Genomic DNA, 55,099 nt, shown 5'->3' on the forward strand with positions numbered 1-55,099 from the left:
CGGTTGCGGCCACAACGATCGAGTATTCAATCGCGCCGGACTCTTCCAGTTTCTTCACCAGCTGCGCAACGGTCGAACGCTTCTGACCGATGGCAACGTAAACGCAGTACAGCTTCTTCGACTCGTCGTCGCCAGCCGCTTCGTTATAGGTTTTCTGGTTCAGGATCGCGTCCAGTGCAACGGCGGTTTTGCCGGTCTGACGGTCACCAATGATCAGCTCACGCTGGCCACGGCCAATCGGGATCATCGCGTCAACCGACTTCAGGCCGGTTGCCATTGGTTCGTGAACCGATTTACGCGGGATGATGCCCGGCGCTTTAACGTCTGCAACGCCACGCTTGGTTGCGTTGATCGGGCCTTTGCCGTCCAGCGGGTTGCCCAAACCGTCTACAACGCGCCCCAGCAGCTCGTCACCGATCGGAACGTCCACGATCGAGTTGGTGCGCTTAACGGTGTCACCTTCTTTGATGTCACGGTCGGAACCGAAGATAACAACACCAACGTTGTCGCTTTCCAGGTTCAGCGCCATGCCCATGATGCCGCCGGGGAACTCAACCATTTCACCCGCTTGCACGTTGTCCAGGCCGTATACACGGGCAATCCCGTCACCGACGCTCAGCACGCGGCCGATCTCGGCCACTTCGGCTTCCTGACCAAAATTCTTGATCTGGTCCTTCAGGATTGCAGAAATCTCTGCAGCTTGGATTCCCATTTATCCGACCTCTTTCATTGCATTCTGTAGGGAGTTGAGCTTCGAACGGATCGAACTGTCGATCATTTTCGAGCCCACTTTAACGACAAGACCGCCGATGAGGCTTTCATCAACGGTCGCATTGATTGTCACGGTCTTGCCCACACGCTCGGACAGCGTCTTGGACAGTTTTTCGATCTGGGTTTTGGTCAGCGCCTTGGCCGACGCGACATCGGCAGTCACTTCGCCACGTTCGTCTGCCAGCATGTCGCGCAGAACCTGCACCAGCTGCGGCACAACAAATAGGCGGCGTTTCTGCGCCATCAGACCCAGCGTGTTACGCAGGATGGCGTGCAGACCCATTTTGTCAGCGATTGCGGTAATGGCGCCTTCTTGTTCGGCGCGCGAAACCAGAGGCGATGCGATCAGGTCGCGCAGTTCGGCACTGTCGCCCAATGCTGCTGCCAGATCGTTGATTCCGGTTTCCAGACCTGCGAGGTCATTATTCTCTTTGGCGATCTCAAAGATCGCGGTGGCATAGCGCTCGGCGATGCCTGTGGAAATCGAAGCTGGTTCGGACACGTCCACCCTTCCGATATTTTGGGCCCCGAATTCGCGTTGCGGCAGCTACCCCGGGGGCGTGAAGAAACCCCGGCCAGACGGTCGGGGATCAAAATCACCGGGGGTCTAGCAGAGCCGAACCCAGCTAGCAATATATTATCACGGCAACAGGCTTATCCACAAAATGTTTAATTTCAAACAGTTAAGCCGGGTGCGACCCTTTTGTCCGGCTTAAACAGGCGAAAAATGTTACGAAAGTGTAGGTTTTTGCGATTCCTGTGTCCTATTTCCCTCAATTTTTGCGATTTGCCGAAGCAAATTGACCGGTATGTTCAGGCTGGTTTCAGAAGACCATCCAGCGCCTTGATCGGGCGACGCTCGGCGTCTTTTGTGACATTTCCACTTGGCGGACGGATCTGTTTTGTCACCTCAACCATCAGCACACCGCCCGCCATAACGGTGGGCAGCCGTTGACCGGTCTTTTCGATCAGATTTGCCGATTTCAGCCAGAAACGTCGAAAGGACGGCGGTAGGTAAAGGGCCGAGCAGTGGCTTTCCGGGATGAAATGATGCGCCTTGAGCTGACTTTCCAGTTGAGAGGCAGAATAGGGTCGGCCAAAGCCGAACGGTGTCTTGTCTGTCCGTGACCAAAGCCCTGCCCGGTTGGGCACAACAAAGAATGCGCGCCCTCCTGGTCCCAGAACACGCCAACACTCATTCAGCAATTGGCTGGGCCGCTGCGACGTTTCTAGACCATGCATCACAATAAGCTTGTCTACATGGCCCGTTTCTATTGGCCACAGGGTTTCTTCTGTCAGAACCGACACATTTGGCATTCCCGCTGGCCAGGGCATAACCCCCTGTGGTCCCGGCATCAGGCCGATTACCCGGCGAGCGTCGGCAAGGTAAGGACGCAGCAAAGGAACAGCGAACCCGAATCCTGCCACGGTTTGCCCTTTGGCCTCAGGCCATTGCTCAATCAATCGCCCACGGATCGCCGCCTGCGCGGCACGACCCAGAGTGCTACGATAGTAGAAGTTCCTCAAATCCTGCACATCAAGATGCATTGCAGACACCCGGTCAATCGGCTTAGCTGGGCGCAGTCTAGCAACGAAAGGGCAAAAGGCCATGCCTCTTGAGGTCGTTACCATCCCATGTCTCAGCGACAATTACGCATTTCTGGCGCATGACGCCGCAAGCGGCAATACCGCACTGGTCGACGCCCCCGAGGCCGGTCCCATTCTGGCCGAGTTAGACCGGCGCGGGTGGGCGCTGTCCCACGTATTGTTGACACATCATCACTGGGATCACGTGGACGGTTTGAGTGCAATTTTGGAAAGACGCCCGGCCAAAGTGATTGGTGCCGCTGCTGATGCACATCGCCTGCCACCGCTGGATCAGCAAGTGAGCGAAGGCGACACTTTCGAAGTCGGGGGCGAACCGGTTCAGGTCCTGGATGTATCGGGACATACGGTCGGACATATTGCGTTCTATATGCCGCAAAGCGCAGTTGTGTTCACTGCAGACAGCTTGATGGCCTTGGGTTGCGGGCGCTTGTTCGAAGGCACGCCATCGCAGATGTGGGCCTCTCTCAGCAAACTGGCCGCCCTGCCCGACGATACGCTGGTTTGTTCAGGTCATGAATACACGCAGTCCAATGCAAAATTCGCTGTGACTGTTGACCCGGAAAATGCTAAGCTACAGCAGCGCGTTGCTGATATCGACCGCGCCCGCGCAGCCGGAGAAGCCACTGTGCCCTCATCTCTGGCGCTCGAAAAGGCCACAAACCCCTTCTTGCGAGCCGCTGATCCGGCGATTCAGGCCCATTTGGGTATGCGCAATTCGGACCCGGTCGAAGTTTTTGCGGAAATCCGGGCTAGAAAAGACCGCTTTTAATGCCCAAATTGCCTTCCTCACGGCCACGGTCACGTGAAATGTGACTGTCAAGTGAAAGAAAACCCTTGAAGCCGGGCCACGATCAACCAAACTCTAATAGTATGAGGACATGGTTGGGATGGGGTTCCGGCCGAAGCCTGCCCCCTTTCGACCCAAGACAGAGGAGCACCCGCGTGCCTTCATTCTCGAGCACATTAGAACAAGCCATCCACGCGGCCTTGGCGGCCGCGAATGAACGGCGTCACGAATTTGCCACGCTGGAGCATCTGCTTCTGGCGTTGTTGGAAGAACCTGACGCGATCCGCGTCATGAAAGCCTGCAGCGTCGATCTGGATGAGTTACGCAGCACGCTGGTCGAATTCATCGACGAAGACCTGTCCAACCTGGTCACGGATATCGACGGTTCCGAGGCTGTTCCGACGGCCGCTTTCCAGCGCGTCATTCAGCGCGCTGCGATCCACGTCCAAAGTTCGGGTCGGACCGAAGTGACCGGGGCAAACGTTCTGGTCGCCATCTTCGCCGAACGCGAGAGCAACGCAGCCTATTTCCTGCAAGAACAGGATATGACCCGCTATGATGCGGTGAACTTCATCGCACACGGTGTGGCGAAAGACCCTGCATACGGGGAAAACCGCTCGGTATCGGGCGCCGATCAGGTCGAAGAAGAAGCTCAACCTGGCGTCACCGAGGGCGATCAGAAAGAAAGCGCGCTCGGAAAGTACTGCATTGACCTGAACGCTAAATCCCGTGCGGGCGACGTCGACCCTCTGATCGGACGCGCCGATGAGGTTGAGCGTTGCATTCAGGTGCTGTGCCGCCGCCGCAAGAACAACCCACTGCTGGTGGGCGATCCGGGCGTGGGCAAAACCGCCATCGCCGAAGGTCTGGCGCATAAGATTGTGGGCGGGGAAGCCCCCGATGTGCTGTCTGAAACCACTATCTATTCGCTGGATATGGGCGCATTGTTGGCAGGTACCCGTTATCGCGGCGATTTTGAGGAACGCTTGAAAGCGGTCGTGACCGAGCTGGAAGATCACCCCGACGCGGTATTGTTCATCGACGAGATCCACACCGTCATCGGTGCCGGTGCCACTTCGGGCGGCGCGATGGACGCGTCAAACCTGCTGAAGCCTGCTCTGCAGGGTGGCAAGTTGCGCACCATGGGATCGACCACATACAAGGAATTCCGTCAACATTTTGAAAAGGACCGCGCGTTGAGCCGTCGGTTCCAGAAAATCGACGTGAATGAGCCTTCGGTCGAGGACAGCGTAAAAATCCTGCGCGGTCTCAAACCCTATTTCGAAGAGCATCACGAGATCAAATATACTGCTGACGCCATCAAGACGGCGGTAGAACTGTCGGCCCGTTACATCAACGACCGCAAACTGCCCGATAAGGCCATCGACGTGATTGATGAGGCCGGTGCAGCGCAGCATCTGGTGGCTGAGAGCAAACGGCGCAAGACCATCGGGGTTAAGGAAATCGAGGCGGTCGTCGCCAAGATCGCCCGCATCCCGCCCAAGAACGTCACCAAGGACGATGCCGAGGTTCTGAAAGACCTCGAAGCCTCGCTGAAACGTGTGGTGTTTGGCCAGGATCTGGCAATCGAAGCGCTGTCCAGCGCGATCAAGCTGGCGCGTGCCGGTTTGCGTGAACCAGAAAAGCCTATCGGCAACTACCTGTTCGCTGGTCCTACCGGTGTGGGTAAAACCGAAGTCGCGAAACAGTTGGCTGATACGCTGGGCGTTGAACTGCTGCGTTTCGACATGTCGGAATACATGGAGAAACACGCCGTCAGCCGTCTGATCGGTGCGCCTCCGGGATATGTCGGGTTTGATCAGGGTGGCCTGCTGACCGATGGCGTCGACCAGCATCCGCATTGTGTTCTGTTGCTGGACGAGATTGAGAAAGCGCACCCGGACGTGTTCAACATCCTGTTGCAGGTGATGGATCACGGCGAGCTGACCGATCACAACGGACGCACGGTGAATTTCCGCAACGTAGTGCTGATCATGACCTCGAACGCGGGCGCGCAGGAACAGGCCAAGGCGGCTATCGGCTTTGGCCGCGACCGTCGCGAAGGAGAGGATACCGCTGCGATCGAACGCATGTTCACGCCGGAATTCCGCAACCGTCTGGATGCCGTGATCTCATTCGCGCCACTACCGAAAGAGGTCATCCTCCAGGTTGTCGAGAAATTCGTGCTGCAGCTTGAGGCGCAGTTGCTAGACCGCAATGTGACCATTGACCTGACCCGTAAAGCCGCCGAATGGCTGGCGGACAAAGGGTATGATGACAAAATGGGTGCCCGTCCTCTGGGCCGTGTCATCCAGGAGCACATCAAGAAGCCGCTGGCCGAGGAGTTGCTGTTCGGTAAACTGGCCAAAGGCGGAGTGGTCCGCGTGTCGGTCAAAAAGGGCGATTTGAACCTGGAAATCCTCGGCCCTGATCAGCCGCGTATTCCGGGCGATAAGCCTCCGCTTTTAACTGCGGATTAAGACCCGCGTACGACTAAAGAACTTGATCGCCCGGTTGCCCAGCAGCCGGGCGATTTCGTAGTCACCTCGAGCTATTTCGACGGAATAGCCAATCCCGCACGTTTCAATGTCACAGTTGAAACGCAAAGGGGATTTTGATGACCAAGACTGTCGCCGTTTGGAGCGTTGCATTCGCTCTTTCCACAGTTGCTGCTATAGCAACCGCCCAGCACAGATTTCGGTACCACGACGAAACAGAAACGCGACCACTTCGTCTGCAAGCCGCAACAGTTGACCCCGGACACAGTCATTCTGAAATCTCCGAGGTGCGAAACAGCCTGCGCGTTTCAGCCAATGGGATTCCCGATCACCTTGTCGGCCGCTTCCCAAATAAGGGCAATCCGCACAGCATTTCCGAGCAGCGCGTCAAACTGAAAGTGCCGGCCAACCCAAAAACCAATGGACGCATTACCCCGCTCGAAATGGGATGGAATTTTGGCGTGTCTTTAAACGGCGTCGTATTCGACCCGTTGGCGGCTGAGTTCTGGCAAGGAAGTCCCCGTTCGGGATGGTCCTACAATGCGCTTGGCGGTGCGGTTGCTCTGGGCTTCGACGAAAACTTTGCGCATGTACAACCCAATGGAAAATACCATTATCACGGCATCCCTACTGGCTTTATTGAGCTGCTGGACTATTCACCCAACCGTCATTCGCCACTGATCGGATATGCCGCCGACGGTTTCCCGATTTATGCAATGACCGGCATTGTGGACGGAAGGGTGACGCAGATGACATCCTCGTATCGACTGAAAAGCGGCAACCGCCCCGGAGGACGCGAGCCCGGTGGCAAACACGACGGCACGTTCAACGAGGACTATGTCTATGTCGCAAGCGCTGGAAATCTTGATGAATGTAACGGAGCCTTTACGGTTTCGCCCGAATATCCATCAGGAACGTATGCGTATTTCCTAACCGAAAGCTACCCGGTCATCCCGCGCTGCTTTGCGGGCAAACCAGATAATAGCTTTCGGTTCGGGCGTCCGTGACCCGTACCCTTAACGAGTGCCTCGGTTACCTTTCGGTGAGTTTCAGCTCGATCCGGCGGTTCTGCGCCCGGGCTTCCGGTGTGTTTTCCGGGTTTACGGGCTGGAACTCACCAAACCCATTTGCGGCCAGCCGGTTTGGCGGGATGCCCAAAGCCTCAACCATATAGCGCACCACTGACAAGGCGCGCCCCTGGCTCAGCTCCCAGTTGTCGCGATAGCGCCCTGTACCGCCCAATGGTACGTTGTCGGTGTGGCCGTCGACGCGGATCACCCAGTTCAGGCCCTCGGGGATTTCGGCCGCCACACTGCGCAAAATATTGGCCACTTTCGCCACCTCTTGTTGCCCGATCGGTGACAAAACGGCCGAACCCGTGTCAAACAGCACCTCGGACGAGAACACAAAACGGTCGCCCTCTATCCGAACGCCTTCTTCATCCCCGAGGACGTCGCGCAATCTTCCAAAAAACTCTGACCGATAGCGTTGCAGGTCCTCGGCCTGCGCCGCCAGTTCCTGATTTTGACCCGACAAAGCCTCGGCCTCAGCTTCTAGCCGGACGCGCTCAGCTTCTTCCAAAAGACGTCGACGGCGTTCTTCCGATGCCGCACGGGCCAAAGCTGCGTTCAGGTCCTGACCCAGGGTCTGAATTCGAATGTCCGAGGCTGCGTTGCGTTCTTCGTAGTCGTCCAACAACGCCTGCAATCCGCCAAGTTGTTGGCGCAGCGCGGCCATCTGCTGGTTCAACAACGCCGTTTCCCGCTGCGCTTTTGCGGAAATCGTTTTCTCTGTTGAGATCGCTTCCCTAGCCACAGCCAATAGGTTTGCACGTTCTTCGGCCAATGAGCGCTGCGTTTGTGCCTCGGTCTGTGCTTCGGCCTGCGCAGCCAAGGCGGCTTGTAGTTGGGCCTGCAATTCGTCCGTATCCAGCGCGCCAAACTGGCGCTCAAGCTCGGCCTTCGCAGCCCGTGCGGCAGCAAGCAGCGTCAGCGTGTCCTCAGCTTCCTTGCGTTGCGCTTCCAAAGCCAGCGTCATCGCCGTCAACTCGGCATCTGCGTCCTGCAGTCGGTTGCGCAGGTTTTCGGCGGCGGCAGCTTCAGCCAGTTTGGCAGCCTCTTCCGCGCTGAGCTGCTCTTCCAGTTCACTAATCCGGGTGGATTGCGCCGCGTCACTTTGTTCAAGATCTGCGACCAACGCCTCCAACGCCTCGCGTTGGGCTGCTGCCAACCGAGCGGCTTCGGCCTGTTCGTCGATCTCAGACCGGCTTTGCGCCAGTGCAAGGTTCAATGCCTCTCGGTCTTCCAGCAGTTTGGCACGCTGGGATTCCAGTGTTGCAATTGCACCGCGCGCGCGTTCCTGATCCGTCAAAAGTGCGGCGACCTGCGCCTCAAAATCCGTTATTCGCGCTTGTGACAGGGCCAAGTCCACTTCGGCCCGCGCCAGCGTATCCTCGGTTTGCGACAGGGTCGCATTCAACGCCCCAAGACGGGCCTCCAAACGGCTATTTTCCCTCTCTTCCAAACCCAGCGCTCCGGCCAGCGCGGCGACTTCATCTGACAGGGCAGTCAGTTCGTCCTCTTGGCCGGAAATCGTTTCGCGCAACACGAACTGCACCACCATAAAGATGGTCAGAACGAAGGTCAGCACCATCAGCAACCCAGTGATCGCGTCAACAAAGCCCGGCCAAACCGAGCCCTGAAAACGCTGACCTGTGCGGCGGGACAGAGCCATGGACTACTCCCCTTCCGGAGCGGTGCGCACGGCGCCTCGGGGCAATGTCAGGGCTTTGACCAGCAATTCGATATCCTTGCGCAATTCGCTCATACTTTCCTGACGACCAGCCGAGATTTCTTCGAGGATGCGCAATAGCTGAACATCCATCGAACGCAGGCGCATCCGGCTTTCGGCGTCGATACCATCGCCTGTCCCCTGATCGCGCATGTGGTCCAGCAAGGCATCCTGCCCAAGGGCCACGCGGTCCAATGCGGCTGTCACCCCTTCAGATTCAGACTGTCGCACATTCATCTCACCAATCGCGTCGACCAATTGTCCAAGCTTAACCGAAACGGTGGCGCGGTCAGCCTCTTGCGCTGAAAATAGGTCCTGCAGCGCATCCATCTGCTCGGACATAGCATCCAGAACCGGGGTCAGGACGGCTAGCTCTGCCCCGCCCTCTTCAGCGGCGGCAAAGCCAACGCGGGTGATTGAAGACAACCATTCCTCAAGCTCGCGATAGAACCGGTTCTGGCCGTGGCCCGCGAACAGTTCCAGCAAACCAACGATCAGAGATCCGGCAAGACCCAACAGGGATGAGCCGAATGCCACGCCCATGCCTTGCAATTGCGCCTCAAGCCCCACCATAAGTCGGTTGAACACAGCCAGACCCTCTTCGCCTTCTTGGGGGTTCAGACTTCGGATTGTGTCCACGATGGCCGGTACCGTCGTCGCCAACCCAAAGAACGTTCCCAAAAGGCCAAGATAGATCAGTACATTGGTGATATAGCGCGTGATCTCACGCTCTTCTTCAACCCGTTCCGCAACCGAATCCAGGATCGACCGGGTCGAACTGGAGCTGATCTGCGATCGGGCACCACGTTCCCGCAGCAACGATGCCAGGGGCGCCAGCAATTGCGGCGTGCGCGCGTCTTCGCGTACCACGCCGCCTACAAAAGCCTCAATCCATCGAACCGATCCAATCAGCTGCGCCACCTGAAAGAAACAGGCAAACACACCAATTATGAATACCAGAATAATAAAACCGTTCAGGTATGGGTTGGCCTGAAACACCGGCAACACATATGGCAACGCCATAAAGACGCCCAAACCCGCCAGGCCAATTGCGACCAACATCATCACAATCTGACGGATGGGATGCGAGAAATGGGGTCTCGCGCCCTGATGTGCCTGCGCCATGCGCGTACTTCCCGGTTTTTGCCTGCTCTGGCTTGAATCTAGCCAAAATCCGCCGGTGACGCCAAGGAATTATGATGTGATGTTGCGCACCCGTTGCGCTAACCACTCAAGATCGGGATCGCGCAGGTCGATCTCGGCCAGATGTTCAGCTGTGTTATACAGGTATTCCGTATTCGGACCGCGCCCGCCAACCGCATGCGCAATGATCTGCGCCTGCTCTTCCAACGGCATGCCGCCGCAGTATTGGACGTGATCCGCGTCGATCACATAAGTCACGGCGGTGACGACTTCGCCGTTGTTCAAATGCACATCAAGGTTTTTCTCGACATAAGCTGACGAAATCAGCTCACGCTCGCGCAATTCATGCAAGGTGCGCTCTTCATGGCCGGCCTCGACCGCAAGTGCCAAGCCAGTGCAATTGGCATCGGCCTGTTCGTCCAGTGCCAGCACAAGGCCGGGGTGTTCTTCGGTGCCGCGGTGGTGAATTGAACTCATGCAGAATGACCGGGCATACCCATGCAGCGTGGCGTGTTCGCTGCGCGCCACCGGAAAGCCCGGATTCCACAGCAATGATCCATATCCGAAAACCCACATCGTCATAGCTCTGGTCCTTGCCCGTTTGGGCCTATAAACATCAAATTCAACGCGGGAAAAAGGGCCAACTGCCATGCGAGGTCTAATACGAGTAGTCATTTTCTTAACGGTTATCTGGAGCGCCTATTGGTTCGTTGCCGGACTCGGATTGCGCAACGCAATCACCGCCTGGTTCGACAATCAGCAGGAGCAAGGCTGGCAGGCGGACTTTTCCGATGTTTCGACAGCCGGGTATCCGTTTCGTCACGTTACGCGCCTGAACAGTCCCGCTCTGGCAGACCCGATCAACGGCACCGCGTGGAGCGCGGATTGGATTGAGTTCCAAAGTCCTGCCATCTGGCCCGGACGTCAGGTGCTGCGCTTTGCCGACACGCCCCAGCGCCTGTCCTATTTCGATCAGACGGCGACCATTGAAGCCAGCGATCTGCAAGCCGAGCTACAGCTGCAACCCGGTGTGGCGCTGATGCTGGAAAAAATGGCTTTGACCGCGGGTACATGGTTGATCACCGATGATGCCGAAGCGCTGGCTGGCGGCGATACGCTGACATTGGTTATGGAACAGACCTCTATTCCGGTAACCTATGCCATCGGCGCTCGAATAGACGGATTTACCCCGGGAGATGGTCTGCGCGATTTGATGCGGTCTGCAACTACGTTGCCGCAGGCGTTTGAGACACTCGAACTGGATATGACGGCCACGTTCAACAAACCGTGGGATCGTACGGCTCTGGAACAAGGCAGACCGCAGCCGGTGAAGATTGACCTGAACCTTGCCGAGATGAAATGGGGTGCTTTGCGTTTGTTTGCAGCGGGTGAGCTCGACATCGACCACCAGGGAATTCCAACGGGCGAGATTGCGGTCAAAGCTGAAAACTGGCGCGACATGATTGCAATGGCTAATGCTGCAGGTGCCCTGCCCGATCAGGCCGTTGATCCTGTGACGCGGGCACTGAACTTTATGGCCGGGCTGGGTGGGAACCCAAATGCGCTGGATCTGCAGCTAAACTTCCGGGACGGTTTTGTGGCGCTCGGGCCATTACCGCTGGGGCCTGCGCCCCGCCTGATCTTGCGTTAACGGCAGTATGGCCCGCGACGATGGCGGGCGGTATCCAGATGGAAATGATCCCGGTGATACCGGTCCGCGTTTGGCCCCAGCACGGTGCCAAACGGCCCGCACGCTTCGCGCCAGATCTTGACCAGTTGTTTTTGGGACGGGTTCTTGCGCCACCCGTTCAGGACCGACACAACCTCTCCATCGGCCATCGTGAAAGCCGAGATATCAATTGCTCGGCCTTTGCCGTGCTCGGAAATACGAGCGCCTTTACGGTTGTTTCGCGTGCGACAGGCGTAATGAGCGGCGACCTGCAACTGGACCACCGGCCCGCGTCGTTTAAAGGTCGGTTTAACCGCCTTCTCAACCCACTTGTTCAGCGCAACAGCCGTTCCACAATCCATCGTGGAAGGACGACTAAGCGTCACGCCCGAGATCGAGGTGATCTGAACTGCGTCCTTGATCCCACACGCCTTGATCTTACCCGGTACAGTGCCGACTGGCTTGCCCTGTATATTGATGTCGCCGCATACCGACCCCTTACGCAACTTACGCTTTTTGAACAGCGCCTCCTGCTCAAGGGCTTTGGGCCGCAGGTACGGCATCAGCGACGTGTCTGGTCCAAGCAGGGGCAGGTCTGCGGGACGGGCCGCAACCGCCAAAACCTGCGGCGACGCTGGCCGCAACTCCGGGCGTATCGTCGCCGGAGGCAGCTGAGGCAACACCGCGCTGCTGAGGACGATCTGTTGCGGGGCCAGTACAGTGCCCGGCCGCGACAACGGTACCAACGAGCGTTCTAGTGAACCAGCCTGAGTCGATGCTGCGCAAAGCGCTGCAAATGCAATCAGAGTGGTTCTCCAGCCCCGTGTCATGGGTTCGTTTTCCCCCGTCCGAAATCTGGCGCATCCGTGTCCTGCCCGGCATCAATGATGCCGCGTCGGATCGCGCGTGTACGGGTGAAATAGTCGAATAGTTGCTCGCCGTCACCTGTTCTGATTGCGCGCTGCAAGGCAAACAGCTCTTCGGTAAACCGGCCAAGGATCTCCAGCGTCGCTTCCTTGTTGGTCAGGAACACGTCACGCCACATCGTCGGATCCGAGGCTGCAATGCGGGTGAAGTCCCGGAACCCCGCAGCGGAATACTTGATAACTTCGGTATCGGTGACCCGACGCAGATCATCCGCCACGCCAACCATTGTGTAGGCGATCAAGTGCGGCGCGTGCGATGTCACGGCCAGAACCAGATCATGGTGGTCCGCGTCCATCTCATCGACGTTTGACCCCATGCCTTCCCACAGCGTTCGCAAGCGCGCAATCGCGTCCGGATCAGAGCCTTCGACCGGAACCAACAGGCACCAGCGGTTATCAAATAGCTCGGCAAATCCCGATTCCGGGCCAGAATGCTCGGTCCCCGCCAACGGGTGCGCGGGTATGAAATGAACGCCATCAGGGATTTCAGGCCCAACGGCCTGAATAACGTGGTGCTTGACCGAGCCGACATCTGTCACTGTCGCCCCAGGTTTCAATGCGGGCGCAATTTCCTTTGCAACAGCCCCCATCGCGCCGACAGGGACGCAGAGAACGACAAGATCCGCGCCCTCGACCGCCTCTTGCGCGCTGCCGCAAACCCGGTCGCACAAGCCGATACGGCGGGCCGTTTCGCGGGTGGCTTCGGACCGCGCATAGCCGGTAACCTCGCCCGCAAGCCCAGCGCGTTTGATCGCCCAGAACATTGACGAGGCGATCAGGCCCAGCCCGATCAAGGCCACACGGTCGTAAACTTGGCTCATGCGGCGCCCCCTTTGAACGCAGTGATGGCCGCAACCACGCGGCGGCAGGCTTCTTCGTCGCCCACGGTGATCCGCAGGGCGTTTGGCAGGTTGTAGCCCGCCACGCGGCGCACGATCAAACCTTGGGTCTTGAGATAGTCGTCACACGCCTCAGCCTCAGCCTGGTTGGCAAAGCGGGCTAGGATGAAATTGGTGCAGGACGCATCCGACGGAATCCCGATCTTGTCCAGCTCTTCCGACAACCACACCCGCAGGCGCGCATTTTCGGCCTGGCAGAAGGATAGGAATTCCACATCATTCACCGCTGCCTCTGCAGCAGCCAACGCGGTCAAGGACAGATTGAACGGCTGGCGCACCCGATTCAGCACGTCGATAATCGACTGCGCGGCATAACCCCAACCGACACGCATTCCACCCAGACCGTACACCTTGGAAAAGGTCCGCGTCATGATCACGTTGTCAAACCGATCCACCAGCGATGCACCACCGTCGAACCCATCGACAAACTCGGCATAAGCCCCGTCGATCACCATCAGGCAGGTCTTGGGCAATGCCTCGGCCAGACGCAGCAATTCAGCCTCGGGGATCATGGTCGAGGTCGGGTTGCCTGGGTTTGTCACAAACACAATCCGCGTCCGGTCGTTCACTGCAGCCAAAATGTTGTCGACATTCACGTGGCGATCCCGCTCGGCCACCATCACCGGGGTTGCACCGGCCATGCGGGCGATGATCGGGTACATCGAAAACCCGTGCTCGGTATAGATGACCTCATCCCCCAGGCCCGCATAAGCCTGAGCGATGAACTGCAGGACTTCGTCACTGCCAACGCCGCAGATAAGTCGTGCCGGGTCCAGCGCGTGACGCTCGCCAATCGCCGCGCGCAGACTGGCATGGTCGGTGCTGGGATAACGATGAAGCGTTGCCGCGCTATCGCGAACCGCTTCGATCGCCTTGGGGCTTGGCCCAAACGGGTTTTCGTTCGAGCTGAGCTTGATCACATGCTCAACCCCGGCCACATGCGACTGGCCGCCCTGATAGAGCGCAATGTCCATAATGCCGGGTTGTGGGGTGATCTTGTTCATAAGAGGCTCCGTTGTTGGAGCCTCTCATACCTGTCTCAACGCGTTGAGAAAAGCGGCAATTCCGTCACGCCGCTTTGAAGCGGGCGGTCGCCGGGTCCGCGTTGTAAAAGCGCGTGAACTCCTCAGTCCGGTGGGACAGGTCATTGACGCTGTCGATGATGAACTGAACCGTCTCTTCGCTCATAAGGTACGAGAAATTCAGGCGGACCCATCCGGGTTTCTTCATCTCTTCCCCTGCGGACAAAGCAGCATGCAATTCAGTGGACGTTTCACGGTCGATATCCAGCAAGCGATGCGCATATGGCCCGGCACACGCGCAACCACCACGCGCCTGAATGCCGTAGATGTCGCTGAGCATCCGGGTAAACAGTTGCTGATGCACCGGCTGGCCAGAGTTGTCCCGCACAAGGAAAGAATAGATCGGCAAACGATGCGGGTTTTCAGTGCCTAGCAAAGTCAGGTTCGGATTGTCGCCCCACCCTTTCAATGCCATTTCATTGTACCGGGCTTCGCGTTCAGCAATATCATCCGTGCCGACGACATCCTTGACGATGAAGGCCAGCGCGGCGCGGATATCTCCGATCACATTGGGTGTTCCGGCTTCTTCCCGCGTAGCCAAATCCTCGCTGTAATCATGGCGCCAGGGCGATACAAAGCTGACAGTGCCGCCACCAGGCCAACTTGGGCAAGTTCGGCGAACTGCGTTCTGATTAACGATCAGCACACCGGAAGCGCCCGGGCCGCCCGGGAATTTGTGCGGGGATACTACGATGGCATCCTTGCGGGCATCTTCTGGCCCCATGTCCATCGGCAAATAAGGTCCACCACCAGCGTAATCCCAGATCGAAACAGCGCCATGAGACTTGAGCAGCCGCGTGATCGGGTCCGGGTCTGTAATGATGCCGGTTACGTTAGAGGCGGCGGAAAAAGAACCGACAATCAGATCGGAATCGGAATTGTCCACCAATGCCCGTTCAAGTGCACCCAGATCAACGCCACCTTCAGGCGCTTCGGAGATTTCGATGACCTGCGCTTTGCTTTCCCGCCAGGGGAGGATGTTTGAATGATGCTCATACGGCCCGATCAGAACAACCGGCCGGTCAGCCCCCTCAATTCCCATCAAACTGACCAGCCGGTTAAGACCCGCAGTGGCGCCGGACCCGGTAAAGATCACCGCGTCCTCTTCCTTTGCTCCAACAATGCGGGCTATTTCTGCGCGCGCTTCGCGCCGCAGGCGGGTCATGTACGACCCACAATAGGAGGCCTCTGTATGGCTGTTGGCATAGAAAGGCAGCACCTCATGGGTGACAAAATCCTCCACCTGCCTCAGCGCGCGACCCGAAGCGACGTAATCCGCATAGACCAGCGGCACGTCCCCATTCAAACCGGGGATCAGAACATTTTCTCCGATCAGCCCATCGCGCAGGGTTGAATTGCGAGTGGTGGATTGGAGGTCTGCGCGAAATTTTGACAAGGTCATGGTGAAATCTCCGTATTGCACAATCCAATATGATTGAGCATTGCCGCGAAAACCTCCCCTATCTTTTGGTAGAATTCTAAAATTTTGTGTCATATGATGCGGAATGGCTGAAAAATTAGATCAAATCGATAAACGTATCTTGCGTGAGCTTCAAACAGACGCAACACTGTCCCAGCGTGAGTTGGCAGATCGGGTCGGGCTATCGCAAAACGCCTGCTGGCGCCGATTAAAGGCGTTGAACGAAAATGGTGTCGTTACCGGATCAACCGCGCAGATTGCGCGTGAGAAATTGGGGCTTAGCCTTGTCGTCTTTGTCATGCTACGCACTCGACATCATTCGGCGGACTGGTTGCAGGCCTTTCGCCGCCACGTCCTGACCATCCCCGAAGTGGTGGATTTCCATCGCATAGGCGGCGACTATGACTATCAGTTGAAGGTCGTCACGCAGGATATGTCATCTTACGATAAAGTATATCAGCGACTGATCGATAAGGTCGAACTGGACAGTGTCACATCATATTTCGCAATGGAGGCAATCGCTGAGGGGCGCCCCTTGCCGATCTGATCCGATCTTCGTCTGGACAAGTTATCCCGCCGGAATCACAGCCCACCTCAATTGGGAACAGAGCCCCCTTTAAACAAAGAAAGGCCGCGCAATTGCGCGGCCTTTCGACAATTCGATGTCGGCGAAGATTAGTTCTTCGCGTAGAATTCGACGACCAGGTTTGGCTCCATGACGACCGGGTAAGGCACATCGCCCAGGCTCGGTGCGCGCACGAAGGTGGCGGTCATTTTCGAATGATCGGCGTCGATGTAGTCAGGTACATCACGCTCGGCCAGTGCGGCAGCTTCCAGAACAACGGCCAGTTGCTTGGACTTGTCACGCACTTCGATCACGTCGCCTTCTTTGACTCGGTACGACGGAATGTTGACCCGCTTGCCGTTCACTTTGACGTGGCCGTGGTTCACGAACTGACGGGCAGCAAAGACGGTTGCAACAAATTTGGCGCGGTAGACAACAGCGTCCAGACGACGCTCCAGCAGACCGATCAGGTTTTCCCCAGTATCGCCGTTCACACGCACGGCTTCGGCGTAGATGCGGCGGAACTGCTTCTCGGTCAGGTCGCCATAGTAGCCTTTCAGCTTCTGCTTGGCGCGCAGCTGCAGACCAAAGTCCGACAGTTTACCTTTGCGGCGCTGACCGTGCTGGCCGGGGCCATATTCGCGACGGTTGACCGGGGATTTCGGACGACCCCAGATGTTTTCGCCCATCCGGCGGTCGATTTTGTACTTGGCAGACGTGCGTTTGGTCACGGCTGATCTCCTTCTTAAAGTCGAGGCCTTTTTAGGCCACTATGAAGGGCGTTGTCCTCTTGAGGTTTCCCCCATGACAGGAATCCCCTTGCGGGGTCCACCAACACCAATGAAGCCGCGCTTATATCCGCAGAATTGGCGGAGTCAACACGGCTTGGATCTTTTTGCTATGTGAGAACGCAGTCTGCCGGATTGGAGGTTCAGTCTGCCACGCTACGGGCTCGCGTGACCGCGTTCTCCCAGCCCTCGTCCGTCAGCGACTGCGCTGGAAATGCGACAACGGTTCTATCCGGGAGGGTCGATGCGGTTTCGCGTTCAAATTCGGCATACGCGCTTACCCAGAATTCCTGGTCGCGTGCGGGACATCCGTTTTCGAAAACCAGCGTTGGGTCTGCCTCTCCGGGGACCATATACAAATCTGCTGTATATGTTTGCGCTCCGTTGGTCAGGACAACCCGACCCAACGCACCGTCTGCCGCGCTCGGCGACGGCGACATGCTGCTTAACACTTTTGATGCGTATGCTTCGGCCTGACCTGACAACACCAGGCCCTGCTCTGACGGGCTGGCCAACGAAAGGGCCTGCCCACGCCACGACCATGCAGCTCCAACTTTCAAAAAAGACTGAGGCGCTGCCTCAAGTCCGTCTAACTCTGTCTGCGTCCACGAAATGGATATACGACCGCTAACCCCGGCTCTCATTGTGCCGCCTGTACCTTTCAACAAATCACTGCTCACTGACATCTTCTTATCAAGACAGAATCTGGCGGAAAAGGGACCGAATTGCAGCAATCACGCAAATGTTTCTAAATTGTCAAATCAAATTGATACTAAAATGACAACTTTTCAACCTTGAGTTGCTCTACTCGAAAAACGGCGGTTTACAAAGCAAGACTGTCCAAATCGATTCGCCAACCAAATACTTGTTTTTACTTTGCAAATCGAACCCAGTGATCTTGTGCCTTTTAAACCGCCAGTTCTGTGCTGAATTCATGAAAAATTAATGTTCCGGTTCTTACAATCACTCGCGAACCTGCATTTTGATTGGTCGGAGCATTACGTGACGGCAACTTGCTTGGGCCACTGCGCCAACCCGGCCACGCACCTGCTTCAAGTCATGAAGTGGCGCCGTTCGACCGCTTCAGTTTGATCAAGTACTCGCGTTTCGCGGCCGACACCTCTTCGTCGCTCAAGTTCGATCGATTCAGTTCTAAAAAGTAGTCAGCGCCGCCCATTGGCTGGACGTTGCGATTTTCACTTTTGACAAGCCTGTCGGACCTGACGTTCAGGATGGACAGTGCCTTAATCAGCGGGAAATAATGGTCGTCGAACCTGGAAACATTGACAGACTCTACCTCAGCACGCGGGGACACAGCCTCCTTCACGCGGCACACTACGGCCTCAAGATCCGAACCCCGACGCAATGCCTCGCCGTATTGCGCTAAGTTCTCGCGAATTCTGTGGCTACGCAGATTTTGCCAATACGTACTTTTGACCCAATCGGGCGCGTTTCGTGTTGTAAGCAGAAATACAATGCGGTCCCCATCTTCAGTCAGGTGTAAGACCTCATCCAACAGAACTTTGGCAAGAACGTGCGTTTGTTCATACGACCAAACCCCTTTGCGACCGGGGATTAGGCCAGCGAGTTCTTCGTTGCTGATCAGTAGAGGCTTACCGCCATGATCTGCAAACGGCTTTAGCGCTTCGCGAATGATCGCTCCAAAATTACGAAGAGTGCGCTTCTTGGGGGCAACCGCATAGCGCCGCGCGGCGCGGCTGGCGTCTTGCAGATCTTCCGGCAAAAGGACGTTGATGTGATCTTTCAGATATCCCCGATTTTTCGACAACGTCTTTTGCAGAGTTGTTGTTCCTGTTTTATGGAAACCCTGATGAATTACCACCTTCAAAACGCTTCACCTATTTCGCCCTTGGTCCACATATGCCCACCCTTTTCAAAGCGGACCCTAATCGGCTCGATGGGGAATGGAAAAGAGATAAACCGGGACGCATTGCGGCTTGTGTTGGATTACCTCATCAGAGGGACAAGGGCGCAAAGCGGTCAAATTTGTCCAACACCAGCCCCGACAGATACCTCTATAGCCAAGCCGGACAGGTGGTGCACATCAATCGGATGTCATTTAAGTTCTGTCTTTTCAAATTCGTAAGGTTCTTTAAGTGGTGCCCGGGGGCGGCACAGCTAAAACTTTGAGTAACAATGTGTTGTCAAAAAGTGGGACATATAATTTTCCCACTAATTGTTGCGCGTTTCTAATTTTATGTCCCACCACTTAGACGCTAAACCTATGTCCTTTTTTGGTCTCCGCCTTCACGGGCGCTCACGCGACGGCAAATTTTTCCAAACCCATGATGCTCGTAATGATTGCGACGAAGAAGGGCCAAATACGGGGAGCTTCGGGGAACCGGCGGGGAATGATTGGGGAGCCTAAATGCAGCGATAGTTGCCAGTAAATCTTTTAAATTACAATATCTTATATAGATACTCTTTAGTGTATGGGGAGTTAGGGAAGTTATTATCTATCCCCCACGCGAGAAATTGGCATTTTGACCAATTTTACATAGAGTTAATAGAAGTCGCTCCCCACCTCCCCACTTGAAAAATGCAACCCGGCGTGAACCAAACACCGCCAGAGGTTTTGTGGGTCCTTTCGGGGCGGTGTTACGTGGGTATATTCGCGCCACGTTTCCTTGGCCGACTAACGATTTCGAACAAGTGGGTTTTTCGATTGGGGTTGTTGTTCCGGGCTGATCACGATGGGGCGCGTTGTACCGCGTCACCATGCAAGCCCCTGACCATACAATAACACCGCATCGGCAAGCTCCCCACCGGTGGCGACGGCGGCCGCATACAGTGCGACACGGATAAAAACCATTGCCGGATTGGCAAACCATCCCCTGGCCTCGTGTGTGCCATGTTGTGATGCGATCTTCAAAATGTACTGCTGCCTGCTCATGTGAACCTCGGCAAACGCTGCTCTCGGGTAGCCAGTGATCAAGGAATCATGATGTGCGGGAAGTTTCCTCTGGCGGTTCCCCACCTCAAATGCACAGGGCGAACCGGACTCTAAATTCTTGTTGGCTCCGCAGCTACGTCTGCTTCGACGTCCTAACGACCGTTTGTGCTGGAACTGGACGTTGGTTAGACGCGGCGTTATCGACTGGGTCAACACAAATGACCGCATTGGGCCCGAAGCAGTCACTCGCTGCGATTAAGTCGGACGACTGCTGTGCGGACAAAGCGGCCGTTAGTTGCACCGCTGCACAGGACCTTGGAAAGAGTACTTTAGAGTTGAATAGTCACGTTTCTCTATCGACTGTTTCGCCTGGCACTTTTTCGTAGCTCGAAAAATTGACAGGCTTTGGCCAATACCGCGAGTGAGCGCGCGTGAGAATTTGCAAACCCATCGCTAGAGTATTGAGCGTTCGAAGACAAACCGAATGACACGAGCCTTCGGCTGTAAGAAGATGATGGTGGAGGTGTAAGTTATGGCGGATGTTTTCGACCGCATTGCAGATTGGCTGCAAAAGCTGGCCTTTTTTGATGCTGATCTTGGTGGACTAGTCGAGCAGTTAAGTAACAGGCTGATCGATGGTGGCGTGCCGGTCACGCGTGTTTCCTTGGGTCGCCTGATGATGCACCCTGTAATTGGATTGCTCGATGCAACTTGGGATGCATCGAACCATCGTATTGAATGGACCGTTCTTCCACGCAGCTCAGTAACGGTTGATCTCTTCGACAAAGCACCCTTCGGAGAGAATTCGAAATTGGCCAATGAGATTGCGAAACAGCACTTTAATAAGGAAGTATGGGATTTGGCGGACGGACTTGCTAACGGCACAATCAAGTTTCCTTTCATGCGAGCAAATCTGACTGACCAAGCGACGCGTGACAAATTTCCGCTATTCCGAAAACTCGCTGAAGCAGGTGTGACCGACTATGTCGTATGCAGTGCACCATTCGGCAATCGTACTGTTGTCTTTGACGGAGAGATGGAGTGGGCTTTGGGCGCGTCCGTGTCTTTTGCTACAAAGCGTCGTTCTGGCTTCACAGACCGTGAGGTAGATGGTCTGTCGCGGCTATCTTTACCCTTGCTTGGTGCAGCGCGTGTATTGTCGGAGCAGTTCTTGGCAGCTGAGTTGATGGAGGTGTATCTAGGCAAGTTGTCCGGTCGATCCGTACTGAACGGTCAAATAGCCCGGGGAGATGTAAGCATAATTGACTGTGCTCTCTTGTTCAGTGATATGCGCGGCTCTACGGCTTTGAGCCAGCGCTTGTCATCGGAAAAATATGTCGCGACGGTTAACCAATTCTTCGATTGTGTCGGTGGTGCGGTACACGATCACGGCGGAGAGGTTCTTAAATTCGTTGGCGATGGGTTGCTTGCAATCTTTCCTTTTGATGGTCAACGAAGACTACCCGAAGACATGTGCGAAGCAGCCCTGTCCGCGGCGCGTGAAGCGTTCCAAAGGAATGAAGAACTTGATCCACCAGACCGTGCTGAATTTGGGGTTGGTTTGCACACTGGGGCGGCTGTCTACGGGAATGTTGGCACTGAAAAGCGCTTGGATTTTACGGTAACTGGCCCATCAGTCGCGATAGCCAGCAGGTTAGAGGGCCTGACGCGAAAACTGGAGGCGCGGCTTTTAGCAACGGGTGATTTTGTGAACTTGGTATCTGAAGAGCCAAAAAAATTGGGGCGGCATTCTTTGCGGGGTTTTGAGGAAGACTTAGAGGTCTTTTCTTACGAAATTTTCAAATAACGCTCAATTGCATTAGGCGATTGGCAATCATTCGTCTAGGCGCGTCTTGAAGCGCGGGTATTGGAATGAAACCGCTCAGCTTTAGGCTCGGCACCCCCATTCGCTGCATACGATGTGAGCGTCTGCTTTGCGGACAGAGCCGATCCCCGCTTCCCGACAGAGCATAGGTACCAAAAAAGTGTCTTTGCCGCAGAAACTGACAGTTCCCAACTAGCCAGCACAGCCAACTCTGAAGTCACGGTACGGCGTCGTGTGGGGAAGAAGTACTGGCATTGCGCTACTGTTGCCACCTTGAAACAGCAATTACCGCATTTCTGTGATTTCGAACTACTTACTTAGAAAAAGCCGAGGCGGCTGCGCTAAAGTAGAGTTTAGACAAAGCACAATGGATTTGATTAACATGACAAAGCGCAATAGTCTTGTCGCCCTCTTCCTCGCTGCGATGTATCCAGCAATCTCGCTGGCTGGTGAAATTGAACATGCAAGTGCAGTAACGCAGTTCGGGAAGCCAGCCTTACCAACTGAAACGGGCGTCGATTGGACCGGTTTTTCCGTCGGCTTAGAGCTTGGCTATGCTCCCGACGTGGAAAGCTCCAGCGGCCCGGTTTACGGCGCAAAAATTGGTTGGGACTACGATTTCGGCAAGGTCATAGTCGGGTATTTCCTGCAATACACCCGAACGGAACTGGACATAGACCCAGGTTTCGAACTTGGCTATTATAAACGTTTTGGTGCGCGTGGCGGATTCGACAGTGGCGTGAACATGTACTACGCCAGCGCCGGCTATGCAGAACTCGACACTCACGCCAGCGGCGACATTAACCCGGGCGCAGGCAGTGGTTATTTCGTGGGCCTTGGTTATGAACGATTCATCCGCGAACAGATCACATTCGGAGCCGAGTTAGTGTACTCTGAATTCTCAGATTTTGAACGTGAATTTAAAGATTTGGATGTGACAGTGCTTTCCTTTTCATTGAACTACAGATTCTGAGTCGCGGCAGATCCTTTTTGGTATTCGATATTCCCAATCAAGGGTGTGGCGTATGCCTTGTGTCGATGACCATTGAGATGGGGTTCCAGTTATATCCACACATCATGTTATCATGATAATTCGCTTTTGTCGCCTTGCGCCGGAGTGTAGCATTGTCCTTGCGCATGTCTCGCGAGGTGTCGACGTACTTGCGGCACACCTGTTCTTGGCAAGAAGGACCAGCTAAGCGTTGCCAACCTATCACACGTTAAAAACAGTCTTCGTTCATATACCTAAAACTGGGGGATCTACGATCTCTACCATTTTACGTCGCCCGAACCTCCGGAGTCTGACCAAACATGAGCCTTGTCAGACGATCGATAAACACGCTTCAATATTTGTGCATCTCGACGAACTGGGACCGGAAGCGAAGAACTACTTCAAGTTCAGTTTTGTGCGGAACCCTTGGGACCGATTAGTATCCGCTTATCATTATATCATCGCGCGGCGAAAGGAACTGGAATTGGTGGCAAATCATTCCACCTTTGAGAGCTTTCTGCATTCATTTGTTGAAGAACCTTCACAGTACCTCAGTATTCCCTATTTTGCACCGCAATCTAGTTTTCTCATTAATGAAGATGGGAAAATGCCAATAGATTTCCTCGGCCGCTTCGAAACATTCGAGAAAGATCTAAGCATCGTTCTTAGAAAGGTTGGCAGCAAGCGTAGGTTTTTCAAGCATCGAAAAAAATCGAGGAGGCAGGACTACCGAGAATACTATTCCACAGAAAGCAGTAAAGCTGTTGGCGCAGTATACATCAGCGACATCCAAAACTTCGGTTACGATTTCAATGATGGTCTAATTCGACAGAAACAATTTTCTCTTAGAAAGTTGTAGCTTTGGGTAGTGTTGTAAGCCGATGCGCAGAGTCATTGGTGCTGTCAAACGAATTCGAGCCAGCCCAAGTTTGACGCCAAAACTGTGAACTTATGCGGAACAAAGTTGACGCCAATCGGCAAGAGCGGCGGTGAGCGTTAGCTTGAAGAAGTCTCGGCTGGTGAGGGTTCTTTCCTGATTCAAGTGGTTGTGGGCAGAGGAATGGACGGAAGCGAATTTCTGTTAACTTCGCATGCGCCTGAAACGCTGCATCGCGCGTTGGGTCCACGAAACCTTTTAAAGTAAATCCACCACTGGCGTCAGAAGTTCCGAAAGCCGCCCGTAGACCATTAAAATTCCCATCACGAAGTATGCAAATTTATGACCTAAGAAAAGCGCGCAGCTATTTGCAATTGGTCGGTTTCCGGTAAGAGCAAACGCGGTCGCGGCGAGTATAATAGGGCTAACTACACCAACAACAAAATTGGTATGCCTTCTAACTAAATGTCACCCATCAACAGCCTCGTACATTCGTTTACACAGTATTTTAGGTGACTGCCCGCGCCCCTTTTTGAGAGTTATCGGAAACTCCGCGGGACACCAAAACGCACGGGTGTACATCGTTTCCTGTGGGTCAAAACTCTTGCCGATTCTACACCTAGCTTGCAACATTCCTACAGCTGCCGAACACATCTTTAGGAACCAAACAAGTTAATCCAACTTCAAGGCTTGAATGAAACCTTCGACACCCCACCAAACACCGCTGAAAGCGTTTCAACAGCTTGAGGTTGAGAGATGATCAAGAGTTCGTTTTCTAACACTGAGTCAAAGTCGAGATCGTGCCGCCAACCTGAATATAGAACGTTCACTGTTGTAGTAGCGTCGTAGTCCGAGATCTTTTTGAGCTCAGCGGCAGTAACAATTTCGGGCGCAAGATCTCCACTGTGAAAGCGAATGGCCGCAACTTCGATTGAAAGCAGGACAGTGAGTGACTCACCCTTCTCTAAATATGCAGAAATCGACGGCGCCATTTCCTGGGCTAGCCTGTCCAGGGAATTAACAGACCACGTATGATACGAGACGCCGGGTCTTTTGCTATATGGTCTCGCTTGGACAAGACCCGATGTTCGAGCTGCTAGATCGGCAGTGAAGGCTACCTTCGCTTCCGGGTGGCGTTCAAAAAGCATTGCCCATTGCATTGGGTTGCCGCACGCAAGCGACTGCCCCGCCGCACTAGCCATTAGACCCGATGCAAGTACTACTCTTTGAAGGAGCTTCATGGCAGTTCTCCATTATAAAGTTGACGCCTAGATCCAGGGACCAGTCACTGCTTGGTGTGATCCCAAGTCACTTGGCCATCCATAATCGTGTAGAGAATTTCGACCTCAGAAATCTCGTTCGGATCAATCTCGTAGAGGTTCTCACTAACAACTACGAGATCCGCCTTTTTGCCAACTTCTAAACTACCGATCTCATCGCCCATGCCCATACCACGTGCTGCATTTATCGTATGCGCAGTGAGCGCTTGATCGACGGTCAGTCTTGCTTCTTCACCGCCGAGTGGGGGGACATCCTTGCGTCCGTCAAGCTGTCGGAGAACAGCCGCTTCGATTGCAGAAAGCGGCCGATATTCGGAAACATAGCCAGATACGGGCCAGTCAGAACCCAGCGAAAAAGACCCGCCCGCGGCCATTACACTTGTTGCTGGGAATGCCTTGTCCCGTCGTTCCTTGCCGACACGGGCCAGCGCGATGGATTGCATCAGTGGGTCCAAGCTCATCCAAGCGCCTGAAGAGTCGTATGTGACCCCCAGTTGTCCAAAACGCACATAGTCATCGGGATGAACATAAACGCCGTGTGTGATCTTGTGGCTGCGTTCGCGCGGCGGGTTGACCTCTATTGCAGTCTCAATGGCATCAAGAAGACTGCGCACCGCAAGGTCGCCGAAACAATGGCAAGTCACGTCAATCCCCGCTGCGTCCGCGCGCACCACTGCATCTTCTACAACATCGTAGGGGATGATTGGTTCTGGAACCCTGTCAGGTTCGTCAACGTAAGGATCGAGCATAAGCGCGGTCCATTTGTCGTCACCGCCATCGATGTTGATCTTTAGGTATTTGGCCCGCACGAGGTCCGAGTTGTAGTTCTCGCGCAACTCCATCGTGCCTGGCAAAGGGTCGATCGTGCCGTCATTCCAGTAATAAGATCCAATTACGCGAATTGGCAGCTTTCCCTCTTGCTCAAAGGCCTGCAACATCTGGAAGCCCTCGTCCTGCCCAAGCCCTTGAATACCGTGATCATGAACGGCTGTGATGCCTGCGGCTGCAAAACGGCCCATCCACATTTCTACGCCTTTAGCAATGAATGCCGGATTAATATCGAGAAGCGCGGACAGAACTTGCAACTGAGCCGGGACTTCGACGATCCAGCCTGTGGGATTACCGTCGTCATCACGCTCAAAGAATGCAAAACCCGGAACGGTGTCTGGCGTGTCTTTGTTGACCCCGGCCAGTTCAAGAGCCTTCGAGTTTACCCAAGCTGCATGTCCGTCAATTGCCCAGAAAAACATTGGCCGCTCAGATTCAATTTCGTCCAGCATGGCAGCTGTTGGGTTGCCATCCGTCCAAGGATTAAATCGAACCCCAAAGCCGAGGATCAGATCATCGTCATTGGTCTCTACCTCGTTTCGGATGCGCGCGAAAAGTTCATCCTTATCGTCTGTCTGTAGATCAACGCCCAACATGATGAGCCCACCTGCGGCAGCGTGTATATGACCGTCCACAAAGCCTGGCAAAACCATCGCGCCAGCAAGATCGATAACCTCTGTTCCCAACCCAATGATATTTGGTAGACCTTCGGCACTTCCGACATATACGATTTTACCATCTTCAATGCCTATGGCCTCAGCGACAGATCCCGCTTCGTCCATGGTGTGGATCTGACCATTGATTAGAGCATAGTCCCCAGTCGGATTCTCTCGACCGGTTTGAGCTTGTGAAGCGGTAGCGAAAGTGGCCAAGAAACTAATTGCTATCATCGTCTGTTTCACAATGCGCACTCCCAACACAGCAAGTCTTCATAAATCATGAAACATAATATCTGCATGTCAAATAAATTTGGATAGCGCTTCGGAAGCTAGCTCCGTGCAAACAGATATTCGAAACCAAGTGTGCAGAAACACAAATTTCGAGCAACGCAGAAATTTTGAAGAAGAAGTTAAGAAAAGCGACGATGAGAGTTTACCCCCATTCGGCATATTTTGAGAAAAGGCAAACTGTCCCAAGATGCCTGAAAGCAAGGAGCGTCTTGAACGAATTTCAGCTCCAAATGTATTTATTTTCAATAGCTTACTGACTGCCTGCTACAGTAGGACTACAGTAGGACACCTGCTGGTTTCAGCCGCTCTTTCCCACTTCTGTTTGGTGAAAACCGAAACAGGAGCGAAAGATGTCTCAATTCGAACTTCTGAAAATCTTGAGGGATCAATATCCTTCGACCACCGCCGCTGCACATAACCTTGTACAAAAGGCTTCAGAACTTAGGCTAGCCCGCGAAAACCGAGTCTGGATCGATTTTCACGGGGCCAACAAAGCAACGGTCGCGTTTGAAGACGCGATGTGGGAAGCCTTACTTTGGGCAGCTCGCGAGACTGGAGAAACGAGCGCAGAACGCCTCATAAAGTTCATGGCAAATTTCTTGGCCCAGTTCGCACTGGCTTGCCCGAGGTGGAACAGTGCATTGCCCGAAGTTGTGGACTACTTGTTCGATGCCGGCGGCCGAGAAAAGTCCTTGTTAATTGACGCTGTTGCTCAGGTTAAGGGCGAGCAATTGGTAATAAGAGGCCTAGGCAGGGCAGCGCTGGAAGAACACTCGGGACTTAACCCCAAAAACCCTGGGTAACCAAACGAAAACAATGCTAGTCATTTTTTCGCCCGGCTGAAACTCTCTCAAAGTGAAGCCTTGTTTCGTCGGGCGATTTCCAGCCAATCCAATAGATACTGCCCGTGTAAAAAACTGACGAATACCGTCGAGTTTCTGGAGGCTTCTGAACTTGAGGAATTAGCTGATCTTTTTCCGCCAACGTTCAGCAAGAATTAAACGCATCGCACTTTAACTGTCAGAAGTAGCCTTGTCTTTGGCGTGTACGTGCACATCCATTTGCGGGAACGCGATAGAGATGCCTTCATTCTGCAAACGGGTCTTTCCAATTTCCGTCAAGTCCCACATCACATCCCAGTAATCATCCGTACGTACCCACGGCCTGCAAAAAACGTTCACAGATGAGGGGCCCAATTCGCCGACAAAAATACGCGTTTCCGGGCTTCTCAGGCAACGCTTGTCGGCTTCAACTATCTGAGCAAGCGTCGCCTTGGCGCGCTCAATATCGTCTGAATATCCGATCCCGAAAACAAGATCGACACGCCTAACTCGGTACTTAGAAAGGTTCTCCATGGCCCCTTGCCAGATCGATTGGTTAGGGATCTGCACCAGACGGTTGTCGAAAGTTCTGAGCTTTGTTGAAATGACGTTTACGTCAACGACGGTGCCAATCGTTTTATTTATAGATATAATATCGCCTTTTGAGTAAGGGTTTGTTGCTTGTAGCAGAAGCCCGCCAATCACACTTTGAAACAAGTTCTGCAGCATGAAAGCTAAAAGGAACCCAAGTCCACCAATAATTGCTGTTGTGACGCCAAGGTTTACACCAAGCCCCCACAAGGCGACAAATAAACCCAGTACAAGAATGCTCCAGAGCAGCAGGTTCGGAAAAACCACTGCGGCGATTTCGTTATCAACGTTTCGGCCGCGCAACCATCTGCCAGACACTCTTTTTAGAATGCCTCCGACAAGGAAAGCACCGGCCATAACTATTAAGGCTTGGGCCACCCCGCTTAGCGCTCTTAGCCCACCCCTGCCTGACAAAATCCAGTCCTTTGAAAGGTGAACAATCGCGGACCATTGGTATGAAAGCAAAAGCTCCGTTATGAAACCTTTGATAAACCCTTGGTGCTTTTTCAAATCCTCTTCAGAACCACCTTTGCGTTCCAGAGCGTTGACTACGACCAAGTAGTTCTGAAAGTCACCGATGTTTTGGCGATTAATAGCCTTTATTTGGTCAACGAGCGCAGGAACTTGATCATCCGCCACTATCTCTAACTGGGTTACGCCTTCGGCAATTCTCGCGAGGTTGGCCTGAACTCTTTGCTGCCAGATGTCTGCTATTTTCGTCAGATCTTCTGCGCCTAACGCAACGACATGCCAAGAGAGGACGTCTTCGTCCACGTTTGCCTCACTCGCAACAGAAATTGAGTTTTGGTACGGATCCGATTGAGCAGGTTGTTGCGCGTTGGCAATGCTAATAAATAGCGAGAAAAGATACAAAACGGACAAAACCACAATTCTAGTTAAAATCGAGGTGCGCGTAACACTCTTCAGTTGGATAGGAGCCATCGATTTACCCGCTCATTTTCGGACTATCTTGGCACAAATTACCGTGGCTGTTGCAATCTTTGCTGAAATTTTCCGGCTCGAAGTAACTATTTGGGTTTTACGTCTCAACGGACCCCAAGTTTCCAATACCTTTCCGCAGCATATCCACGACGCTGGATGCATAGGGGAGATCGCCGAGATACTCGTCGAGCGAAAACTGTTTTGTGGGGAAGTTCGAAAGCGCATCGCGTGCAAGCTCCGTCTCGCCAGCCAGATCATGAATGGCAGCAATCAACAACCAATCCGCTGCATATTCACGAGCATCAATCCGTCGCACCTTTTCTGAGGCCGTTGAATAGTCTCCGTTCTCTACGTCTTCCAGACATAGTGTGAGGTTTGTCCAGATCGGCAAAAATGGGTTGATTTCTAAGGCCCGTCGCACCATTTCCGCACCCAGCTTGACATCACTCACCAGTGCAAACCATCCACCCGCCAATGCAAGCAATAGAGCACTGTTGGGATTGGCTTTTATTGCTGCGTCAATTGAACGATTAAATCGATGGCTGTCCCCGGCCAGCTGCGCATAAATCGCCGCCGCAAAAAGAGCTTCCTGGTTTTGAGGCTCCAAAGACACTGCCTTTTCAGCGTGAGTTTGCCCCGGCTCCAAAACTTCTCTCAGGCGTTTTTTGCCCAACGCAACTTCCTCTACATAACCCAATGCCACCAGCGCATGTGCAAGTCCATTGGAATGATCGTTCTGAGTTGCTGAATGCGCGAGATCCATCATTTGTTTCAAACTGCCTGATCTCGAGGTGCGAAGATGGGCATGAAACGCTAACAGGGCTTGATAGACGCTACTCTCAGTAGACGTCCGACCTGCTAAGCGACTCGCGGTATCTGTTGCGACGACCCCGTAGGCGTCGACCAGCTTTGTTGCACTCTGTTTTGCAATCTCTTCCTGGACTTTGAAACCATCGGTCACGCCTGGATTGATATCGCGCCGGTCGGCCCACAGTACCGAAGCATCAGTGGTCCTTCTAAGTTGAACGATCAGGCGCAGGCTGGTTTGATCGTCCCGGACTGAACCGTCAAGAACATAGTCGCAACTAGCTATGGGTTTCTCACTTTGCCCATTAACGCCCTGGTCAAAGAACCCGGTCAAAACGCGGATATGAGCGAAACGCGCCAGTTCCAGCGCCAACTCTTCGGGAAAACCCTCACGGAAGCGTTTCGCGCGTATCGTATCCGAACCGGTGAAAGTGCCGATCCCAAGAACAGGCCAGTCTTTACTTCGCGATAGTGATGGGTCCTTAGGCGCATCATTTTTGCCGTTTACTTCAAAAAGCGGGCGGTACTGCCCTTTGGGGATCGATATCGCAACCGGATCACTATTTCCTTCCGCCAAATAGTAGTAATGTAGTGCTTTTCGTAGTTTGGCAGCTTCAGTTCTGACAACCGGATCATTGTTTGGATCAAAGTTAGCGCTCCTTCCAAACACATCCATTGCCAATGCAGTCCCGTGTAACTCATCACTTCGACCCTCAAGCTCTAGTTGGACAAGATGCTTTAGGAGCGACTTTGTCCGCGCACTACACTGAAAGTCCTTTGACATCGTTATGCGTTCAACTTGCTCAAGAATATCGACTTTTTCGACCACAACTATTCTCCTCCGCTTAATCGAGGATAAATGCTCAAATCTCTTTTACTGTATGACTATATGCACCTTTTTACGCCGTTCTTTTTTAGTCGCCATAATTTGTAAAATAACGCCACGCAGGTTGCGGCGAAGAAGACTTTCAGACGCTACGGTCCGTTAGAGCGCATAGGGCTTGGTGCGGTCATTCGCTCCCGGCGGGATAAGTAGTTGCTTCGCTTCAAAATTTCAGTTCAGCAAAAGATCTCTGGGCACGCTTAAATACTTTAGTCCACCAAAACGTCTTAACTATTCAGTGTAAGGATACCATCGCGCCAAAATTTGCTTCAAACCATAATTTCGACAATAGTATTGGTACAGCAAAGAACTGAGGAGGGACTTCTGGTGTTTCATAGGCTCCATTCCGTACTGGCTGTTTTGTCGGTTGTTTTTGCCAGTGCAGGGAACGCTCAGATCTACGGTCACGAGTTCGAAGGTACCCAAGCACCGATCCGTGACGGGGAACAACCCGTTATTCCTTTGGACACTGAAGATCCAACTTACAATGCATGGCGCACTCCTTTACCAAGTTTTGAAGGAGAACGTGAAGGACGGGAGCCCGGAATTGTTGACCCTCAGCGTTTCCCTGGTCAAGGCTATATGCAACTCCCAACTTTCTTGCACCAACCATTAGCATTCACGCCCGGCGATCTAGCCGCTGCTGAAGTTGACGTTGCTATCATGGGTGCTTTTACCGACATGGGGACCGGCGCACGCGGAGCGTCGCGCGGTCCGAATGCGGTTCGAAACTCCTCATTGTATCTCGGGTATGGGGGGCGACAACCGCATATGCACGTCATGGTTGACCCGCTGCAGGATATGACAGTCGTAGATTACGGAAACGCCCCGAACGATATCATGAGCACCGAGCGCACAATTCATGCGGTCCGTTCTTTTGTTGGTCAGGCAGCGGCAGTGCAACACGCTGACGGTGACCATGTGATACCCTTTATTGTTGGTGGCGATCATTCTTTGATGTACCCAAACGTCGCTGCGATGACGGACGTTTATGGAAAAGGCAATGTGGGCGTCGTTCATTTCGATGCACATTACGATGCCGGAAAATATGGCTTTGGACACCTGATCAATCATGGCATGCCTGTTTTCAGGTTGATCGAAGAAGACATGGTCGAGGGTAAAAACTTTATTCAAGTCGCGTTGCGCGGATACTATCCAGACGAAAAAGCATTTGAATGGATGCGTTTGAATGGGTTCCGCTATCATACAATGGCAGAGATCGAAGAACGCGGCTGGGATGCGGTTATGGAAGATGTCATCGCCGAGGCAAATGACGGGCCGGAGCATATCTATATTTCCTTCGACATCGACACCTTTGACCCGGCATTCGTACCTGGAACAGGGACGCCCGAGCCTGGTGGCCTGATGCCCCGAGAGGTTTTCCCAATAATTCGTCGCCTCTGCGCCGAGTCAAACGTGATTGGGTTTGAAATCGTTGAGCTCGCTCCGTTAATGGACCCGACCTACGTTTCCGCATTGAATGCCAACCGAACCATCAGGGAGTGCCTGACCGGTATTGCTATGCGCAAACAAGGATTGACCGAACCGGATTACAAGAGCCCGCTCACTGTTTCGCACGGTCGGAATGACAATTAGACTTTCGGGCTGCTCGATCTCCCTAGTTGTCCTGACCGTTTTGGCCGCTCACTCCGAACCACAGGAGATTTCGTGGTCTGATCTTCGGGAAGAGCGCCTTGTTGAGTGCTTTGATTTCTTGAATGATTACCTATCAAATCCGGGTTGCCTGCCGAGAGATTTGAGTGATCGCATGCTGTCGATGCAGATCGCTGAGTGCGTACCAGGGAATTCTAAACTGGAGGGAGATCTTGTTCGGATTGCTGGCTACGCGCACCCTCTTGAGTTCGAGTTCAAAAACGTAAAAAGCTTTTTATTGATACCTCCACTGTCTCAGAGCTGCCGACATCCAACCGCCCCTCTTCCTGATCAAGTCATTACCGTAGAATATCCGGAGGGCGTCGACATAACGGCGGATCCCGTGTGGGTTACAGGTAAATTAATTATCCGCCAAACTCAAAGCGAACTCGCTCCTTCAATCTACTGGATTGAAGCTTCAGAAGTAATTTCAGCAAACATTCCTAACGTCACAGCTTCAGAGTGAGGTCATCCGCGGCCCGCAGACAAATTACGGCTTGGGGCTCAAAGTGGACCTTCGCTTTATCTGCGATGAATGCCTGCTTTGCGGACTTTGCGGCCATCCACATTATCAATGCATAGGACCGAAGTCAGCCCAAAGCAGAGATTCACAATTTGGCTTTGCAGTCTCTAGCTGCGGGCAGTTCTGCCATTGAATTTGGACAGCTGCTCCCAAAGTTGCGGCCTTGTACCACACCTAGCTGCCGCAGCTGCGCTCTGGTTTCTTCAGCATTTGCGCTAGCTCTTGAGAGGGAATTGGCGCACCCCACTGGTAGAGGTCGAAGACAATGCACAAAACGGAACGAGTTGAGGTTGCAGTCAAATCGGGTAAAGCCGATCACGCGTGCGCTACGGTGTACTACGACGGATCTTGCCCGCTCTGCTCCGTTGAGATTGAGCATTGTGCCTCGTGTAAGGGCGCTGATCGACTGCGATTTGTTGACGTTTCAAATTCTGATGTGCCTCTTGGTGACGATCTAACGCGGCAAGAGGCATTGGGTCGGTTTCATGTACGACGAGCGGACGGAAAACTCGTTTCGGGCGCGCGCGGCTTCACGGAGCTTTGGGGCGCTTTGCCCAAGTGGCGTTGGTTAGCGCGTATCGCAAGGTTACCAGGGATCTTACCTTTGCTAGAGCTTGCGTATCGGGGTTTCCTACCGCTTAGACCGATGTTCTCGCGGATCGCGTCTTGGGTCGGAGCAAAGCCGTTCAACCAGAAAGATACGCTTTAAAGATCAGCCCGGGCGATAGTCATTTCAAACGGCTGGTCTGGCTGGTGAAAGGGGTTTTCGAGCCCGCTCCTGACACCGGTCGCATCATACTCGCTCTTTGTTTTGGGTTCTTCACTCACACCATCTTTGCCGCCGCCGTTTTTGCCATGGTGGTGGCCATGTATTTTGGTATGCGCAAAAGCCTTGGGGCCGTGCCTTGGCCAACCGCCGCATTCGTCAACGCCATTTTGGTTCTGCAATTTCCGGTGACGCACTCATTCCATTTGTCGGACGCCGGCAAGAAATTGCTCTCTGGCCTTGTCCCAAGTCCCCATAGCGCGACGTTAAGCACATCTACGTACGCAATCATCGCCTCGCTCCAACTGCTTGTGCTCTTTGCGTTTTGGAGCCCCACAGGTGTCATCTGGTGGCAGGCAGAGGGCTGGGCATTCTACCTGATCAGCGCGCTCTATGCAGCGTCTTGGGGTTTGCTGGTTAAAGCCAGCTGGGACGCAGGGGCCGAGGTTCAATCAGGCGCATTGGGTCGGATGTCATTAATGCGAAACGCCAAACCCGTTTTCCCAGACATGCCCACAACTGGTTTGTTCCGCGTGATACGCCAGCCAATCTACGTTTCCTTTGCTTTAACGCTGTGGACGGTGCCAGTGTGGACCCCGGACCAGCTTACTCTCGCTCTCGTGCTGACAAGCTACTGCTTTGCTGCACCGAAGCTAAAAGAACGGCGATTTGGTCAGCGTTTCCGCGACTATAGAGACAACGTTCCCTATGCGATCCCACGACGCGCCAGCAGCGTGAATCATTCGGCCAGGGAGTCGAGGTGATTTATGAGCCGTGACTAATCAAGGAATGAATACAAATGCTTGAACACGCTTTGCTTATTTCTGCGCTCATGCTTGGTGGAACGGTACTCTATTCTTTCGGTTTCCCGGCGTTTGTTTTTAACGCACTCGCAGCGGAGGCGGCAGGACCGCTTATAAGGCGGGCCTTCCCCCACTTTTACCTGTTTGTCATGGCCAGCTACTATCCTGCTCATCGCCAGAGATTCAGTGTCCAGCGCAATTATGGGAACTATCGCTGTGACAACGGTGTTCGCACGGCAGGTTCTAATGCCCGCAATCAATAACGCTACGGACACAGGTGACACTCACCGTTTCAAGCTGCTGCACACGCTATCTGTCCTAATCACACTGGTTCATATCGGAGCCGCGGGTTTTGTAATTGTTCGACTTGCTGGTTGGCGTGAATCGTGACCGTTCAGATGACGTACTTTTCAAGAATCGTCTTCACGGGTAGCGAGGCGTTCAATCGAGTGGCCAGACGAATATCGTCGATTCCAAGGCCCGTCGCCTCCGCGAGTCGTGTTCCGGTGTCAGAAATTTGAGCGACCAACCACCGTAGATCGTCGTCCTCGCTCCGGCACAACGCTTGAATCGATCTGATCGCTTCGAGTGGTAACGGTCGGCGATCCTCGACACCTTCTTGTCTATTGTAATACACACCCGCAAATGGATTGTTGATCGAAATACCGATTTCGGCCGTCGAAAAATTGAATACTGACCTCACTGTGCCGAAGATTTGGGTGATGCTGCTGCCAACGAGGCCCTTGAAAATTAATGCATCGCGAAATGTGTTTTCGTCAGAGCGGGTGTACGCTGTCAGGTCTTTATCGCCGCATGTATCGATTACATATCCGCAGGCTCTTTCTGCGGCTCTACGAAACATGGCGGGACGATCCGTGCCCTTTTGGCAGATGTACACAGATACTGTTTCGCTGAGCAACAACGATATTTTTGAGGATTCCGTCGAAGCCGAGTAGCCCACTTCAGAAGCGTCCATTTTTGAGCGAATCAAATGCCGACCGGGCAGATCATCGTCGAGGAGCCGAAGGTGGTACCAATGTTCGTTAAGCGATTGTGCGGCTCGTATTGCTCTTGAGGTAGCGACTACAACTGACCTCGTTCGAAGCGAATACATGACACGATTAGCTTTGTAGTGGTGAGAAAGATCCGTCGGAACGCGGCGCGAAAAGTAATAAATGCCCTGTTTTACAAATGTGTATGGGGCAGATTTGGTTTCCGGCATGGTCTACGTCTCCAGATATCAGCAGTTAAAGCTGAAGGGAAACAGTAGCTTACCTGTTGGGAATGGTGCCCGGGGGCGGAATCGAACCACCGACACGAGGATTTTCAATCCACTGCTCTACCCCTGAGCTACCCGGGCACGGGAACGACGTTTGTCGTTGGGTGGGGGCCTTCTATGACTTGCACCAAGCAGTGTCCAGAGGCTTTTTTACATTTTTTCAATGTGGACGTTGCTGGTCCGATTTGGGATCGGAAACTTCGGTTTCGACGTCTTCTTCCCGTTGCGAAGGAACTGCATATGACCCGTTCAGCCATTTGGCCAGATCGATGTCAGCGCACCGTTTCGAGCAAAATGGTCGAAACTTAGTGACAGTTTCTTCTTCGCAGATGGGGCAGCTCATTTCAGCACCTCGGACAACGGGATACGACCGCGTTTGCGCTGTAGTTCGTAGTGGCCAAGAGGGGTCCAGCCTGCAAGCGTGGTTTCGATGGAATCAGCTTTGAATGCAGCGCGCAGCGAGGCCTCGAATCCACGACGGTCTTTCTTGGGCATTGGCGCCAAATCCAGAGTGATCTGCCCCCCCAGACCGCGAACGCGCAGGGCACGGGCAAGCATCTTGGCACAGGCGAAATTGGCCTTGGTTCCCGCTGCCAGTGACGTGTCCGCGCCTGTATTGACATCCACCGCCACCAAAGCCCGAGTAGGCTGAACGAAAAGATAGCCACCGCCAGGCAGTGGCTCGGAAATCCCAAGGGCCACGTCCAACGCGTCCAGCACGCCATGTGTCTCAAAACTTCCCGGCTGCGTCACGACCTCAGCCGGATCGGTCCAGTCGCGCCAGGCAAGAACATGTGGCCCATCACCTTCCAGCAGTTGCTCGGGTTCGGTTCCCGGATCGTTCAGAACTTGGTCCGCATGGGCCCGCATGGTGCCGATATCCTCGGCGATTTCAGCCGCGTTTTCACCCTGACAACAGGATCGCAGGATAAGGCCAAACTCGCTGCCCTCCATACTCTCATGAGCAATCTCAAGAAGGCGGTCGCGTTCATCTTCGTCACGGATGGAACGTGAGATGTTCAGGCCGGGCGCATCAGGCGTGACGATCGCATAGCGGCTTTTGAACAAAACGCGGTCGGTGACCGGCAACGCCTTGCCGGGTTCGGCATAACCTGTCACCTGAACCAACAATTGGGCACCGGGCGCGAGCCCTTTGACCTGCCGCAGAAATGCCGGGCCGTCTGGCGTGGTCAGGAACATGCCGCCCTGCCCTTTGACCGGTCGATCAGCACGGGCGCGGTAAATCGTACCTGGAGCAGGTGCATCTGTGGCAATCAGAAAATCGTCCAGCTTGCCATCTACCATAAGGGCGGCAGCTTCGCGGTTTTCGATATGATCCAGAACTATGGTTCGACCCTTCATGGCGCCTCACTATACAGGGGATAGCCGATGCCTTGCAAAAGCGCGGCGGTCTCGGACAGAGGTAGACCCACAATGCCGGTAAACGAGCCCGAAATCCACGGGATGAAAGCCCCGGCGGGGCCTTGAATGGCGTAGGCGCCTGCTTTGCCCTGCCAGTCTCCGGTCGCAAGATATGCATTGATCTCAACGTCTGACAGGCGCTTGATCTTGACCTGGGACACGACATCCCGCTGCAGGACGCGGTCACCGCGCCGCACGGCAACAGACGTTATCACGCGATGACGGCGACCAGACAGAGCATGCAGGAACTCAGCCGCCTGACCCACATCTTCCGGTTTTCCCAAAATACGGCGACCCAGCGCAACAGTGGTGTCCGCGCAAAGAGTTACATCGTCGCTTTCCGCCTGAACCGCCCCCACTTTCGCACGCGTAATGCGATTGCAATAGGGAACAGGCAACTCGCCCTTCAAAGGCGTCTCGTCGATGTCTGGGGCGCGGATTGCATCGGGCTGCACGCCAAGCTGGGCCAACAGGTCCAGCCGCCTTGGGCTGCCCGATCCTAAGATAAACGCCATTTCGGCAGGCGTTACTTGAAGCGGTAGTTGATCCGACCCTTGGTCAGATCATAGGGGGTCATTTCGACCTGAACTTTATCGCCGGCCAGAACACGGATGCGGTTCTTGCGCATCTTGCCTGCCGTATGTGCGATGATCTCATGGCCGTTTTCCAGCTCGACCCGAAACGTCGCATTAGGCAGGAGTTCCTTCACGACACCGGGAAATTCGAGCGTATCTTCCTTGGCCATGTTGTCTCCATATTTAAGTTGCACCCGCAGAATCTGCGGGATGTGCGCTTAAATGAGCTTATTTCGGCCCTATTTCAAGGGCGGAATCTACTATAGGGCCGATAATGTGACTGAATCGACTCGGGGTGGTTGCTCATCCCAATGGGTTCGGTTGAGAACATGACCATCCGAGCGCACGCTTGCGATGACTGACAAATCGACCTCGGCATACGCCCACCCTGGTTGGTTCAGGGTACCTTCGGTCAGAACGCCGGTCGCAGGGAAGCCCTTGTCTGGTGGGCCAAATATACCCCCGGTTCCGGTATTCATGTCCACGGCCTCGGACCATTCATTATTGCCCACCAAAGACGACATCACTGTAACACATTGATTTTCCAATGCTCTGGACATCGCACCGATACGCACTCGCCAATAGCCGGACAAAGCCTCTGTGCAGGATGGAACAAGGATGAGGTCTGCGTCGCTGAGTGCACGACCCAGCAACGGAAACTCGCTGTCATAACAGATCAGCACGCCGATCTTGCCAAGCGCCGTATCGAATAGTTTCAACGGTCCACCAGCGGCAATATCCCAAGACTCGCGTTCGAAGCGGGTCATGATCTGTTTGTCCTGGTGATCTTGTTTGCCGTCAGGGGCATAAAATGCAGCCCGATTCACCGGTCGATCAGGGCCGTCCACCACCGGGGCGGACGCGCCCAGAATGTAAGTCTTGTAGTTCTGCGCCAAACGCTGGTGCAGGTTCTGCACGTCCTCCATCCGATCAGAAACCGCGAGGATCGAACGCTCAAGGTCCCCCGCCACGTCCACTCCGTCCAGCGTCGACAACTCCATTGCTCCATACTCAGGAAAGACCAGCAACTCCGCCCCCTGGCCTGCAGCGTCCGAGACCCAACGCTCCAGTTTGTCTTCGTATTGCGCCCAACTGTCGAGCCAGTCGAGATTGTAGGCGGCGGTGGCAACTTTCATGAACAAGAGATCCTCAATGGGTAAATCTTTAGCAACACTAATAACGGTGCTCACGCGCTGTACAGGCAAATCATTCGAACACGGCAAACGAAATGCGAAGCCCGCTAAGACCCCAATATGTCAGATTCTGCGCGGCGTACGGATGGCGACTTCGTGCATCACGTTCCCTTTGCGATTGGACGGCCAGCAACGGGCTTCTAACGCGATAAGGCTACGCCATCCACGGTAATCCTGTGCATAAGACGCCGGAAACCGTGATAATCGTTGATCGCCTTGTGCCAGGTGGCACGATTGTCCCACATGGTGATGTCACCTTCCTGCCAGCGGACGCGAGCCTGAAATTCGGGCTGTCTGCAATGCTCATAGAGCATATTGAGGATTGCTGCGGATTCGTCAGCCGTCAGGCCTTCAATGTGTGTGGTGAAGACAGGGTTTACGAACAATCCACGGCGCCCGCTGAGCGGATGTGTGATGACGACAGGATGGCGCGCATCTTGCGTCGCCGCCTCGGCATTAGCCAGTCTTCCGCTTTTGGCCGCTTCGCTATCCAACGTGGTCTGGCCAAAGACGTGCCGGGACGAGTGCATGGCCGTCAACCCATCAAGAAACCGGCGTATGGAATCTGACAGCGCCTCATATGCCGCACCCATCGACACGAACAGTGTATCACCGCCGTAGGGGGGCATTTCGATGGCATGCAGGATTGATCCCATCGCCGGGATCTGGTCGTAGGAATGATCGGTGTGCCAGCCTTCGCCCACCGCTTCTTTCTGGTCCTTTTCCTTCAGGACGGTTGCAATTTCTGGGTGCCCGTCGACAGGTTTGAAAAAGCGGTTCACGTTAATCGAACCGAAGCGGCGTGCAAATTCCAGGTGGTCTTCCGGGGCAATGTTTTGCCCTCTGAGAACAATGACGGAGTATTTGGCGAAGGCGGCCTGGATTTCCGCGAACTGCACACCGTCTTTTACATCTGCTCCGACAATTTCTGCTCCCAGGCCGCCAGTCAAAGGTCTGATGTCCATCGGTTCTCTCCCTGTTTTCTAGCGAGAAGAGTAGGAGATTGCTTAAGATCAGAAAAACTGAATTAATCTGGCGCAAAGGATGGTTTTTCTGATGATTCGATTTTCACTACGTCAACTTGCCTTTCTGACGGAAATCGCCCGCTGCGGCGGTATCGCGCCTGCGGCGCGAAACCTGAACGTCTCCGCTGCGGCGATCTCTTCTGCGCTCGACAAACTCGAAGCGGTCACCGGATTGACCTTGTTTGATCGTTTTCCCGCACGGGGTATGCGGCTGACCAGTGCAGGTGCGGAGTTCCTTGCCGATGCCGAAGCTCTGCTAAGTCGGGCGAAGGCCCTAGACCGACATGCTGCAGAGATGGCCAAGGGGGAAGCCGGTACAATCCGGATTGGGACGCACTACGCCATTGCCCAACGGGTCGTGCTGCCTGCGGTTCTGGCGTTCCGCAACCACTATGCCCGTGTGCGCATCGAAGTCGTGGAAGATGATTTTCCAAGCCTCGTCGCCTCGCTTGATGCAGGAGAGGTCGATGCGCTTGTTGTTTTCAATCAGGGATTTGATAGCACGCGTTTCGATGTCGAATGCCTGAAGACGTTGCCGCCTTTGGTTTTGTTACCCGCAATGCACCCTTTGGCAAATGCCGACAGCGTGCAGCTCGAGGATCTGTCCGATATTCCCTACATTTCCGTGTCGCGTGCAGGTCCCGGCCCCAGCTATCTTGACTTGTTGCGGGGTGCCGGTCTTGATCCGGAGGTGCCGCTGACCTCTCAATCGCGCGAAATGGTTCAAGCTTATGTGGGAAAAGGATTGGGCTTTACTCTTGTTGGCTTCTCGCCTGGCCGGAATTTGACGATTGAAGGCGATGCTGTCGTCACACGTCCGCTCGCGCAAGAGATTGGCCACTTCGAGGTCGCCATTGCCATCGCAAGGTCCGTGCAGCAGACGGATCTGGTAACTGCATTTCTGGATATGTGCCGGACCCAGGTCTGAACAACTGTGTCACGACCTTTTTTGAAAGCGAACCTTTGTGCATTTGACTAGAACGGCGGTTTTGTCCGCTTTGATGCCTTTCCAATTCGCCCGAAAACGTTCATTCAAGCTACGTACACCTGAACCTCAGCGCGGCCACCATTTATGCCTCTTCCCACTCCCCTAGCCGTCGTCTTCGATATGGATGGCCTGTTGCTCGACACGGAGCGGGTATACTTTGAGGGCTTCCGTACCGCGCTTGAGACTCTCGGATTGCCGCAAGACGACGATCTGTTCCGGCGGCTAGTCGGCACGAACCGTGCGCTAGGACGCCGACTCTTGGCTGAAGGGCTCGCAGGACGCATCAAACTGGAAGAATTTGATGCCGTCTGGGATACCGAAATTGCGCAACGGCTGGCAGATTGCATCCCCGTCAAACCGGGTGCACGCGCGATGGCAGAACACCTGCGTGAGCAGGATATACCTTACATCATTGCCACCAGCACCCAGACGGAAAAGGCGCATCTGCATCTCGAGCGAGCGGGCCTGAGCGCGCTTTATCCTGACGTAGTAGGCGGAGATCAGGTCGCTGCCAGCAAGCCCGCGCCAGATATATATCTGCATGCCATCGCACGTCTGGGTCACGATCCGTCAAGCTGCGTCGCGTTCGAAGACTCGCCCAACGGCGTCCGCGCGGCCCACGCGGCAGGTCTTATCACGGTGCAGGTCCCCGATATCGTCGCCCCCGACGCCGAACTACGTGCGCTCGGTCATTTCATCGCCAGCGACATCATCGCCGGGGCCCACGCCGTTGGTCTGATGGTAGGTCCGGAATAAAAGCTAACCTTCGCGCGATTGCAGCGAAAACGCAGAATGCCCCACATTGCGGACAAATAGCGTCACAAATCCCTGCCCCAGAACTGCAGTGGCTTCAGTGTCTCGCCTTCTTCACCGATATCCTTCCACGAAAACTGCGCGATCACACCGGGTAGCGGTTCGTATCCACGCGCGCGCCAGAAGGCATCCAGGGGGCGATAGTTATCCGGTCGCATCGGGTGATCAACAGGGCGCTGCACGCTGCAAAAGGTGCATTTTACGTAGCCCAACTTGCGCGCATGTGCCTCGCGTAGGTCAAAGAACTTATGGCCTACGCCCTGCCCTCGATAGTCCGATAGAAGTACAGACTCGGCGCAATAGAAGATTTCGTTCAGATCAAACCCTGTGCGTTTAAAAGCAGTGGCGAAATCGTCAGCGTGGTCGGTCAGAGGGGCCCCGGTCGACGCCCCGATCAGGCGGTCGCCGTCAAATGCCCCCACCACGACCGCTTTGTCGCTATCGCGGTAGGATTGCAGGTAAGTTCGCTCATAGTCGAGATCGCCATCATACAGGTATGGCCATGCGCGAAACACCTTGATCCGCAGACGCGCCACGTCGTCCAAGGCATCCGTCAGCGCCGCCCCGGTCAGGGGACGAACAGACGTGACCTCAGCCATTCGAAACCTGCTTGGTCCAGTCGGCAAGGTTGTAAAAGGTGGTGACGCGGGTGATCTTGCCGTCCTTGAGGTCAAAAAACGATCCGGCCGGCAGGCGGTAGGTTTGACCGTGGGCTTCGGGCAACCCCTCATCCGTCTGTAGATAGGTGCCGTTCACAATAAACTCGGCTGCCGCGCGGGTGCCGTTTTCGGCTTCGAACAACACGATATCGGTCAGGTTTTCCCGGTAGCAGCGGTTCATATGGGCGCAGAAGGCCGTGAACTTGTCCTTGCCGGTGCGGATCTGGCCTTCATTCACGTGATGCGCCACGTCATCAGACAGGCAGGCCAGCATGCCATCGACATCACCTGCGTTGAAAGCCTCGAAATAGGTTTTGACGGTCTTGTTCATGGTCACTCCGTTGGTTCACCCCAGCGGCCTTTCAGATGCTGAATGATCTGGTCGCGGGTCTGTCGGTAGTGAATTAACTTGTCTGCGCGGCTTTCGCCCAGTCCGGTAGGGTCCATTATTGGCCAATAATCGACATCCAGGTGAAAAATCCGTGTCAACTCCAGCGCCTGACGCTGACTGGCAGGTGACAAAGCAACGATCAGATCGAACGAACTGAGGTCATCGCCCCATTCTTGCATTTCATCAAACGAGCGTGACCGATGGCGGGACAGCTCAACACCAACTTCCTGACAGACCGCGATGCAGAACCCATCAATCTCAAGGTCATTTCGCACACCGGCGGACTGCACATAGGTGCCGGTGCCGTAGAACTTTTTCATGAGCCCTTCGGCCATAGGGGACCGAACCGCGTTATGGTCGCAACAGAACAGGACCGACTGCGGCAAAGGCTTCACGCGTCAGCCTCCGAAATGCAGCACGCAGATCAGCGTGAACAAACGGCGTGCGGTATCGGTGTCGATGTCAGCCTTACCTTCAAGACGTTCCTGTAAAACGCGGCTGCCTTCGTTGTGGATGCCGCGACGGGCCATGTCGATGGTTTCGATCTGGCTGGGCGGCAGGGTTTTTACCGCATTGAAATAGCTTTCGCAGATCTGAAAGTAGTCTTTGACCACCTGCCGGAACGGCCCCAGCGACAGGTGAAACTCTGCCGCCTTTTCTTCGGCCTCGGTGGCGATGTCGAAAACCAGCCGCTTGTCGCGGATCGACAACTGAACACGGTACGGTCCATCGGGCACGACACGGTCATCGCGCACAGGCAGCGCAAAGCTGTTTTCTTCCAGCAGATCATAGATCGCAACCTTACGCTCCTGCTCGATCTCGGGGGTCGGTGGAGGCAAATTTCGGTCATCTAGTTCGATGTGCGAGATACGAGTCATTGGATGCGGTCCGTTAAAGTCGGGACAGACTTATCCCAACTCAAAAAATTGAACAACGCGGGAAAATGCTAAATTGGGTGTTCATTCGGGTCTATCTGGTGCTTTCGCAACAGATGGTCCACAAGCGCTCCCTGTTTTAGAGTTCCAGAATCCACAAACATTTTGCGAAACCACGACCCGTGGAAATGGATCGACATTTTGTTCCGCCAGTCAAGAAAATCCAGTTTGGACATGTCCGGATCGTTCCACAGCCTTCGATGACGCGGCGGCAAAGCGTACATGTCGGCGCGCGGGGTCGCATGCTGCATTTCGCCGCTCAGACTGATGTAGTGATACAGCATTGGCGGTCCCAAACTAAAGAGAGGAAGGCTCCAATAGGTCGATCTTCCGTAGAGCTCTAAATAGGCTTGCTGCTTTTCGACGGGCCACCAGGGCGGTACCAGATTGCTATCAAAAGCAAATTCGCACATAGCTTGAAGAGCGGTGCTGTTGTCCGGAAAGGCCATGATGCTGTTGATCAGCCGCTGGTTTTTCTTGTTGCCACGCGGGAACAGATATCCGTCTTTTGCCGCCAATGGGCGTAGCGCGTAGATATCCGCGTCCGCCCAGATATAGTCCGTTTTCTGCAGTAGTTTTAGTCGAAACAGATCCGCGTGGACGGCTACAGACCGGGCGATCGGATCGCGGTAAATCTCGGAAGTATCATAAACTTCGCGTGCGTCGCGTTCCTCGATGTAATCCGGAATATCCTCTAGGTCGCCATAGTGGTAGACGATCGGCTTCTGGTCCACATCCGCGAAGGATTTCAGGCACAAATGCTCTAGAAAACTAAATCGCTTGCCGATCCAGAGTGTTGCCACGCGTTCCAAGTCTGGCTCCTATGCGTCAGGTTCTTCGGTCAAGGCGCCGTTGAACAACCGGTTGTTTCAAGTCCCTACCCAGATAACCTGTGCAGGTTCGCGGCGGGTGTGACCCTTATGCCATAAGGATTTAGCCGTTCAGACGCTTCAACCGCGCCGTTACTGAAAGTCCATGCGCCTCAAGGCTTTCGGAGTGGGCCAGCTGCTCGGCTGCGGGTCCAATCGCACGCAGTGCTTCAGGTGTCATCTGGCTCAGCGTCGTACGCTTGAGGAAATCCATCACGCTGAGGCCGGACGAGAAACGGGCCGAACGCGCTGTTGGCAGCACGTGATTGGGGCCACCGACATAATCGCCAATGGCCTCCGGTGTGTACTGGCCCAGAAAGATCGCCCCGGCGTGGACAGTCTTAGCGCTCAGCGCCACTGGGTCCGCCACGCACAGCTCCAGGTGTTCGGGCGCGACGCGGTTCGACAATGCCGCCGCCTCGTCCAGATCACGTACGGTGACTATCGCGCCAAAATCACGCCAGCTTGCACCCGCGATGGCGCGGCGCTGCAGGGTTTCCAGGCGTTTGTCGACGGCTTTGGCGACAGCGTGTCCAAATCCTGCGTCATCTGTAATCAGGATCGATTGCGCGCTTTCGTCATGTTCTGCCTGGCTAAGAAGGTCCAGTGCAATCCAGTCAGGATCGTTGTCCTTGTCGGCGATGACCAGAATCTCGGACGGACCGGCAATCATGTCGATGCCAACCTTCCCGAATACGCGGCGCTTGGCGGCGGCTACAAATGCGTTGCCCGGACCCGTGATCTTGTCGACCGCTGCAATTGTGTCGGTGCCATAGGCCAGTGCGGCAATCGCCTGTGCCCCGCCAATACGATAGATCGTGTCCACACCGGAAAGCTGCGCCGCCAGCAGGACCAACGGGTTCACTTGTCCATCCGGTGTCGGCACGGCAATGGCCAGACGCTCAACCCCTGCGACCTTCGCGGGGATTGCGTTCATCAGCACAGAAGACGGGTAAGATGCCAGCCCGCCGGGCACGTAGAGACCGGCAGCCGACACAGCAGACCAGCGCCAACCCAGCGTTGCGCCCGACGAATCTGTCCACTCGTGATCCTCTGGCAACTGCTTTTCGTGATAGGATCTAATGCGAACAGCGGCCAACTCCAAAGCAGCCCGATCTTCGGAGGAGACCTGATCCACGGCCTCGGCTATCTGTTCGGCGCTGAAGGCCAGTGTTTCGGGTGTCAGCTCCAGCCGGTCAAACTTGGCGGTCAGCTCGATCACCGCCGCATCGCCACGTGTCCGCACGTCTTCGATAATCCCGGCGACAACGGCATCCACATCCGGGCTGTCCTCGCGCTTGGCGGACAACAGCGTTGTGAAGGCGGTCTCGAATTCGGACGACGTCGTGTCGAGGAAGACAGGCATGTTCTGGCACTCCGGAGCGTTTGATCGGGACATATCGTCCGGATGGGCTGGCCTCAACCCTCAGTCCTGCAGGTTCAGCGATTTGCGCATGTTCAGACAGGACAAGTCATTGCGCTGACTGCACCCTCCGGTGGCTTGCCAGCCGTAACGTAAATAGAAGCCCTGAGCGGTTCGGGTGGCCTCAAGCCGTCCCTCAGCGCACCCCAGAGCGATAAGCTCCTGCTCAAGTTTCTTCAATAAAGCCCCGCCAATACCGCAACCGGTGTGATCGGGATCAATATACAACAGGGTGATTTCTCCAGCTTCGGTCAACCCACCAACGGCTGCAGGCTGCCCGTTATTCTCGGCAAGCCAGATTTGTGCCCCGTTCCTGATCCAGCCCCTGATAGTCGCCGGATCCTTGTTTGCGATCCATTGGGCAACCACCTCAGGATCATCTTGATGGTCTGCCTTACAAAGCCCGGTAATTGACCGGATCAGAACACGGCTCAGATCGAACACATCGAACACGGTCGCGCGCCGCAACACCAGGCCCTGTGGAGGCCCGGTGAATGCCTGCGCTATGCCGCGCTTATTCCGGATGAGACGGTGCCTGACCCGATGGGGCCTGATACGGCCGAGTCACATCCTTGAGGGTGACATCCAGCGCCTCGACCGACAGGCGGATTGCACCGTCGCCTGCCAGCGTCAGCGTAATCTGCCCGGCGCCATCTTCTCCGGCTTCGAAATCGATCGAAAGTAGAGACATCACCATGTCCTTATCGCTGCGGTCGACACCCTGACTGGCCACTGACAGGACCGAGTCGACAACCAAAACCGCCTGCACCCGTTCGAATGGCCGATCCCGGCGCGCGGCAGCGTCCTTGTCTTCCCAGCGGAAGCGGTTCAGCAGTAAACCGAAGCGACGTTCAGAAGGTCGCCACGTCATCTCGGTAATCGGGAAGACTGCGTCCTGCGCCAGGGTCGAGATCACCTGCAGGTCATCAGCATCCTCGGCCCCCAGGTTCAGTGGGGCTTCGCGTCCGTCTTCGAAACTTGCGTCTGTCATTGGCCTTTGATCCGTTCAATCTTTGCGCCCACGCCTTCCAGCTTGCGCACCACATGTTCATATCCGCGGTCCAGATGATAGACCCGGCTGACCGTCGTTTCCCCTTCGGCCGCCATACCGGCCAGAATCAACGACACCGAGGCCCGCAAATCCGTCGCCATTACGGGCGCGCCTTTCAGGCGTTCAACTCCGGTCACGGTGGCCGTGCCACCGTGTACTTCAATATTTGCGCCCATGCGCACCAATTCGGGGGCATGCATAAAGCGGTTCTCGAAAATACGCTCTTCCAGAACCGAGGTACCTTCGGCCGTGCACATCAGCGCCATCATCTGTGCCTGCAGGTCAGTCGGAAAGCCGGGGAATGGCTCGGTCACCACATCCACGGCACTGACACGACCGTTCTTGCGCGCAACCTTCAGGCCATTTCGAGTTTCTTCGACATGCACGCCTGCCGCATCCAGCTTGGCCGCGAAGGATTCGACCAGAGACATCCTTCCACCCAACAACTCAACCTCACCGCCGCACATCGCAGGGGCCAGCATATAGGTGCCCAGTTCAATTCGGTCAGTTACCACCTGATGCGTTGCACCATGCAGGCGATCTACGCCCTGAATCTCGACGGTCGAGGTCCCCTCGCCCGAAATCTGTGCACCCATCTTGCGCAGACATTCGACCAGGTCGACGATCTCAGGCTCGCGTGCAGCGTTCTTCAGAACAGTCGTGCCTTTAGCCAGCGTCGCAGCCATGACGATGTTCTCGGTCGCACCCACCGAGGCAAAGCGCATCTCATGCACAGCGCCCTTCAACCCACCGGGGGCTTTGGCGTGCAGATAACCGTCTTTCAGTTCAATTTCCGCGCCCAGCGCTTCAAGTCCTTCGACATGCAGGTCCATCGGACGCGCGCCGATGGCGCAGCCGCCCGGCAACGACACGACGGCCTGCCCGAAACGCGCCAGCAAAGGACCCAGCACCAAATTGGATGCTCGCATTTTGCGCACAATCTCATAATCCGCCGTCTGACTGGTCAGGTCATGGCTGGACATCGCCAGCACCTGCCCATCCTGCAACGAGGACACTTCGGCCCCCAGCGATTGCAACAGCGCAGTCATTGTCTTGATGTCACTCAGCCGCGGCGCATTTGTCAGCGTCAGCGGTTCTTCGCTCAGCAAAGTTGCGGGCATCAGCGTCAGACATGCGTTCTTGGCCCCCGCGATCGGTATCTGACCGTTCAGCGGCCCGTTGCCCGTCACCAAAATCGAATCCATCTGCTCTTATCCCTCGTCCTTGCCGGTCTTGTCCTCGGAAGCTGCTCGCGCCTTAGCCTGCGCCTTGCGCCGTGCCATATTTGCCTTGAGCGCGGCCTTAAGCCGTTCTTCGCGCGCGTCCCCGGATTTACCGTGTTTTTTGGGTGAATTTTTGTCTGCCATTGTCTTTCTCTACAGGAGACGAAAAAAACCGTCCAGACACCCTTGCGCCCCGTTTCGTTTGAGTCTAATCACCCGCCCACAGCGCTGCTGTAGCTCAGAGGTAGAGCACTCCCTTGGTAAGGGAGAGGTCGAGAGTTCAATTCTCTCCAGCAGCACCATCTTTTCAATATCTTAGAAGAATTTCGGCACTTGGGTGACCATAGCGGTCACGCACGGGACAACCCTTTTTCGCGCAAGGTTCTAATTTCGGTGCGATCATGAGAGCTTATCCTGTTGCTATGCGCATCTAACCAACGTATTTTTAGGTGAAAGGCCACAGACCTTTGTCGCCGCGACCCGATAGGGTTTCCCAATTGGAGGAAGAACTGCCCGGCAGTTCGAAAGCAGCTAATTTCTCTCAGCGATGAGAGGCGCGGATGACGGCAACCCAGCAGGTTCGACAAAGGGACCGAAAAACTGGCAAGCCTCCTTTATCCGGCTACGCCCTGTGGCGCGTAGCTTTGCGGAAGCGAAGCTACATCTGTATCCAAATTGGCCCAAACTTCCGCCCGAACCGAGGAAGTTATGACCAATGAAGGATAACCATCAAATCCAACACCCACTGTATGACACCGATGGGCGCATCATGCGTGACAGGTTGTATACGACGACCGAGGCTGCAGAGATACTCGGCGTCGCAGAGCCAACGCTGCGCCGCTGGCGTTCAGAGGAAGTCGGACCTCGCGTCACGAGGATTTTTCCCAAAGCACCTCCGCGTTATCGCGGCCTCGACCTCCTGCAGTGTTTGGAGATGAACTACGTCGGCAGCGCGGCATAACTCAGGGCTCTATGGTAAAGAGATGCCCCTGCGCCTGCGCCCCGCGCGGTTATCACTCACTATTGCGTATCAGGGTTCAGAAACCGGTTTTGGGCAATCGCCCAAACACCCCCCGATGATTGCGTTTCTGCAATTCAATAGCCCGCGTCTCTTGTCCGAAAGTTCTGCACGATTTCCGCTCTTCAAAATCGAAAAACGACCCTGACCGTTTCAGGATCAGGGCCGTTCAAATGAAACACACAAGTGCTGCGTTCACCCATTATGCAGGTGGATTGTAGCGCCCGAAACTAGGGGGAGCAACAATGGCACCCAAAGATGATTTCGTCAGTTTAGACCTGACACAAACCCGCCAATTCCTTCACGGAATGCGTAACAAACATCATTTCGTGGCGATCAGACCAAAGCGCGGAAAGGATGACAGGGACAGCGTCTTAGAGGCTCTGACGGTAGATGTCAGCAATGATGCGGATTGGGCCGAAGCCTGCGTCTGGATAGAAAAGTGGAATATGCAGGAACGCTGCAATGTTTACTTCGAGGTGAACCCGGTGAAGTCTGGCTTCAAAGGGACCAAGGCCAAAAAGGAAGACATTGCGTCCCACGACTTTTTTCACGCGGATCTGGATCCCGTACCTTTGGGCGCTGGCAAACACGAAGAAGCAAAGCACCGCCTCAGAACAGCCGCCCAAGAAATCAACGGTCTTCCGAATATGCTGATGGGCTTTGTCCTGAGCAGCGGCAATGGCGTCCAAGTCATGTGGCGCAATCCAACGCCCGACATGGGCCGGGTTAAGTTTGAGGATTTGAACAAAAGGCTAAACCTCTTCCTCGGATCGCTGGACGACATCAGTTGTAAGGGCACACAAAATACGAACCGGTTGTTCCGACTTGCGGGAACGTGGAACTGGCCTTCCTTATCGAAAATCGAAAAGGGCTATTCCCAAGACCCGGTGATGTCCGAGGTTTACCATGCGGACAGCACCTGGCCTCCGCTGGCCCACGAAACGATTGAAGCACTTACTGTTCCGGAACGCCAAACGAGCGACGCGCCGACAACAAGCGACGACGACCTTCCTGACCTTGATTGGCCACCGGAAGATCCGGACGAAACGCTTAAAGACCTTCATGAGACATGGATGGCCGATGCACGTTACGTCGCGCTCATCGATGGCATTGCCCATCCGGGTGATCGCAGTGCTAGCCTCATGGGGATCTGTGCTTGGTATATTCGGCATGGGCTGGACATTCACCAATCAACAAGCCTCGTGCATTACGCTGATGGCGCTCCGCTTGGACACATCATGGATCAGCCGAATAAGGCTCGTGCGATGGCCCGTGCCTATTTCCGCAGCGACGCCTCGGACGTAATGCATCAGGTGTTGGAAGATGATGATTATGCGTACGACCCGTCGGATGTCCCTGCGCCGTGGCAGACCCAAATGCCCGATATGCCTATCAAGTCGTCTGAGCAGTTCGCGTCCGAGTTAAAACCACCGGCCTATATCGTGAGGCGTCTTTCTTTGCAAAAGGGGCAGTTGCTGACTGCTTACCGCTCATCCCGGTCATTTCAAGACCGGTGTGATAATGGAGATTGCGTTCAGGTTGGATCAGGGTCTGGACATCGACGGGCAGGAGGTCAAGCCAGGAAAAGTTCTGTTCTTCGCGGGGGAGAACAACGAGGACAACCGGCTCAGGCTGGTGCAGACCTGTCTGGATCAAGGGGTTGATCCCAAGGATCTATCGATCGACTGGGTCGATGGGTCGTTCCAGATGAATGAAAGCAGTGCCGAGTTCATGAAAGCCGAGGCGCAGAAACGCGGCGCTTATGATCTTGTCGTGATCGATGCCTCGACGGCGTATTTTCACGGCGAAGATGAGAACAGCAACACCGAGATGCACTCGTACTATCAAGTCTTAAGGTCGCTGACTAAAATGGAGGGAGGGCCTCTGGTTGTTGTGCTATCGCACCCGGCGAAGAATTCCAAACAAGATAATCTCAATCCTCGGGGCGGATCCGCAGTATACGGAACAATCGACGGAAACCTCACGCTGTGGATGGATAAGGGCATTGCCAAGCTGCACCACATGAAGTGGAGGGGTTCGAACTTCCCGCCGCTCTATTGGCGACCAAAGGTGTTGACGCACTCGTCTGTAAGGGACAGCGATGGAGTTTTGATGTCATCGGTTCGGGCTGTGGAGATTGATGCCAGTGTTGCTCAGGAGATTGAGACGCGGGATGAGGTAAGGATCTTACAATATGTGAGAGACAATCCGAAGCCATCGCAGCGGGATATGACGGAGACCTTGGGTTTATCCCGTGGTGTTGTGGGTCGGAACTTGAAGCTGTTGGTGAAGTGTGACGAGGTACGTAAAGATAACAAAGGTAAGTATTGTATCACCTCGCTAGGCACTGACAGGCTGGACGGAAAAACACCGAAAAATGGGTGATTTCGCGAAAACGCGTGGGACACCCAGTGGGACACTTTTTTCGGGGTGTCCCACTGGGTGTCCCAAACTGTCCCACGAACCACTCTGAGGGCCGTTTTGGCTATAAAAATAAGCTGTCCCAGCTGGGACAGGACGCCCCCTAAGGGGGAGCGTAAGCGACCCCCGTTAGGGGTGGGTGTCCCACTGTCCCAATCCCTTAGGTGGGACACTTTCGTGGGACACTTGCAAAATCGGCGCTAAACACTCAGGAAAAATAGGGAGGAACCGGTGGTCTGTCGACTGAGAGCCTGAGATTTTCCGCTGGGTGATGGGGGCGGTGTGAACCACAAATTCTCTTCTGCAGCCGCGCTGCATTACTCGGCCCTGCAGCCCAGTCAGCGAAGCCGGAATTGAACGCATCGGGAATTATAGGTGGATCACACGTTAAACCGCTGAAACACCACTGGTGCGCAGTGGGCATTATTCTGTTCTGGGGAAGTGGAACCTAAAGGTTTCAGCCGGGACGCGGCGGCGTTCCACAGCACCCCCCGACGATTGGCTTTTTGCCATTCAATGAAACAACATCTTTACTCTGGGTTTTCTGCGGAATTTTCAATTCTGTGTTTTGCTTTGCTTTTTGTATTATGTTAAATGTCTACTGCAGGTAGTTGCAAATGGGACTATTATCATTGCCTCTAGATCCGACCATTGCGCGTGAAGCAACCGCAGAACATGCTGTGCAGGCTATTGCGGCCAAAATGTTCGAAACTGATCTGGCGGGTGCATTCCGGTACCTGCAGAAAAACTCTGATTTCCAAGGATTTAGTGGATCTAGCGGTGTTCCACATATGGTCAGCAACCTGCTCATTGGAAGGTTCGGCCAGAGGGCAGAGCGGTTCGTAGAGGAACATCCTTGGACTGCGGACGCCGTGCGTACCATTGTCAGTGGCGATAGTACTCGAATGCAGCGGCACCGGGCGCGGATCAAACTGGTCGCGCACTTCTGGCAACAGCGCAATGTGGGCAAGTATCGCAAGTCGGACATCACACCGCCGCCGCGAGAAACAAACTGCCGGTGATGTACGCAGGTGTTTCAGCCCAAATACCGCCCCAAAAACATCTATTGCAGTTCGTCGTGCAGAACGCAGGCGTATCGCTTTAGGAGACGGGAACGCAGACTGGCCAGACGCGAAGGTTCAGCCACGTTCCTGCCGGGGTTGGAAGAGCGGTTGGAAAAGTCGAGGGACCGCAGCTTTCGACAACGAGCAACCCGACGTCGAAACGCCACAGCGAGGAGGCAAGCCGCACTGGGCTTGCCGGACTGGTGACCTTTTGTTTGACCCATTGGCCCTTCTGGAAGACGCAACACGCATTGCGGCGGACATCGCCAGAGACGATCAGCAGACCGCCTCAACGCGCCTACAGGCAGTAAATACCATGGCACGGGCTGTGACCGCCGCTGTGGGCGCTAAAACGGCCCTAGCGCAGGACAGAGAGCGCGAAATCCAGTGGGCCAGCAGAACCCTTCAAAAACACGCCCTAACCCCCGGCACTGGGCCAGCAGACGCGCTCCGCCTCGAACACGCAGAACGCATCCTGCTGTCGCATCAATCTGAACCGAAAAAGGAAACGGGGGTCCCTCAATGGTAGAAAGATCAGCAATGCAGATCGTCAGAGACGCCGCTCTCTCGACCGATCTGCCCGAACTCATCAGGCAGCAGCATGAGGCGGCACAACTATTGCAGCGAATTGCAGAACGTGAGGAATTCGAAAGCCCCGCAGTGGCCATCAGGGCCGCAGCGACAGCCGCACGTGTGTTCAGCGATACCGTGGCCGCTGTTGTCGTGCAGGAGCGGCTGGACAAGATTGGAGAAGAGATCGAAGCGATCAAGGCCGAGCGCCGCAGCGACCGAGGACAAAGCAGCCGCAAGCCACCCGGATCTGTCCTCGGCATCAGCAAAAGCGGCCATGAGGTCCGTACGCCAACATGGGGTGGTGGCAGGAAGCTAGGAACTGAGGGCGAAGCTGATGGGCAGTGATCAGGCAGTATCCAAGTTGCTCGAAAACCTGTTGCTTGACGAGCCGCAGTCGCTCGCGTCAATGGTCGACGTATTCGCGAGGTCCAGCGCGTTTGCCGCCGCGTTGCTTGAACAGATCGAAACGGTAGCCGTGCGCAACCGCAGGCTGGGCCGTACAGTGGAAGTTGACCTAGCGGGTGCCCTATACCCCCATACCAAAGACCCACCTCAATGGGCGCAACAGAAGCGCAGAGAAGCGGTGCGCACTGTCGTGGCGGCGATTGCCGAAGGTAGGCCACCCAGTTTCAGTATCCTTCAACTCAACCTGCACATTCGCGACCTTGTCGACTTCGAGTTTGTCGTTGATGCCGACGCATTTCTGACCGTCAAATTCTATGGCCACGTGGACCGTAACGAAGGTCTCCTGACGGTTACACGGATCGATGAGGGTGAAGCGCCCGACGCTCTGGTGGCAGATGTCACGCGCCTGCTGACGGTGTTTCAGCAATCGAAGCTATTGACCAACAAGGATAATCTGGATGCGACTTGAAACCCCGACCCTCGACAAGATGAAGCGCGCATCAAGCGCTGAGTTGCAGGCAATGGCCGCAACCGCTGCCTTAGAAGTTGCGCGTGAAGCGGCCCTGCTCGCCGTATCAAAAGGTTTGCCCGCAGAGCTTGTGATTGACGTCATTTCTGTCGACTTGCATCGCGCGCGCGTTGGCAACAACGGCCCGTCGCGTTCAGTAAGCGCTTTGCGTCGCTAAAATTGCCCGACTTAGTTCAGGCGCACATAATATCCACTTGCGCTTTTACCTTCCTCTCCGGGCTCGCGCATGATGCGCAGGCGCGTTGCACTGAAGGTAACGTCACTGCAACTTCCCAATTCGATATCGAAATTGTACCATCCGCTAATAGGATTGTTGTTGCCGTTTGCGGGAACGGCGTAGACTTTCGATGCATCACCTTGAGTGTAGCAAACGCGGTACGCCACTTCCGCTCCGTTCCCGTGATAAATTATGCCCACCTCATCGGCTGGTACATGCCAGTTGGCTCGCGCTTCTTCAGCCTGGGCGGTGTTTACGGATGCGACAACTGCAGTGAACGCTGTCAAGGCAATGTAATTTGTCATTTGAATAGTCTCCCCTGAAAATCAGATATTTAACGAGCGACGAAAACGGCCCGACGCCCATTAAGCATAGCATAAAACTGCTGGGCTGATCAGTTACCACCCGATCCGGCGCTTCCAGTGCTGGTTGATCGCGAAGAGTTTGCGCCGCTTGGCTCGCCTGTTGCTGGTGTCTCAGAATTGTCGCTGTTTGTGCCTTCAATCTGAGCTTCGTTAGCTCCGGAATTAGCTCCGTCTTGTGTACTAGACCGCGCCTTAGAAATCGCTTCGCGGGTTTCTTTTTGTTTTGCCATTACTTCGCGACACGTTTCTATCAGGCGC

59 protein-coding genes, 2 tRNA genes and 1 pseudogene (2 of these 62 cut by a window edge) are annotated in these 55,099 nt (G+C 54.8%); 23 read left to right on the top strand and 39 right to left on the bottom strand.

Annotation, left to right across the window (positions count from 1 at the left end):
- The 3 genes from atpA to ACR0AK_RS12590 form a co-directional block, all read right to left on the bottom strand.
- Positions 1-712, bottom strand: the 5' end (the start) of a protein-coding gene (atpA, locus tag ACR0AK_RS12580) for a F0F1 ATP synthase subunit alpha (protein ID WP_170559039.1). 827 nt of this gene lie to the left of the window's left edge; only the first 712 of its 1,539 coding nucleotides appear in the window; the start codon lies at positions 710-712; the stop codon falls past the left edge of the window.
- A complete protein-coding gene (locus ACR0AK_RS12585; protein ID WP_170559041.1) occupies positions 713-1,273 on the bottom strand; it encodes a F0F1 ATP synthase subunit delta in 561 nt (186 codons plus the stop codon). It abuts the gene before it with no gap.
- Positions 1,274-1,584: 311 nt separating this feature from the next.
- On the bottom strand, positions 1,585-2,319 hold the full coding sequence (locus tag ACR0AK_RS12590; protein WP_170559043.1) for a class I SAM-dependent methyltransferase: 735 nt from the start codon (positions 2,317-2,319) through the stop codon (positions 1,585-1,587).
- A gap of 61 nt (positions 2,320-2,380) precedes the next feature.
- Between ACR0AK_RS12590 and gloB the strand changes: the two genes are divergently transcribed.
- The 3 genes from gloB to ACR0AK_RS12605 all read left to right on the top strand — a co-directional run bounded on the left by gloB (position 2,381) and on the right by ACR0AK_RS12605 (position 6,671).
- Positions 2,381-3,148 carry a hydroxyacylglutathione hydrolase gene (gene gloB / locus ACR0AK_RS12595; RefSeq protein WP_480793526.1) on the top strand — a complete coding sequence of 256 codons (768 nt, stop codon included), beginning with the start codon at positions 2,381-2,383 and terminating at the stop codon, positions 3,146-3,148.
- A gap of 173 nt (positions 3,149-3,321) precedes the next feature.
- A complete protein-coding gene (gene clpA, locus ACR0AK_RS12600) occupies positions 3,322-5,646 on the top strand; it encodes an ATP-dependent Clp protease ATP-binding subunit ClpA (protein WP_170559047.1) in 2,325 nt (774 codons plus the stop codon).
- 137 nt (positions 5,647-5,783) lie between these two features.
- Positions 5,784-6,671: a YHYH protein gene (locus ACR0AK_RS12605; RefSeq protein WP_480793527.1), complete on the top strand. Its 888-nt coding sequence runs from the start codon at positions 5,784-5,786 to the stop codon at positions 6,669-6,671.
- A 25-nt stretch (positions 6,672-6,696) separates the two neighbouring features.
- On the opposite strand, the gene ACR0AK_RS12610 is transcribed toward ACR0AK_RS12605, so the two are convergent.
- The 3 genes from ACR0AK_RS12610 to ACR0AK_RS12620 form a co-directional block, all read right to left on the bottom strand.
- Positions 6,697-8,397, bottom strand: coding sequence for a peptidoglycan -binding protein (locus ACR0AK_RS12610; RefSeq protein WP_480793528.1), 1,701 nt, complete (start codon positions 8,395-8,397; stop codon positions 6,697-6,699).
- Positions 8,398-8,400: 3 nt separating this feature from the next.
- A complete protein-coding gene (locus tag ACR0AK_RS12615) occupies positions 8,401-9,579 on the bottom strand; it encodes a biopolymer transporter ExbB (protein ID WP_170559053.1) in 1,179 nt (392 codons plus the stop codon).
- A gap of 69 nt (positions 9,580-9,648) precedes the next feature.
- The gene (locus ACR0AK_RS12620; RefSeq protein WP_170559055.1) at positions 9,649-10,179 is read right to left on the bottom strand and encodes a gamma-glutamylcyclotransferase; all 531 of its coding nucleotides are present in this window, start codon (positions 10,177-10,179) and stop codon (positions 9,649-9,651) included.
- A 67-nt stretch (positions 10,180-10,246) separates the two neighbouring features.
- Here ACR0AK_RS12620 and ACR0AK_RS12625 point away from each other — a divergent pair, with 67 nt between their 5' ends.
- Positions 10,247-11,248 (top strand): DUF2125 domain-containing protein, encoded by a 1,002-nt coding sequence (locus ACR0AK_RS12625; RefSeq protein ID WP_480793529.1) that lies wholly within the window; start codon positions 10,247-10,249, stop codon positions 11,246-11,248.
- Here ACR0AK_RS12625 and ACR0AK_RS12630 read toward each other — a convergent pair.
- The 4 genes from ACR0AK_RS12630 to ACR0AK_RS12645 all read right to left on the bottom strand — a co-directional run bounded on the left by ACR0AK_RS12630 (position 11,245) and on the right by ACR0AK_RS12645 (position 15,575).
- On the bottom strand, positions 11,245-12,096 hold the full coding sequence (locus tag ACR0AK_RS12630) for an extensin-like domain-containing protein (protein WP_480793530.1): 852 nt from the start codon (positions 12,094-12,096) through the stop codon (positions 11,245-11,247). The genes ACR0AK_RS12625 and ACR0AK_RS12630 overlap by 4 nt on opposite strands.
- Positions 12,093-13,013, bottom strand: a complete 921-nt coding sequence (locus ACR0AK_RS12635) for a prephenate/arogenate dehydrogenase family protein (RefSeq protein ID WP_480793531.1) — start codon at positions 13,011-13,013, stop codon at positions 12,093-12,095. The genes ACR0AK_RS12630 and ACR0AK_RS12635 overlap by 4 nt, the downstream gene beginning before the upstream one ends.
- Entirely contained in the window at positions 13,010-14,095 is a 1,086-nt protein-coding gene (gene hisC / locus ACR0AK_RS12640) for a histidinol-phosphate transaminase (RefSeq protein WP_480793532.1), read from the bottom strand. The genes ACR0AK_RS12635 and hisC overlap by 4 nt, the downstream gene beginning before the upstream one ends.
- Positions 14,096-14,159: 64 nt before the next feature.
- Positions 14,160-15,575, bottom strand: a complete 1,416-nt coding sequence (locus ACR0AK_RS12645; protein WP_480793533.1) for an aminotransferase class V-fold PLP-dependent enzyme — start codon at positions 15,573-15,575, stop codon at positions 14,160-14,162.
- A 103-nt stretch (positions 15,576-15,678) separates the two neighbouring features.
- On the opposite strand from ACR0AK_RS12645, the gene ACR0AK_RS12650 reads away from it, so the two are divergent.
- Positions 15,679-16,140 (top strand): Lrp/AsnC family transcriptional regulator, encoded by a 462-nt coding sequence (locus ACR0AK_RS12650; protein WP_480793534.1) that lies wholly within the window; start codon positions 15,679-15,681, stop codon positions 16,138-16,140.
- A 128-nt stretch (positions 16,141-16,268) separates the two neighbouring features.
- Here ACR0AK_RS12650 and rpsD read toward each other — a convergent pair whose 3' ends face one another.
- The 4 genes from rpsD to ACR0AK_RS12670 all read right to left on the bottom strand — a co-directional run bounded on the left by rpsD (position 16,269) and on the right by ACR0AK_RS12670 (position 19,860).
- The gene (gene rpsD, locus ACR0AK_RS12655) at positions 16,269-16,889 is read right to left on the bottom strand and encodes a 30S ribosomal protein S4 (protein ID WP_480793535.1); all 621 of its coding nucleotides are present in this window, start codon (positions 16,887-16,889) and stop codon (positions 16,269-16,271) included.
- Between the two features lie 200 nt (positions 16,890-17,089).
- Positions 17,090-17,590: a hypothetical protein gene (locus tag ACR0AK_RS12660; RefSeq protein WP_480793536.1), complete on the bottom strand. Its 501-nt coding sequence runs from the start codon at positions 17,588-17,590 to the stop codon at positions 17,090-17,092.
- A 413-nt stretch (positions 17,591-18,003) separates the two neighbouring features.
- A complete protein-coding gene (locus ACR0AK_RS12665) occupies positions 18,004-18,735 on the bottom strand; it encodes a hypothetical protein (RefSeq protein ID WP_480793537.1) in 732 nt (243 codons plus the stop codon).
- 945 nt (positions 18,736-19,680) lie between these two features.
- The gene (locus tag ACR0AK_RS12670) at positions 19,681-19,860 is read right to left on the bottom strand and encodes a hypothetical protein (RefSeq protein ID WP_170559073.1); all 180 of its coding nucleotides are present in this window, start codon (positions 19,858-19,860) and stop codon (positions 19,681-19,683) included.
- 532 nt (positions 19,861-20,392) lie between these two features.
- Here ACR0AK_RS12670 and ACR0AK_RS12675 point away from each other — a divergent pair.
- The 3 genes from ACR0AK_RS12675 (at position 20,393) to ACR0AK_RS12685 (ending at position 23,535) form a co-directional block, all read left to right on the top strand.
- A complete protein-coding gene (locus tag ACR0AK_RS12675) occupies positions 20,393-21,667 on the top strand; it encodes an adenylate/guanylate cyclase domain-containing protein (protein ID WP_170559075.1) in 1,275 nt (424 codons plus the stop codon).
- Between the two features lie 385 nt (positions 21,668-22,052).
- Complete coding sequence (locus ACR0AK_RS12680; RefSeq protein WP_480793538.1) at positions 22,053-22,658, top strand: outer membrane beta-barrel protein; 606 nt, start codon at positions 22,053-22,055, stop codon at positions 22,656-22,658.
- Positions 22,659-22,887: 229 nt separating this feature from the next.
- On the top strand, positions 22,888-23,535 hold the full coding sequence (locus tag ACR0AK_RS12685; protein WP_480793539.1) for a sulfotransferase family 2 domain-containing protein: 648 nt from the start codon (positions 22,888-22,890) through the stop codon (positions 23,533-23,535).
- 90 nt (positions 23,536-23,625) lie between these two features.
- On the opposite strand, the pseudogene ACR0AK_RS12690 reads toward ACR0AK_RS12685, so the two are convergent.
- The 3 genes and pseudogenes from ACR0AK_RS12690 to ACR0AK_RS12700 form a co-directional block, all read right to left on the bottom strand.
- Positions 23,626-23,796: pseudogene (locus ACR0AK_RS12690) on the bottom strand (IS6 family transposase); the annotation flags it as partial.
- A gap of 440 nt (positions 23,797-24,236) precedes the next feature.
- A complete protein-coding gene (locus ACR0AK_RS12695; RefSeq protein WP_480793540.1) occupies positions 24,237-24,794 on the bottom strand; it encodes a hypothetical protein in 558 nt (185 codons plus the stop codon).
- Between the two features lie 44 nt (positions 24,795-24,838).
- Entirely contained in the window at positions 24,839-26,551 is a 1,713-nt protein-coding gene (locus tag ACR0AK_RS12700; protein WP_480793541.1) for an amidohydrolase, read from the bottom strand.
- 410 nt (positions 26,552-26,961) lie between these two features.
- On the opposite strand from ACR0AK_RS12700, the gene ACR0AK_RS12705 reads away from it, so the two are divergent.
- Positions 26,962-27,414, top strand: coding sequence for a hypothetical protein (locus ACR0AK_RS12705; RefSeq protein WP_480793542.1), 453 nt, complete (start codon positions 26,962-26,964; stop codon positions 27,412-27,414).
- Positions 27,415-27,624: 210 nt separating this feature from the next.
- Here ACR0AK_RS12705 and ACR0AK_RS12710 read toward each other — a convergent pair whose 3' ends face one another.
- Positions 27,625-28,965, bottom strand: a complete 1,341-nt coding sequence (locus tag ACR0AK_RS12710) for a mechanosensitive ion channel family protein (RefSeq protein ID WP_480793543.1) — start codon at positions 28,963-28,965, stop codon at positions 27,625-27,627.
- Between the two features lie 97 nt (positions 28,966-29,062).
- Positions 29,063-30,601 carry a hypothetical protein gene (locus ACR0AK_RS12715; protein WP_480793544.1) on the bottom strand — a complete coding sequence of 513 codons (1,539 nt, stop codon included), beginning with the start codon at positions 30,599-30,601 and terminating at the stop codon, positions 29,063-29,065.
- Between the two features lie 381 nt (positions 30,602-30,982).
- On the opposite strand from ACR0AK_RS12715, the gene ACR0AK_RS12720 reads away from it, so the two are divergent.
- The 5 genes from ACR0AK_RS12720 (at position 30,983) to ACR0AK_RS12740 (ending at position 34,663) form a co-directional block, all read left to right on the top strand.
- Positions 30,983-32,251, top strand: a complete 1,269-nt coding sequence (locus tag ACR0AK_RS12720) for an agmatinase family protein (RefSeq protein WP_217356502.1) — start codon at positions 30,983-30,985, stop codon at positions 32,249-32,251.
- Positions 32,241-32,774 (top strand): DUF3299 domain-containing protein, encoded by a 534-nt coding sequence (locus tag ACR0AK_RS12725; RefSeq protein WP_480793545.1) that lies wholly within the window; start codon positions 32,241-32,243, stop codon positions 32,772-32,774. Before ACR0AK_RS12720 ends, ACR0AK_RS12725 begins: the two co-directional genes overlap by 11 nt.
- Positions 32,775-33,096: 322 nt before the next feature.
- The gene (locus ACR0AK_RS12730) at positions 33,097-33,540 is read left to right on the top strand and encodes a thiol-disulfide oxidoreductase DCC family protein (RefSeq protein WP_480793546.1); all 444 of its coding nucleotides are present in this window, start codon (positions 33,097-33,099) and stop codon (positions 33,538-33,540) included.
- Positions 33,498-34,361: a methyltransferase family protein gene (locus ACR0AK_RS12735; protein ID WP_480793547.1), complete on the top strand. Its 864-nt coding sequence runs from the start codon at positions 33,498-33,500 to the stop codon at positions 34,359-34,361. The genes ACR0AK_RS12730 and ACR0AK_RS12735 overlap by 43 nt, the downstream gene beginning before the upstream one ends.
- 35 nt (positions 34,362-34,396) lie before the next feature.
- Positions 34,397-34,663: a hypothetical protein gene (locus tag ACR0AK_RS12740; protein ID WP_480793548.1), complete on the top strand. Its 267-nt coding sequence runs from the start codon at positions 34,397-34,399 to the stop codon at positions 34,661-34,663.
- Between the two features lie 131 nt (positions 34,664-34,794).
- On the opposite strand, the gene ACR0AK_RS12745 is transcribed toward ACR0AK_RS12740, so the two are convergent.
- The 8 genes from ACR0AK_RS12745 to ACR0AK_RS12780 all read right to left on the bottom strand — a co-directional run bounded on the left by ACR0AK_RS12745 (position 34,795) and on the right by ACR0AK_RS12780 (position 39,834).
- The gene (locus ACR0AK_RS12745; protein ID WP_480793549.1) at positions 34,795-35,622 is read right to left on the bottom strand and encodes a DUF6538 domain-containing protein; all 828 of its coding nucleotides are present in this window, start codon (positions 35,620-35,622) and stop codon (positions 34,795-34,797) included.
- A gap of 63 nt (positions 35,623-35,685) precedes the next feature.
- Positions 35,686-35,760 (bottom strand) — tRNA-Phe (locus ACR0AK_RS12750).
- A 79-nt stretch (positions 35,761-35,839) separates the two neighbouring features.
- The gene (locus ACR0AK_RS12755) at positions 35,840-36,022 is read right to left on the bottom strand and encodes a DNA gyrase inhibitor YacG (protein ID WP_170559094.1); all 183 of its coding nucleotides are present in this window, start codon (positions 36,020-36,022) and stop codon (positions 35,840-35,842) included.
- The gene (locus ACR0AK_RS12760; RefSeq protein ID WP_170559096.1) at positions 36,019-37,041 is read right to left on the bottom strand and encodes a ribonuclease E/G; all 1,023 of its coding nucleotides are present in this window, start codon (positions 37,039-37,041) and stop codon (positions 36,019-36,021) included. Before ACR0AK_RS12760 ends, ACR0AK_RS12755 begins: the two co-directional genes overlap by 4 nt.
- Positions 37,038-37,616: a Maf family protein gene (locus tag ACR0AK_RS12765; protein WP_170559098.1), complete on the bottom strand. Its 579-nt coding sequence runs from the start codon at positions 37,614-37,616 to the stop codon at positions 37,038-37,040. Before ACR0AK_RS12765 ends, ACR0AK_RS12760 begins: the two co-directional genes overlap by 4 nt.
- An 11-nt stretch (positions 37,617-37,627) precedes the next feature.
- On the bottom strand, positions 37,628-37,846 hold the full coding sequence (gene infA, locus ACR0AK_RS12770) for a translation initiation factor IF-1 (RefSeq protein WP_005978431.1): 219 nt from the start codon (positions 37,844-37,846) through the stop codon (positions 37,628-37,630).
- Between the two features lie 90 nt (positions 37,847-37,936).
- The gene (locus ACR0AK_RS12775) at positions 37,937-38,812 is read right to left on the bottom strand and encodes a carbon-nitrogen hydrolase family protein (protein WP_170559100.1); all 876 of its coding nucleotides are present in this window, start codon (positions 38,810-38,812) and stop codon (positions 37,937-37,939) included.
- 197 nt (positions 38,813-39,009) lie between these two features.
- The gene (locus ACR0AK_RS12780; RefSeq protein ID WP_170559102.1) at positions 39,010-39,834 is read right to left on the bottom strand and encodes a TauD/TfdA dioxygenase family protein; all 825 of its coding nucleotides are present in this window, start codon (positions 39,832-39,834) and stop codon (positions 39,010-39,012) included.
- Between the two features lie 91 nt (positions 39,835-39,925).
- Here ACR0AK_RS12780 and ACR0AK_RS12785 point away from each other — a divergent pair, with 91 nt between their 5' ends.
- Positions 39,926-40,822: a LysR family transcriptional regulator gene (locus ACR0AK_RS12785; RefSeq protein WP_480793550.1), complete on the top strand. Its 897-nt coding sequence runs from the start codon at positions 39,926-39,928 to the stop codon at positions 40,820-40,822.
- 144 nt (positions 40,823-40,966) lie between these two features.
- Positions 40,967-41,638 (top strand): HAD family hydrolase, encoded by a 672-nt coding sequence (locus ACR0AK_RS12790; protein WP_480793551.1) that lies wholly within the window; start codon positions 40,967-40,969, stop codon positions 41,636-41,638.
- A gap of 62 nt (positions 41,639-41,700) precedes the next feature.
- Here ACR0AK_RS12790 and ACR0AK_RS12795 read toward each other — a convergent pair whose 3' ends face one another.
- The 10 genes from ACR0AK_RS12795 to ACR0AK_RS12840 all read right to left on the bottom strand — a co-directional run bounded on the left by ACR0AK_RS12795 (position 41,701) and on the right by ACR0AK_RS12840 (position 48,390).
- Positions 41,701-42,294, bottom strand: coding sequence for a GNAT family N-acetyltransferase (locus ACR0AK_RS12795; RefSeq protein WP_480793552.1), 594 nt, complete (start codon positions 42,292-42,294; stop codon positions 41,701-41,703).
- A complete protein-coding gene (locus ACR0AK_RS12800) occupies positions 42,287-42,685 on the bottom strand; it encodes a ketosteroid isomerase-related protein (protein WP_480793553.1) in 399 nt (132 codons plus the stop codon). The genes ACR0AK_RS12795 and ACR0AK_RS12800 overlap by 8 nt, the downstream gene beginning before the upstream one ends.
- Before the next feature lie 2 nt (positions 42,686-42,687).
- Positions 42,688-43,140, bottom strand: a complete 453-nt coding sequence (locus tag ACR0AK_RS12805; protein ID WP_058275393.1) for an arsenate-mycothiol transferase ArsC — start codon at positions 43,138-43,140, stop codon at positions 42,688-42,690.
- A 3-nt stretch (positions 43,141-43,143) separates the two neighbouring features.
- The gene (locus ACR0AK_RS12810; RefSeq protein ID WP_058279383.1) at positions 43,144-43,623 is read right to left on the bottom strand and encodes a UPF0262 family protein; all 480 of its coding nucleotides are present in this window, start codon (positions 43,621-43,623) and stop codon (positions 43,144-43,146) included.
- A 68-nt stretch (positions 43,624-43,691) separates the two neighbouring features.
- Positions 43,692-44,492 (bottom strand): glycosyltransferase family 32 protein, encoded by an 801-nt coding sequence (locus tag ACR0AK_RS12815; protein WP_480793554.1) that lies wholly within the window; start codon positions 44,490-44,492, stop codon positions 43,692-43,694.
- Positions 44,493-44,613: 121 nt separating this feature from the next.
- Positions 44,614-45,915, bottom strand: coding sequence for a histidinol dehydrogenase (hisD, locus tag ACR0AK_RS12820; RefSeq protein WP_480793668.1), 1,302 nt, complete (start codon positions 45,913-45,915; stop codon positions 44,614-44,616).
- A 60-nt stretch (positions 45,916-45,975) separates the two neighbouring features.
- Complete coding sequence (locus tag ACR0AK_RS12825) at positions 45,976-46,443, bottom strand: GNAT family N-acetyltransferase (protein WP_480793555.1); 468 nt, start codon at positions 46,441-46,443, stop codon at positions 45,976-45,978.
- A gap of 43 nt (positions 46,444-46,486) precedes the next feature.
- Positions 46,487-46,963, bottom strand: a complete 477-nt coding sequence (locus ACR0AK_RS12830) for a DUF2948 family protein (protein ID WP_480793556.1) — start codon at positions 46,961-46,963, stop codon at positions 46,487-46,489.
- The gene (gene murA / locus ACR0AK_RS12835; protein ID WP_480793557.1) at positions 46,960-48,228 is read right to left on the bottom strand and encodes a UDP-N-acetylglucosamine 1-carboxyvinyltransferase; all 1,269 of its coding nucleotides are present in this window, start codon (positions 48,226-48,228) and stop codon (positions 46,960-46,962) included. Before murA ends, ACR0AK_RS12830 begins: the two co-directional genes overlap by 4 nt.
- Positions 48,229-48,234: 6 nt before the next feature.
- A complete protein-coding gene (locus ACR0AK_RS12840) occupies positions 48,235-48,390 on the bottom strand; it encodes a hypothetical protein (RefSeq protein ID WP_170409977.1) in 156 nt (51 codons plus the stop codon).
- An 83-nt stretch (positions 48,391-48,473) separates the two neighbouring features.
- Between ACR0AK_RS12840 and ACR0AK_RS12845 the strand changes: the two genes are divergently transcribed.
- The 7 genes from ACR0AK_RS12845 to ACR0AK_RS12875 all read left to right on the top strand — a co-directional run bounded on the left by ACR0AK_RS12845 (position 48,474) and on the right by ACR0AK_RS12875 (position 54,416).
- A tRNA-Thr gene (locus tag ACR0AK_RS12845) sits at positions 48,474-48,548 on the top strand.
- Positions 48,549-48,961: 413 nt separating this feature from the next.
- Positions 48,962-49,207, top strand: a complete 246-nt coding sequence (locus tag ACR0AK_RS12850) for a helix-turn-helix transcriptional regulator (protein ID WP_480793558.1) — start codon at positions 48,962-48,964, stop codon at positions 49,205-49,207.
- Positions 49,208-50,788: 1,581 nt separating this feature from the next.
- The gene (locus ACR0AK_RS12855) at positions 50,789-51,652 is read left to right on the top strand and encodes an AAA family ATPase (protein ID WP_480793559.1); all 864 of its coding nucleotides are present in this window, start codon (positions 50,789-50,791) and stop codon (positions 51,650-51,652) included.
- 653 nt (positions 51,653-52,305) lie between these two features.
- On the top strand, positions 52,306-52,710 hold the full coding sequence (locus tag ACR0AK_RS12860; RefSeq protein ID WP_480793560.1) for a hypothetical protein: 405 nt from the start codon (positions 52,306-52,308) through the stop codon (positions 52,708-52,710).
- Between the two features lie 564 nt (positions 52,711-53,274).
- The gene (locus ACR0AK_RS12865; protein ID WP_480793561.1) at positions 53,275-53,670 is read left to right on the top strand and encodes a hypothetical protein; all 396 of its coding nucleotides are present in this window, start codon (positions 53,275-53,277) and stop codon (positions 53,668-53,670) included.
- A complete protein-coding gene (locus ACR0AK_RS12870) occupies positions 53,660-54,199 on the top strand; it encodes a hypothetical protein (protein ID WP_480793562.1) in 540 nt (179 codons plus the stop codon). The genes ACR0AK_RS12865 and ACR0AK_RS12870 overlap by 11 nt, the downstream gene beginning before the upstream one ends.
- Positions 54,189-54,416, top strand: a complete 228-nt coding sequence (locus ACR0AK_RS12875; RefSeq protein ID WP_480793563.1) for a hypothetical protein — start codon at positions 54,189-54,191, stop codon at positions 54,414-54,416. Before ACR0AK_RS12870 ends, ACR0AK_RS12875 begins: the two co-directional genes overlap by 11 nt.
- An 11-nt stretch (positions 54,417-54,427) precedes the next feature.
- Here the strand turns inward: ACR0AK_RS12875 and ACR0AK_RS12880 are convergent, their stop codons facing one another.
- Positions 54,428-54,781 carry a hypothetical protein gene (locus tag ACR0AK_RS12880; RefSeq protein ID WP_480793564.1) on the bottom strand — a complete coding sequence of 118 codons (354 nt, stop codon included), beginning with the start codon at positions 54,779-54,781 and terminating at the stop codon, positions 54,428-54,430.
- Between the two features lie 89 nt (positions 54,782-54,870).
- A protein-coding gene (locus ACR0AK_RS12885; RefSeq protein WP_480793565.1) for a hypothetical protein crosses the window boundary here: on the bottom strand, positions 54,871-55,099 show its 3' portion. Its footprint extends 575 nt past the window's final position; the window shows 229 of its 804 coding nt (coding positions 576-804); its start codon lies beyond the right edge, outside the window; its stop codon occupies positions 54,871-54,873.

The sequence above is a fragment of the Ruegeria sp. BI12 genome (assembly GCF_056537985.1).

Excerpts from the sequence above, each read along its gene's own strand:
- ACR0AK_RS12590 (WP_170559043.1), bottom strand. The coding sequence starts at position 2,319 with ATGCATCTTGATGTGCAGGATTTGAGGAACTTCTACTATCGTAGCACT.
- gloB (WP_480793526.1), top strand. The coding sequence starts at position 2,381 with ATGCCTCTTGAGGTCGTTACCATCCCATGTCTCAGCGACAATTACGCA.
- ACR0AK_RS12605 (WP_480793527.1), top strand. The coding sequence starts at position 5,784 with ATGACCAAGACTGTCGCCGTTTGGAGCGTTGCATTCGCTCTTTCCACA.
- ACR0AK_RS12610 (WP_480793528.1), bottom strand. The coding sequence starts at position 8,397 with ATGGCTCTGTCCCGCCGCACAGGTCAGCGTTTTCAGGGCTCGGTTTGG.
- ACR0AK_RS12615 (WP_170559053.1), bottom strand. The coding sequence starts at position 9,579 with ATGGCGCAGGCACATCAGGGCGCGAGACCCCATTTCTCGCATCCCATC.
- ACR0AK_RS12620 (WP_170559055.1), bottom strand. The coding sequence starts at position 10,179 with ATGACGATGTGGGTTTTCGGATATGGATCATTGCTGTGGAATCCGGGC.
- ACR0AK_RS12625 (WP_480793529.1), top strand. The coding sequence starts at position 10,247 with ATGCGAGGTCTAATACGAGTAGTCATTTTCTTAACGGTTATCTGGAGC.
- ACR0AK_RS12630 (WP_480793530.1), bottom strand. The coding sequence starts at position 12,096 with ATGACACGGGGCTGGAGAACCACTCTGATTGCATTTGCAGCGCTTTGC.
- ACR0AK_RS12635 (WP_480793531.1), bottom strand. The coding sequence starts at position 13,013 with ATGAGCCAAGTTTACGACCGTGTGGCCTTGATCGGGCTGGGCCTGATC.
- hisC (WP_480793532.1), bottom strand. The coding sequence starts at position 14,095 with ATGAACAAGATCACCCCACAACCCGGCATTATGGACATTGCGCTCTAT.
- ACR0AK_RS12645 (WP_480793533.1), bottom strand. The coding sequence starts at position 15,575 with ATGACCTTGTCAAAATTTCGCGCAGACCTCCAATCCACCACTCGCAAT.
- ACR0AK_RS12650 (WP_480793534.1), top strand. The coding sequence starts at position 15,679 with ATGGCTGAAAAATTAGATCAAATCGATAAACGTATCTTGCGTGAGCTT.
- ACR0AK_RS12660 (WP_480793536.1), bottom strand. The coding sequence starts at position 17,590 with ATGAGAGCCGGGGTTAGCGGTCGTATATCCATTTCGTGGACGCAGACA.
- ACR0AK_RS12670 (WP_170559073.1), bottom strand. The coding sequence starts at position 19,860 with ATGAGCAGGCAGCAGTACATTTTGAAGATCGCATCACAACATGGCACA.
- ACR0AK_RS12675 (WP_170559075.1), top strand. The coding sequence starts at position 20,393 with ATGGCGGATGTTTTCGACCGCATTGCAGATTGGCTGCAAAAGCTGGCC.
- ACR0AK_RS12680 (WP_480793538.1), top strand. The coding sequence starts at position 22,053 with ATGGATTTGATTAACATGACAAAGCGCAATAGTCTTGTCGCCCTCTTC.
- ACR0AK_RS12695 (WP_480793540.1), bottom strand. The coding sequence starts at position 24,794 with ATGAAGCTCCTTCAAAGAGTAGTACTTGCATCGGGTCTAATGGCTAGT.
- ACR0AK_RS12700 (WP_480793541.1), bottom strand. The coding sequence starts at position 26,551 with ATGATAGCAATTAGTTTCTTGGCCACTTTCGCTACCGCTTCACAAGCT.
- ACR0AK_RS12705 (WP_480793542.1), top strand. The coding sequence starts at position 26,962 with ATGTCTCAATTCGAACTTCTGAAAATCTTGAGGGATCAATATCCTTCG.
- ACR0AK_RS12710 (WP_480793543.1), bottom strand. The coding sequence starts at position 28,965 with ATGGCTCCTATCCAACTGAAGAGTGTTACGCGCACCTCGATTTTAACT.
- ACR0AK_RS12725 (WP_480793545.1), top strand. The coding sequence starts at position 32,241 with ATGACAATTAGACTTTCGGGCTGCTCGATCTCCCTAGTTGTCCTGACC.
- ACR0AK_RS12730 (WP_480793546.1), top strand. The coding sequence starts at position 33,097 with ATGCACAAAACGGAACGAGTTGAGGTTGCAGTCAAATCGGGTAAAGCC.
- ACR0AK_RS12740 (WP_480793548.1), top strand. The coding sequence starts at position 34,397 with ATGCTTGAACACGCTTTGCTTATTTCTGCGCTCATGCTTGGTGGAACG.
- ACR0AK_RS12745 (WP_480793549.1), bottom strand. The coding sequence starts at position 35,622 with ATGCCGGAAACCAAATCTGCCCCATACACATTTGTAAAACAGGGCATT.
- ACR0AK_RS12755 (WP_170559094.1), bottom strand. The coding sequence starts at position 36,022 with ATGAGCTGCCCCATCTGCGAAGAAGAAACTGTCACTAAGTTTCGACCA.
- ACR0AK_RS12760 (WP_170559096.1), bottom strand. The coding sequence starts at position 37,041 with ATGAAGGGTCGAACCATAGTTCTGGATCATATCGAAAACCGCGAAGCT.
- ACR0AK_RS12765 (WP_170559098.1), bottom strand. The coding sequence starts at position 37,616 with ATGGCGTTTATCTTAGGATCGGGCAGCCCAAGGCGGCTGGACCTGTTG.
- infA (WP_005978431.1), bottom strand. The coding sequence starts at position 37,846 with ATGGCCAAGGAAGATACGCTCGAATTTCCCGGTGTCGTGAAGGAACTC.
- ACR0AK_RS12775 (WP_170559100.1), bottom strand. The coding sequence starts at position 38,812 with ATGAAAGTTGCCACCGCCGCCTACAATCTCGACTGGCTCGACAGTTGG.
- ACR0AK_RS12780 (WP_170559102.1), bottom strand. The coding sequence starts at position 39,834 with ATGGACATCAGACCTTTGACTGGCGGCCTGGGAGCAGAAATTGTCGGA.
- ACR0AK_RS12785 (WP_480793550.1), top strand. The coding sequence starts at position 39,926 with ATGATTCGATTTTCACTACGTCAACTTGCCTTTCTGACGGAAATCGCC.
- ACR0AK_RS12790 (WP_480793551.1), top strand. The coding sequence starts at position 40,967 with ATGCCTCTTCCCACTCCCCTAGCCGTCGTCTTCGATATGGATGGCCTG.
- ACR0AK_RS12795 (WP_480793552.1), bottom strand. The coding sequence starts at position 42,294 with ATGGCTGAGGTCACGTCTGTTCGTCCCCTGACCGGGGCGGCGCTGACG.
- ACR0AK_RS12800 (WP_480793553.1), bottom strand. The coding sequence starts at position 42,685 with ATGAACAAGACCGTCAAAACCTATTTCGAGGCTTTCAACGCAGGTGAT.
- ACR0AK_RS12810 (WP_058279383.1), bottom strand. The coding sequence starts at position 43,623 with ATGACTCGTATCTCGCACATCGAACTAGATGACCGAAATTTGCCTCCA.
- hisD (WP_480793668.1), bottom strand. The coding sequence starts at position 45,915 with ATGCCTGTCTTCCTCGACACGACGTCGTCCGAATTCGAGACCGCCTTC.
- ACR0AK_RS12830 (WP_480793556.1), bottom strand. The coding sequence starts at position 46,963 with ATGACAGACGCAAGTTTCGAAGACGGACGCGAAGCCCCACTGAACCTG.
- murA (WP_480793557.1), bottom strand. The coding sequence starts at position 48,228 with ATGGATTCGATTTTGGTGACGGGCAACGGGCCGCTGAACGGTCAGATA.
- ACR0AK_RS12840 (WP_170409977.1), bottom strand. The coding sequence starts at position 48,390 with ATGGCAGACAAAAATTCACCCAAAAAACACGGTAAATCCGGGGACGCG.
- ACR0AK_RS12850 (WP_480793558.1), top strand. The coding sequence starts at position 48,962 with ATGAAGGATAACCATCAAATCCAACACCCACTGTATGACACCGATGGG.
- ACR0AK_RS12855 (WP_480793559.1), top strand. The coding sequence starts at position 50,789 with ATGGAGATTGCGTTCAGGTTGGATCAGGGTCTGGACATCGACGGGCAG.
- ACR0AK_RS12860 (WP_480793560.1), top strand. The coding sequence starts at position 52,306 with ATGGGACTATTATCATTGCCTCTAGATCCGACCATTGCGCGTGAAGCA.
- ACR0AK_RS12865 (WP_480793561.1), top strand. The coding sequence starts at position 53,275 with ATGGTAGAAAGATCAGCAATGCAGATCGTCAGAGACGCCGCTCTCTCG.
- ACR0AK_RS12870 (WP_480793562.1), top strand. The coding sequence starts at position 53,660 with ATGGGCAGTGATCAGGCAGTATCCAAGTTGCTCGAAAACCTGTTGCTT.
- ACR0AK_RS12875 (WP_480793563.1), top strand. The coding sequence starts at position 54,189 with ATGCGACTTGAAACCCCGACCCTCGACAAGATGAAGCGCGCATCAAGC.
- ACR0AK_RS12880 (WP_480793564.1), bottom strand. The coding sequence starts at position 54,781 with ATGACAAATTACATTGCCTTGACAGCGTTCACTGCAGTTGTCGCATCC.